Origin of the sequence: Intestinimonas sp. UBA1698 (genome assembly GCF_002320075.1) — a bacterium.
Taxonomy (GTDB): Bacteria; Bacillota; Clostridia; order Oscillospirales; family Oscillospiraceae; genus Intestinimonas; species Intestinimonas massiliensis.
This window is the reverse complement of record NZ_DCJO01000038.1, coordinates 1-56,859: the sequence shown is the minus strand read 5'-3', so window position 1 is coordinate 56,859 and position 56,859 is coordinate 1. Positions and strand designations below refer to the sequence as shown.

The window sequence follows — 56,859 nt, the reverse complement described above, 5'->3', positions numbered from 1 at the left end:
GGTCTCATAATCCTCGGTAAAATCTCCGCACAGCAGCAATACCTTTTTCGACATGTTCTTACCTCCTAAAATTTTCGTTTGGATGCAATCGAGTTTTCGAAAGATACCACCATCAGCATAGCACGTTCCCACCCGTTTTGCAATTGGCAATCGCCGGCGGGAGCGGCTTTTTTCACCCCGGCAGGCTCGGCTTTCATTGACGTTGCCCGCCGGCGGGTGGTATAATGATACAATCCATATTTCGTGCAGAAAAGGAGGGACGCGCCCCCGTGAAAGCCCTTGTGATCGAGAGAGATTTGGTGCGCCGCAACGCCGCCGTCATCAAGGAGAAGGCGGGCTCCGCCGCCATCTACGCCGTCCTGACCGGGGACGCCCACGGGGCCGGTCTGGTGGAGATGGCCGGGCTGCTCCGGGCCGAGGGCATCGGCCGCTTCGCCGTCTCCGAGCCGGCGGACGCCGCCGCCCTGCGCAAGGCGGGCTTTGTGGAGGAGGAGCTTCTCATGCTCCGCTCCACCACGGACCGGGACGAGCTGGAGCAGCTCATCGACCTGAACGTGGTGTGCACCATCGGCTCCTATGACACCGGCGTGGCCCTCAACGGTCTGGCCGAGGCCCGCTCCACCGTGGTGGAGGCCCATATCCAGGTGGACACCGGCCTGGGCTACGGCGGCTTTCTGGCCGGCGAGCCGGAGAAGATTCTCTCCATGTACCGCTACCTGCCCAACGTGGCCCTGTCCGGCGTCTACACCCAGATGCACGCCTCCAGCCGTGGGGAGCGGGACGCCTCCGCCCAACTGGAGGAGTTTCAGCGGGTGGTGCAGTGCATCGTAGACGCCGGCTTTGAGACCGGCGTGGTCCACGCCGCGGGGTCGGACGCGCTGATGCATTACGAGTTCGCCAAGCTGGACGCGGTGCGGGTGGGCTCCGCCTTCCTGGGCCGGTGCCGCCGCACCCGGGGAGACGGGCTCCAGACCGTGGGGCACGGCGAGGCCACCCTGGAGGAAATCCGGTGGCTGCCCAAGGGGCACACCGTGGGCTCCAGCTCCCTCATCACCCTGAAAAAGCCCACCCGGGTGGCGGTGCTGCCCGTGGGCTACCAGAACGGCTTCGGGGCCCAGCGCCCACGGGAGAGCGGGCTGTTCGCCCTGCTGCGCTGGTGGATGCGCGCCCGGAAGCAGACGGTGCAGATCGGGGGGCAGAAGGCCCGGGTCATCGGCCCCATCGGCGCCATAGAGACCCTGGTGGACGTAACCGAAATGAAGTGCGGCCCCGGCGACGCCGCCGTTTTTGAGCTGGACCCCCTGTATGCCAGGGGCCTGCCCAGGGAATACCGATAGACAGAAAGCGAGTCGTTAACATGAAAGCTGTTGTTACCCGCGTGACCTCCGCCTCGGTGACCATCGGCGGGGAGGTCTGCGGCCAGATCGGTCGCGGCTTCCTGGTGCTGCTGGGGGTGGGTCCCAACGACACCGAGGCCCAGGCCGCCAGGCTGGCCGACAAGGTCACCGGCCTGCGGGTCTTTGAGGACGAGAACGAAAAGATGAACCGGAACCTGGCCGCGGTGGGGGGCGGGCTGCTGGTGGTCAGCCAGTTCACCCTGTACGCCGACACCAAGTCCCGCCGGCCCGGCTTTACCGGGGCCGCCAAGCCCGACGTGGCCATCCCCCTGTACGAGGCTTTTCTGTCCGAGTGCGCCCGGCTGGGCTTTCCCCCACAGCACGGCCGCTTCGGCGCCGACATGCAGGTCTGCTCCGTCAACGACGGACCGGTGACCATTCTGCTGGATACGGATCTGATGTGAACAACCAGAAACAATTTGAGGTGAAGGATATGATCGTAAAAACCATGCCCGTGGGCGAGATTGGCACCAACTGCTACCTGCTGGGCGACGAGAGCGCCAAGGTCTGCGCCGTGGTGGACCCCGGCGGGGACGCTCCCGCCATCCGGAAGATGATCGAGGACTCCGGGTGCGCGCTCAAGCTCATTCTGCTGACCCACGCCCACTATGACCACACCGGCGGCATCGAGGGGCTGGAGGAATTCTACCCCCACACCCCCGTCTACGTCCACATGGGGGACGTGGAGGGGGTCTCCAGGGGTCTGTTCCCCCCCATCGACGAGAGCGTGCGCCGCTCTTACGGCGAGGGGGACCAGGTGGAGCTGGGAGGCCTGACCATCGACGTGCTCCACACCCCCGGCCACTCCAAGGGCTCCGTCACCCTGAAGGTGGGCGACGTGCTCTTCACCGGCGACACCCTGTTCCAGGGCTCCATGGGCCGCACCGATCTGCGGGGCGGCAGCTACGAGGCGATCATGGCCTCCCTCAAGCGGCTGGGCGAGCTGCCCGGCGACTACCATGTCTGCCCCGGCCACATGGGCCTGTCCACGCTGGAGCGGGAGCGGAAAACCAATTACTACATGCAGGAAGCCCTGCACGGCTGACGCGATGAAGCTCTATTTGAAGGGACACGACTACAAATACGCCACCGAGCAGATGCTGTTGACCCTGTTTCCCGGCGAGCGCCCCTCCTACCCGGACCGGCCCGCCGGGGAGGGGGAGGACAGCCTGACCCTCTCTCTGTCCCTGGGGGCGCGGTGGGCCACCGCCCGGGCCGTTCTGACCCGGGATGGGCGCCGCTGGACCGCCGCCGCCCGGGCCCCAGTGCCCGCCCCGGACGCCGGGCGAGTGGAGCGGGACCGGGTGCTCCAGCGGGTGGTGAAGAACGCCTTCTACCGGGCGGGGGTCCAGGCCCTGGGCCGGGAGCCGCCCTGGGGCGGGCTCACCGGCGTGCGGCCGGTCAAGCTGCCCACCCGCGCGCTGGAGCAGGGCGCCACCCGCCGGCAGGCCGACCGCCTGCTGCGGGACCTGTACCGGGTCTCCGCCCCCCGGCGGGCGCTGGCTCTGGACTGCGCCCAGGCCACCCTGGCCGCCAAGCGCACGCTGGCGCCGGAGGACGTCTCCCTCTATGTGGGCATCCCCTTCTGCCCCACCCGGTGCGCCTACTGCTCCTTTGTCTCCGCCGGCGTGGGGCGCACCTTCTCGCTCATGGAGCCCTATGTGGACGCCCTGTGCCGGGAAATCGCCGCCGCCGGGGCGGCCGTCCGGCGGGGCGGCAGGCGGATCAAGTCGGTCTACATCGGCGGCGGCACCCCCACCACCCTGAGCCCCGCCCTGCTGGACCGGCTCATGGGGGCGCTGGAGGGGGCCTTTGACCTGAGCGCCTGCGCCGAGTACACGGTGGAGGCCGGGCGGCCCGACACCATCACGGCGGAAAAGCTCTCCGTCCTGCGCGAGCGGGGCTGCACCCGGGTGTCGGTGAATCCCCAGTCCATGGACGACCGGGTCCTGGCCGCCATCGGCCGGGCCCACAGCGCCGCCGACATCCTCCGGGCCTGGGACCTGGTGCGGCGGGCTGGGTTCCCCTACGCCAACATGGACCTGATCGCCGGGCTCCCCGCCGACACCCCCGAGGGCTTCCGCGCCTCTCTGGACCAGGTGCTCTCCCTGGGGCCGGAAAATGTCACCGTCCACACCCTGGCTCTCAAGAAGGGCTCGCGCCTCACCCTGGAGAAAAACGGCGCCCTCCCCGCGCCGGAGCAGGTGTCCGCCATGCTGGACTATGCGTGGGGCGCCCTGCGCGCGGCGGGCTACGCCCCCTACTACCTCTACCGGCAGAAGTATATGTCCGGCGGGTTTGAAAACGTGGGCTGGTGCCGGCCGGGGGCGGAGAGCCTCTACAACATCTGTATGATGGAGGAGCTGCATACCATCCTCTCTCTGGGCTCCGGCGGGGTGACCAAGCTCATCGACCCACGGGCCGGGAGCCTGGTGCGGCAGGCCAACCCCAAGTATCCCAAGGAATATATCGAGACCCTGGACCCCATTTTACAGGCAAAGGAGAACCTGACATGGCCTACCAACTGACCGAGATCAACCAGAAGATCCAGGCCGACCCCAAGGCCTTTCTCGCCGAGTGCGACGCCAACTATCAAAAGCGGCTGGAGGACGCCGCCGACCGCATCATTGCGGGAATGGCGGAGAGCCCGGTGGTGCTGCTGTCCGGCCCCTCCGGCTCGGGCAAGACCACCACGGCCCTCAAGCTGGAGCAGGAGCTGGAGCGGCGGGGCATCAACACCCACACCATCTCCATGGACAACTACTTCAAGACTCTCAACCGCAGCACCGCGCCCCGCACCCCCGAGGGGGACATCGACTACGAATCCCCCCTGCTGCTGGACATGGACCTGCTGGACGACACCTTCACCAAGCTCTCCAGGGGGGAGTGGGTGGTGGTGCCCAAGTTTGAGTTTGCCCGGCAGATGCGCAACGACAGCCGGGGCACCCTGCTGAAGCTGGACAAAAACGAGATCGCCATCTTCGAGGGCATTCACGCCCTCAATGACGACATCGCCGGGCGGCACCCGGAGGCCACCACTCTCTATATCTCCGCCCGGTCCGATATCCGGGAGGGGGAGGATCTGCGCTTCAAGGGCACGTGGATGCGCATCTCCCGCCGGGCGGTGCGGGACTACAATTTCCGGGGCACCGATCTGGTGGAGACCCTGTCCATGTGGTACAATGTGCGCCGGGGGGAGAAGCGCTACATCTCCCCCTTCAAGGGCCGGGCCGACGTCATCATCGACTCCTCCCTGCGTTATGAGGTGCCCGTTTTCGCCAACTACGCCGCCCCCCTCCGGGAAGCCCTGGACCAGGTGGCCCCCGACAACGAGCGCTTCCAGGAGCTCCACGAGCTGGTGGACGCCTTCCGCTACTTTACCCCCATCGACCCCGCTCTGGTCCCCGCCGACTCCCTTCTGCGGGAGTTCATCGGCGGCGGCAGCTACCATTACTGAACCGCGGACAGGCGGCCGGCGGCCGCCTCCCGTTTTCCCTGAATTTCCCGAATTTCGATCAAAAAAGGAGACTTTAACATGTCTGAGTGTACCCATGATTGCTCCTCCTGTGGCGAGTCCTGCGGAGAGCGCACGGCGCCCATGGACTTCCGCGCGCCCATGAATCCCCTGTCCGACATCAAAAAGGTCATCGCCGTGGTCAGCGGCAAGGGCGGCGTGGGCAAGTCCACCGTCACCTGCACCCTGGCCGCCGCCATGGCCCAGCGGGGCAAAAAGACCGCCGTGCTGGACGCCGACATCACCGGCCCCAGCGTCCCCACCGCCTTTGGACTCCATCAGCACGCCGTGGGCAGCGATCTGGGCATCGAGCCCGTGGTCTCCAGGGGGGGCGTGGAGGTCATGAGCCTCAACTTCCTCACTGAGAACGAGACCGACCCGGTGGTGTGGCGGGGGCCCGTCATCGCCGGCACGGTCAAGCAGTTCTGGAGCGAGGTGGTCTGGGGCAACGTGGACTTCATGTTCGTGGATATGCCTCCCGGCACCGGCGACGTGCCCCTGACCGTGTTCCAGTCCCTGCCCATCGACGGCGTCATCGTGGTCACCTCTCCCCAGGACCTGGTCAGCATGATCGTCACCAAGGCCGTCAAGATGGCCGAGCTGATGGAGATCCCCATCCTGGGCATCGTGGAAAACTACAGCTACTTCAAGTGCCCCGACTGCGGCAAAGAGCACGCCATCTTTGGAGAGAGCAAGGTGGAGCGGGTGGCCGCCGACCTGGGCCTGAAGGTGCTGGCCAAGCTGCCCATCGACTCCGCGCTGGCCTCCGCCTGCGACAACGGCGGAGTGGAGGACTATCAGCCCAACCCCATGGCCGGCGTGGCCGGGGTCCTGGAGCGCCTGTAACAGGGGGGCGGTGAGACGATGTGCGCTGATTTTGTAAACCTGACCCCGGAAAACCTCGCCCACGAGCATTTGTGCTGTATCATCCGCAGCAGAAAGCCCCATCCGGGTGTGGAGGCCAAGCGGCAGTGGCTGTCGGACCGCCTGCCGGAAGGGCATGTCTTTCGAAAGCGAAATGCCAAGGCCACGGTTTTTATCGAATACGCGCCGCTTGAGACCGCGTGGGTTCCAATCGTCGGCGACAACTATTATTATCTGTACTGTCTGTGGGTCTCCGGCGACAGCAGGGGACACGGGTACGGGAGGTCGCTGATGGAATATTGCCTGGCCGACGCAAGAGAAAAGGGCCGTTCCGGCGTGTGCATGCTGGGGGCGCAAAAACAAAAAGCGTGGCTTGCCGACCAATCCTTTGCCCGAAAGTTCGGTTTTGAGGTGGTCGATACCACCGCCAACGGCTATGCGCTGCTCGCCCTCTCTTTTGACGGAACAACGCCGAGGTTTGCTCCCCATGCGAAAAAGCAGGAAATCGAGCGCAAGGAGCTCACCATTTACTATGATCTGCAATGCCCCTACGTCCATCAAACCGTTGAAACGGTCAGACAGTATTGCGAGCAGAACGGCATCCCCGTTCAGTTTCTTCTGGTGGACACGCTGCAAAAGGCAAAGGAGCTGCCCTGTGTCTTCAACAACTGGGCCGTATTTTACAACGGAAGGTTTGAAACCGTAAACCTGCTGGATGTCTCCTATCTAAAGCGAATCCTCAAGAAATGAAGCGGCGCTGCACGGGCGGGTTTCCGCACATCGCCGTTTGTCCCACCGCAGCAGAAAGCCCCGGAAGTGACTTGCCGTCACTTTCGGGGCTTTTCCGATCCTGCGGGTTCCCGGACCGCTGAGGGCCGGGGCGGGTGCTGCCCGTGAGAAACGCCTGAGGCGCTGTTCCCCGTCCAGCTTCCATACCGCCATAAATGCCTCCGTCGGAATCGGAACCGTCCCCAAGGAGCGCATCTTTTTTACCCGCCCCACGAAAGGCTCCGCCTTCCGCGGGGACCCCAGGCCGGATCCGACAGGCTCGGGGCAAGTGAATTGCCCCTGCGCCAAGGGCTTGCCCTCTGGGCAAACCCTTGAACGGCCCCTATCGTGCCGCCCCATCGCAGATGGGGCCCCAGAGGGCGCAAAAAAGATGCCGCTATTCCTCGTCCAGCTTCAATACCGCCATAAATGCCTCCGTCGGAATCTGAACCGTCCCCAAGGAGCGCATCTTTTTTTTGCCCTCTTTCTGCTTTTCCAAAAGCTTCTTCTTCCGGGTGATGTCGCCGCCGTAGCACTTGGCCAGCACGTCCTTGCGCATGGCCTTCACCGTCTCACGGGCGATGATCTTGCCCCCGATGGCGGCCTGGACCGGAATCTCGAAGAGCTGGCGGGGGATGTTCTCCTTCAGCTTCTCGCACAGCCTTCTCGCCCGGGGATAGGCCTTGTCCCTGTGGGCAATAAAGCTCAGGGCGTCCACCTGGTCGCCGTTGAGCAGCATGTCCACCTTCACCAGCTCGGAGGAATGATAGCACTCCAGCTCATAGTCCAGGGAGGCATAGCCTTTGGTCCGGGCCTTCAGGGTATCGAAAAAATCGTAGATGATCTCATTGATGGGCATGGAGTAGTGGAGCTCCACCAGGTTGGTGTCCAGATATTGCATATCCCTGAACTCCGCCCGCCGCTCCTGACACATGGGCATGATGTTGCCCACATAGTCCGGCGGCGAGATGATGGACACCTTGGCATAGGGCTCCCGGGCCTCCAGAATGGCCCCGGGGTCCGGGTAGTTGTGGGGATTGTCCACATGGACCACCGAGCCGTCGGTCTTGGTAATCTCATAGATCACCGAGGGCAGGGTGGTGATGAGGTCCAGGCCGAACTCCCGCTCCAGCCGTTCCTGAATGATCTCCATGTGGAGCATCCCCAAAAAGCCGCACCGGAAGCCGAAGCCCAGAGCCACGGAGGACTCCGGCTCGAAGGACAGGGAGGCGTCGTTGAGCTGGAGCTTCTCCAGGGCGTCCCGCAGGTCGGGATACTTGGAGCCGTCCTCGGTGTAGATGCCGCAGTAGACCATGGCCTTGGCGGGGCGGTAGCCGGGCAGGGGCTCGGCCGCCGGAGCCTCGGCTCCGGTGATGGTGTCGCCCACCCGGGTGTCCTTCACGTCCTTGATGGAGGCGGTAAAATAGCCCACCTCCCCGGCGATGAGCTCCCGGCAGGGCTCCATGCCGATGGGCAGCAGGTGGCCGCACTCCAGCACCTCGTACTTGGCGCCCGAGGCCATCAGCTTGACCGGCATCCCCGTCCGGATGGTCCCCTCCATCACCCGGAAGTAGACGATGACCCCTCGGTAGGGGTCGTACTGGCTGTCGAAGATCAGGGCCCGGAGGGGGGCCTTGGGATCGCCCTTGGGGGCGGGTACGTTGGCTACGATATCCTCCAACACCGCCGGGATGTTGACGCCCATCTTGGCGGAGATTTCCGGCGCGTCCTGGGCGGGCAGGCCGATGACGTTCTCGATCTCATCCTTCACCTTCCGGGGATCGGCGGCGGGCAGGTCGATCTTGTTGATGACCGGCAGGATCTCCAGATCGTGCTCCATGGCCAGGTAGGTGTTGGCCAGAGTCTGGGCCTCGATGCCCTGGGCGGCGTCCACAATGAGCAGGGCGCCCTCGCAGGCCGCCAGGGACCGGGACACCTCATAGTTGAAGTCCACATGGCCCGGGGTGTCGATCAGGTTGAGCTCATAGCTCTCGCCGTCCCGGGCCTGGTAGGTCAGCCGGACCGCCCGTGCCTTGATGGTAATGCCCCGCTCTCGCTCCAGGTCCATGTTGTCCAGCAGTTGGCTCTCCATCTCCCGCTCGGATACGGCGTTGCACGCCTCGATCAGCCGGTCGGACAGCGTGGACTTGCCGTGGTCAATGTGGGCGATGATGCTGAAATTTCGAATCTTCGATTGGTCGGTCAAAGTCTTCACCTCTCTGTTTGCATGCCTTGGCCGGGCGGGGCTATCGGGCGTCCGCCCGGCGGGCGTCCATCCGGTGGTTGATCCGCTCGCCGGTGTTGTGGATGATCTGGAGCAGGGACTGGTACGCCCCGGGATAGGCGGCGCTCAGGGTGTCGTGGTTGAGCAGGGGGAACTCCCCCTTCTCCTTCACGTGGACCGCCAGGGCGTCCACGTAGTCCACCTCGGAGCAGATCATATCCGCGTTGGGCAGCCCCCCCACAAAGTGGCGGACCGGCACGGCAAAAAAGTCCTCGTTGTTGTTGCCGCCCGCCCGGTAGAGGTGCCGGAACAGCCGGTACACCGCGGTGCCCAGGTAATCGGAGGCCGCCTTGATGGCCTCCTTGCTGCCCGTCCTGCCCAGCAGATCGAAGAGGATGCCCACCGAGTTGACCAGCAGCTTTTTCGACAGGGTGGCCATAATGCTGCCCCGCAGCACGTTGTCCTTTTCCGCGCTGTAGTCGTACAGGCTCTCGGCGTCCACAATGGTGGTGCCGTCCCGGCTGAGGGTGCGTCCCAGCAGATAGTCGGCGGAGACACCGTAATAATCACAGGCCCGGGTCACGAACTTGAGGCCGGGTTCCCGGATGCCGTTTTCGTAGTGGGACAGCAGGGCCTGGGAGATCCCCAGCTCCTTGGCCGCCGCCCGCTGCGAAATGCCCTTTTCTTTCCGCAGCAGCGTAAGTGATCGGGAAAAATCGGAACTCATTGCACTACACTCCTCGCAAAACAGTGAGTATAGTATATCCAGTAAAATACCAAAAGTAAAGCACTTTTTGTCCGTCTGCCGGGGCGCGCTTCCCCGCCGCTTCCCTCGGGTACCAAAACGGCCTGTGCGAAAAAAATGGAGGATTCCGACGCTTTTTATGCGTTTTAGACCTTGAGAAGTGGTGTTGGGTTGTGTATAATGTTTTTCAGTGACGTTCTGCCCGTCAAACGACCCAATTTTATTTTATGGAGGCGTTTCCCATGGCCATGCATATGTTCCAGACCCTCATCGACATTCTGAAGAAAAATCCCAAGAAGATCGTCTTCACCGAGGGCACCGATCCCCGCATCCTGGAGGCCAGCGCCCGGCTGCTGGCCGGTACCTGGCTGACCCCCGTGCTGGTGGGCAACCCGGATGCCGTCCACGCCGCCGCCGAAGAGGCCGGCTTTAACATCCGCGGCGCCATCATCTTGGACCCCGAGACCTACCCCCGCATGGACGAGATGGTCAGCACCATGGTGGAGCTGCGCAAGGGCAAGATGAGCCCCGAGGAGTGCCGCGCCGCGCTGTCCAAGGCCAACTACTTCGGCACCATGCTGGTGAAGCTGGGCGAGGCCGACGCTCTGCTGGGCGGCGCCACCTACTCCACCGCCGACACCGTGCGCCCCGCCCTCCAGCTCATCAAGACCAAGCCCGGCCACTCCATCGTGGGCTCCTGCTTCATTCTGGTCCGTGAGGGCGTGGGCGGCAACACCGTACTGGCCATGGGCGACTGCGCCATCAACATCAAGCCCACCGAGGACGAGCTGGTGGAGATCGCCATCGGCACCGCCGAGTGTGCCAAGATCTTCGGCATCGATCCCCAGGTGGCCTTCCTGTCCTACTCCACCAAGGGCTCCGGCAAGGGTGAGGATGTGGACAAGATGCGGGAGGCCGCCAAGAAGGCCAAGGCCGCCCGTCCCGACCTGGCCATCGAGGGCGAGCTCCAGTTTGACGCCGCCGTCTCCCCCAAGGTGGCCGAGACCAAGTGCCACGGCCTGCCCGTGGCCGGTCATGCCAACACCTTTATCTTCCCCGACATCAACGCCGGCAACATCGGCTACAAGATCGCCCAGCGCCTGGGCAGCTTCGACGCCTACGGCCCCATCCTGCTGGGCCTGAACGCCCCCATCAACGACCTGTCCCGCGGCTGCAACGCCCAGGAGGTCTACTCCATGGCCATCATCACGGCCGCTCTGGCCTGAGCCTCCAAGTCTCCGCCTACATCCAAGCCGCGCCGCCCTATGGGGCGGCGCGGCTTTCCTCTTGACCGGCGGTCCCGGCTCTGCTATACTGTCCACAGATCGTCCGGGAAAGGAGTGTGCGCCATGGGCTGGGCATTTGGCCTTGTAATGGAATCTTTTGGAAACAAATGTGCCGTCGCTGGGATAAGTGCGCCCTTTTTGCGGACTTTACGGCGGTAAAGACTTCTGTGTTCTTTCCGGCCGCGGCGTTCGCCGCGGCCTTTTTTGTTCCTTGGGCGGCTTATCTCTTCCCCCGCACCACATCTATATTTATATAAGAGGTAAGCGATATGAACCTGAAGCAACAGATCCGCCGGCTCCTGGCGCTGGAGCTGGTCGGCAATTTTCGGGTGGCAGGCGGCGTATGGGTCCTGCTGCTGGTGGGCCGGGGCTTTTCCCTGGTCCAGGTGGGGCTGGCCGAAGCCTTCTTTCACGCGGTCAGCCTGTGCGGCGAGATCCCCTCCGGCATGGCAGCCGACGTACTGGGCCGGAAAAAGGCCATGATGGCCAGCCAGGCCATGTTTATCCTGTCCTCTCTGGCCATGCTCCTGTCCCGCACTATGGCCGGCGTCTGCGCCGCCATGGCCCTGAGCGCCCTGGCCTACAATCTGGCCTCCGGTACCCGGGAGGCCCTCACCTACGACTCCCTGGTCCAGGGCGGGGCGGAGGGCGCCTACCTGCGGGTATCCTCCCTGCAAAACAGCCTCTGGCGGCTCGCCAGCGGCCTGTCCACCCTCTGCGCCGGTCTGGCCGTGGTCATCGGCTACCAGGCGGGCTATGCCGCCGACGCACTGCTGGCCCTGGCAGGGCTCCTGCTGGCCGGCAGTCTGGCCGAGCCGGTGGTTACCGCCTCCCAGGCGCAGCGGGCAGGCCAGCGGCTCCAGGACCTGCCCCGGCTGGTAGCGAGCTGCGCCCGGGAGGCCGCAGGCTTCCTGCACGCTCACCCCCGGGTGTCGGTCCTGATGCTCTACAACGCCCTTGTGGGCGCACTGGCCACGCTTTTGCGCTTCTTTCTCCAGGATGGACTGATCCGGGCGGGAGCCTCGCCCGCTCTGCTTGGGCCCCTGCTTCTGGCCATCGAGCTGGGCGGCGTAGCCGGAGCCCGTCTTGCCCTGCCCCTGTCACGGCTGCCCTACCGGGCCGCAGGGCTGCTGTGCGGCCTGGGTACGCTGGCCGGACTGCTGCTCCCCCTGTCCGGCTCCGTCCTCCAAATGGCGGCGGGCGGTTTTCTGGCGGTGGTGTGCGACGACGCCTTCCAGACCCTCACCGACGCCCGCCTCAACAACCGTTTCCCCTCCGACCAGCGGGCCACCCTCATCTCCGTATCCTCCATGTGCTTCAGCCTGGTAATGATCGCCCTGTCCCCCCTGGCCGGGGCGGCCGCCGGCTTTGTTTTCTAACTTGGTTACAGGAAAACCGGGGCCTATCGGGCTCCGGTTTTTTGTGGAATTCACAAATTTACCAAATTTATATGCCCCAAAAGTTGTGTCCCTTGCCCAACCCAGCGTGGTTTTTTCCGGAAAGCCGCCAAAAAACCACTATATCTTGTTGTTTTTCCTGCTTTAAAGGCCCTGTCCCGCCCTCGACGCCTTTCCGCCAAAAAAGACTTGACGTTGCCTGGGAAAGCGTGTATCATGCTTTTGTAACTATTTGTAATCCTTTCTTACCCCTTTGTCATAATTTAGCAATTGTGCTTCGGCCCGTTGGGCCGTCTTTTTCTGATATCAAAGAACAGGGAGGTCCGTCTTTATGGATGAGATCCTGCGGACACCAAATCATGTGCCGGTCCGGCCGGCTTCCCGCTCCGCCCGCCGGTCCGGCCGGGAGCAGAAGAATACCGACTGGAGCGACCGGCTCCACCGCTTTGCCGACGCCGCCGCCGCCCGCTCCCGCCGCCTGAAGCTGCAGAGCGCCCGGGTCTATCACCGGGTCCACTCCGCCACGGCGGGGAAGCCTAAGCTGGGGCCGCTGTCCTTCCTGGCCCTGTCCCTGGTCATCGGGCTGGCCTCTGTGGTGGGTGTGGTCTACACCCCCGCCTATGTGGTCAGCGTGGACGGCGTGGACCTGGGCCTGGTGAAGGAGCCCCAGGTCTTCGAGCAGGTCATGGACCGGGTGGAGGCCCGCGCCTCCAACATTCTGGGCTATGATTACACCCTCCAGAACCAGGTGGGCTACGAGCGTGTGCTGGCGGAGCGGGAGGATCTGTCCCCCATCTCCGGCTTTGAGACCTATCTGTTCAGCCAGGTGGGCGAGGTGATGAAGAGCTATGTCCTCACCGTGGACGGCCAGGCTCTGGGCGCCGTCACCGACCGGGCCCAGATCGACCAGATGCTGGACGAGATCGCCGCCCCCTACGTCAACGCAGACACCATCTCCGTCACCTATGACAAGGCTGTGGGCGTCTCCCTGGAGTACACCCCATCCGAGTCCATCAAGGATATCTCCGAGATGAAGGCCGCTCTCACCGCCAACACCAGCGGCCAGACCACCTATGAGGTCCAGAAGGGCGACACCTTTATGGCCCTGGCCTTCTCCAACGGCATGACCATGGCCGAGATGGAGGCCCTCAACCCCGGCGTGGACATCAACAAGCTTCAGATCGGCCAGCTCCTCAACATCAAGGAGGAGGTCCCCTATCTGTCCGTGCAGACCGTGGATTCCATTACCTACACCGAGGAAATCCCCTGCACCGTGCGGGAGGTGGAGGACGACACCATGTACCAGGGCGAGTCCAAGGTCCTGGACCCCGGCGTCCCCGGCGAGGCTCTGGTCTCCGCCAACGTGACCTACGTCAACGGCCATGAGCGGGAACGGGACATCCTCAGCTCCACCACCGTGCGGGAGGCCACCGAGAAGGTGGTAGCCGTGGGCACCGTGCCCCGCCCCTCCTGGCTTCCCAACGGCTACTACGTCTGGCCCTGCTACGGCCGGATCACCTCCCGCTTCGGCTACCGCTATATCTTCGGCTCCTACAGCTACCACTCCGGCATCGACATCGCCGTCCCCTACGGCACCTCCGTCAAGGCGGCCGACGGCGGCACCGTCACCTTTGCCGGCTACAAGGGCAGCTACGGCTACCTGGTCATCATCGACCACGGCAACGGTGAGCAGACCTACTACGGCCACAACTCCAGCCTGCTGGTCAGCGCGGGTGACAAGGTCTATCAGGGGCAGACCATTGCCAAGGCCGGCTCCACCGGCCGCTCCACCGGCAGCCACTGCCACTTCGAGATTCGGGTCAATGGCACCCAGGTCAACCCGTCGGCCTATCTCAACTAGGTCAAACCTGGAAAACGCCCGGACAGCAAAGCTGTCCGGGCGTTTTTTATGGGCGCTCTTCCGGGTGCTCCCGCTGATACCGCGCCTGCTTGCGCCGGTACCAGACATAGTTGAACACGTTTCCAAGGATCAGGATGTTGCCGCACAGGTAGAGCCACACCAGCAGGATGATGACCGAGGCCAGAGACCCGTACACCAGGGAGTAGCGGGAGGACATGCCGATGAACCAGGAGAAGAGCATGGAGGCGCACACCAGGGCCACCGAAGCCAGAAAGCCGCCGGTAAGGATGGGGGGGCGGGGGCGGCCCCTGGGCGCCGACATGCGGTAGGCCAGCAGGACAAACAGAAAGACCAGGCAGAACAGGATGAGGAAGCGCAGGGACTGCCAGCTTCCCACCAACTGGGCGATCCAGGGGAAATGCCGTTCCACCAGGCGGAAGAACCAGCTCCCGGTGAGCAGCACCCCCAGAGAGAGATAGATGGTGATGAGAAAGAGGATGGAGTTGAGCACGCTGGCCGCGATCTGCACCACGCCGGTATAGGTCCTGCGCCGGTAGATATCCGCCATGATGTTCATCAGGGCCCGGAAGGCGGCGGAGGCGGAGAACAGCGTCATGGTGATGCCCGCCGCCAGCATGGCGTTGGACTGGCTGCCCGGCTCGGAGAGATAGGTGATATAGTCGGTGAGGATGGACAAACTCTCCCGGGGGATGATTTCGGAAGCGGCGTCCACCAGGGCGTTGACGTCGATGTGGAGCAGCCCCACAAAGGCGTTGACGCAGATCAGGACGGGGAAAAAGGAGAGGATGAGGAAATAGGCCAGCTCGGCGGCCGACCGGGACACCCGGCGGGAAAAATAGACGTCGGCGATCTCACGGATGAACCGCACGGGGGAGGATTCCCAAAGCGCCTTCATGGCTCCACCTGCCTTTTGGATGGTCTCGCTTGGTAGTATACCACATTATGCCTCCTTTCACAAACCCCAAACTCGGGGTCATATTCCCCTCCGGCCCGGCATATCGTTTCTTATGACTGTACGGAAAGGACGGGGATGACCCATGAAAAGAGGACAAGGCCCCGGTCAGTGGACAAAGGTCCTCCGCCGCGGGGCGGCCCTGTTCCTGGCCACCGTGACGGTATGGGTGCTCTCCCTCACCGCCGATATGGGGGCTGCGGCGGAGACCTTCCGCACCCTGGCCGAGAGCCCCGCCTTCGTGGCGGCGGCCCTCCAGGCCGAGCTGGGCCATGTGGAGACCGGAACGGACACCCTGGACGCTCTGGAAAGCTGGCAGCGGCTGGTGCTGGACCAGTCCCCCACCCTGATGGCCGGGCGGGCGCAAGTCTCCCGGTATCTGTCCGACGCCACCGCTCAGGGCGACGCGGACCCCGAGCCCCCTCAGCCCTCCGCCGTCCAGGAGCCCGACGACCCGGAGGACCCCCACCAGCTTCCGGCCTCCACCACCGCCCCCGACGACATCGTGGGCCGGACCCTAGCCCCGGTCAGCGGCGACGGCTACGCCAGCGCCGGCGGGGTCTACATCGAAAACCGACCCGGCCTGCCCCTGGACGTGGCCGCTCTGGCCTCTGCCGCCCTGACCCTGGAGCTGCCCGCCGACGGCCCTCAGGTCCTCATCATGCACACCCACGGCACCGAGGCCTACACCCCCGACGGGGCGGACGTCTACACCCCCAGCGGGGACTGCCGCACCACCGACGAAAATTACAACATGATCCGAGTGGGGGAGGAGATTGCCAGCGTCCTCACCTCCATGGGCCTTACGGTCCTCCACGACAAGGAGCTCTACGACTACCCCAACTACAGCGGCTCCTACGACCGCTCCCTGGCCGCCGTGGAGCAGTACCTTCAGGACTACCCCTCCATCCGGGTGGTGCTGGACGTCCACCGGGACGCCCTCATCGGGGAGGACGGCACCGTCTACAAGCCCATCACCACCATCGACGGGGTCAAGACCGCCCAGGTCATGCTGGTCATGGGGTCCAACGCCAAGTACGACCACCCCGACTGGCAGGAGAACCTGTCCCTGGCAGTCAAGGTCCAGCGGGAGATGAACACCCTGTGGCCCACCTTGGCCCGGCCCATCGGCCTGCGGGAGAACCGCTACAACCAGCAGACCACCACCGGCTCCCTGCTGGTGGAGATCGGGGCCCACGGCAATACGCTCCAGGAGGCCCTGGCCGCCGCCCGGTGCTTTGCCCGGGCCGCCGGCGCGGTGCTGCTGGCGTACAAATAGCCGAAAGGCGCCGGACCCCGTGGGGTCCGGCGCCTTTTCCTCACACGAATACCGCCTGCACCAGCACCATATACAGCACCGTGCCGCCGAAGATGGACAGCAGGTTGTTGTGCTTCCATACGTGGAGGGCCACCACCGCGGCGGCGGCGATGAGCTGAGGGGCCCACTGGGGTACCGCGGCAAAGCGCACCGTCCGCAGGCAGTAGACGATGAGCATGGCGATGACCGCCGGCGGCAGGACCCGGCCCAGGTAGAGGACCAGCTTGGGGGGATGTCCGCCCCGGTCAAAGAGGAGAAAGGGCAGGGCCCGGGTGAGGAAGGTAACCGCGGCCATGACGGCGATGGAGGCCACAGCCTGTCCGGTGGAGAGGACCATTCAGACCGCCTCCTTTTCCACGGCCGGGTCCCGGTCCAGCTTGACGCGGAGGGCCAGCAGAGCCGCAATGATGACGCACAGGGCCGGAATCAGCATGTTCGCCGCCCCCATGACCACCAGGGAGACCACCGTGATGCCGGCCCCCAGCAGGGCGGGCAGGTGGGAGCGGTAGGCGTTCCACTGGTCCACCGCGATGACGAGGAAGAGGGCGGTCATGGCAAAGTCGATACCGGTGGTGTCAAACTGGATCAGGGCGCCCGCCACGCTGCCGATGACCGAGCCCAGAATCCAGTAGCTGTGATCCAGCACCGCCACGGCAAAATAGTAGTCGTGGGGGTCCACCCGCTCGGGCACCCGGGCGGAGGAGAGCAGCGCATAGGTCTCATCGGTGAGGGAAAAAATCATATACAGCTTCCGCACCCCCATGCCCCGGAACTTCTCCAGCAGACTCAGGCCGTAGACCAGGTGCCGGAAGTTGAGGATCAGGGTCAGGGCGGCCACATTGACCAGGGCCGCCCCGGTGGCCAGGAGCTCCACCCCCATGTACTGCCCGGACCCGGCGTAGATGGTCAGGGACATAAAAAAGGCCCAGATGACATTGTACCCGACGGCCTCCAGCATCAGCCCGAAGGCGATACCGATGGACAGATATCCCATCAGCACCGGCACGGTGGCCGGAAAGGCGGCGGCAAAGGCGCGGCGGCTCACACAAAATCACCTCATTGTAAAAAATATTTTATGCGCTTCCCTTTGAAAAAGCAAGCGGGCCGTCGGAATTTCTCCCCCTTGTGAAAAAGGGTGGCGCTTTGGGGAAAAAACTTGTATAATACACAATACGATCGACAGCCAACCGCAAGCACCCGGAGGAACGACATGAAAAAACTGCTTTTTATCTACAATCCCCAGGCGGGCAAGGGCCAGGTACGCCCCCAGCTCGCCGCCATTCTGGACGCCTTCTCCAAGGCGGGGTACCTGACCAGCGCCTGGCCCACCCAGGGACCCGGCGACGCCACTCGGGTGGCCGCCGCCATCGGCCGCCGGTACGACCGGGTGGTATGCTGCGGCGGCGACGGAACCCTCAACGAGGTGGTCACCGGCCTGATGGGCCTGGAGGCGCCCCCCCTGGTGGGCTACATCCCCGCCGGCACCACCAATGACTTCTCCCGGAACCTGGACCTGCCCAAAGGCATGGACAAGGCCGCCGAAGCCGCCGTGGCCGGCGTGGCCCGCCCCTGCGACATTGGGGTGTTCAACGACCGCTTTTTCGTCTATGTGGCCGCCTTCGGCGCCTTTACCGACGTGTCCTACGACACCCCCCAGCCCTTCAAGAACACCTTCGGCCACCTGGCCTATCTGCTGGAGGGAGCCACCAAGCTGGGCTCCCTGCTCAAGGGCTACCACCTGACCATCGAGCACGACGGAGGCGCCGTGGAGGGGCACTTCATCTACGGCATGGTGTCCAACACCATCTCGGTGGGGGGCTTTCAGCTCTTCCCGCCGGAGCGGGTGGTTCTGGACGACGGTCTGTTCGAGGTGGTGCTGGTCCGCCTGCCCCGGAACCCGGCGGAGTTTCAAAGCGCCCTGCGCTCCCTGACCCGCCAAAACACCGTGGAGAGCGATATGATCGTGGCGCTCCACACCAGCCGCCTCCGGGTCGTCACCCAGGAGGAGCTGACCTGGACCCTGGACGGGGAGTACGGCGGCGCGCCGGAGACGGTGGAGATTCAAAACCGACAGAAGGCCCTGACCCTGATCTGGGGCAAATAGCAGACATCCGGGGCGCGGAATACCGCGTCCCGGATGTGTTTTCATCCCGGCTTTTTCCTGCCAGAGGCATTACAAGTCGGGAAGCGTGCTGCTGTATCTGCGTCCTTATTTGTGCTCTTCGAGCCAGCGCATTGCCGTGTAAGCATAGACCGCGCTGCCGCTGACCAGCGCATCCTCATCAAATCGAACCATCGGATGGTGCTGCGGGTAACCATACCCTTTTTCCGGCTGTCCGGCGGCCAAGGCCAGCATAATGGACGGCACTTCCTGGCTGACATATGCGAAGTCTTCGGAACCTGCCGATTTGGAAGGCTTTTGCCCTGCGCTCATAGCGTTCCGATCCGACACGGAGAATGCTTTGTGCCCGCCCAATAATTCCTTTACATACCTCTCAGCGCAGATACACAGGTCTTTGTCATTGACCAAGGTAGGGCACCCGCTTCCAAAGCTGACGTTTGCTTCCGCCCGAAAAGACCTCGCTATCCCATCTGCAATTTGTACCATTCGCTCTTTGATCAAGGCGCGTATCTCTTCGTCAAAGGTGCGAATGCTCCCCGCCATGACCGCCATGTCGGGAATGACATTCGCGGCGGTTCCGGCGTTCATCGTCCCAAACGTCAAAACGGCGCGGTCATCCATGGCCAATTCTCTGGCGTGAATTTCTTGAAGCGCAATTAAAATGTGGGCGGCGGCGTTAAGGGGGTCAACCCCGGCATAGGGCATAGAACCGTGGCACCCCGTCCCCTGCACGCTGATCTCAAAATAATCCGCTGCCGGCGCACTGACGCCGGGTGCTGAAACAATCACGGTACCCGCCTCAAAGGGCATCCCTGCCATAACATGGATCATCAGCGCTCCATCGACAGCCGGGTTCTGCAATAAACCGGCTTGGATCATATCCCGGGAACCCTCAAAGATTTCTTCGGCGGGCTGAAACATGAGTTTTACCGTTCCCTCCAGTTCGTCTTCGTGGGCTTTTAGTAATTTCGCAGCGCCCAACAGCATAGCGGTGTGCATATCATGTCCGCATGCATGCATACTGCCGTTGGCGGATGCAAAATCAACCTCCGCCGCTTCCTGGATCGGCAGCGCATCCATATCCGCCCGAATCAAGAACACTTTTCCGCTCTTCTTTCCGCCGGCCAAGGCCACAAGCCCTGCCTTCCCGCACCTTAGCGGCTCATACCCCATATCGATCAATGCCTTTTTTACAAAGGCATACGTATCCTTCAGGTCAAATCCTGTCTCCGCATGGACATGCAGGTATCTTCGGTTAAAAACCATGCTTTCCTTTAGCTGTGCGGCTTCTTCCAGCAATTGCCTTGGCGTCATCTTAGATGCTCCTTTTTATGATAAGTATTATATTTTGTAACGGATTCTCCAAAATATGAGACGGCATGCGTTTTGCCCCTTTTGTTTCCCCGGTAGAGGGCCCTTGCGGGGCAAAATACCACCAACCGCCCGCAACCCGGCACGGGGTCCCCGGTTGACAGAACAAGGCCGCGGACACCCAGTGTCCACGGCCTTGTGCCGGCTTTCTCAGAGCTGGATGGTCCAGCCGTAGGGGTCCGGCTCGGTGCCCCACTGGATGCCCACCAGGGTGTCGTACAGCTTGTGGGTCAGGGAGCCGATCTCCCCGCCGTTGACCACCACGTGCCGGCCCTCCCAGCCCATCTCGCCGATGGGGGAAATGACGGCGGCGGTGCCGGTGCCCCAGGCCTCCTCCAGCTTGCCGCTGTCGGCGGCGTCAAAGAGCTCCTGCGCGGTGATGAGGCGCTCTTCCACGGCGTAGCCCCAGTCCCGCAGCAGCTCCAGGCAGGAGCGGCGGGTGATGCCAGGCAGTACGGAGCCGGTGAGCTGGGGGGTGATGATCTTGCCGCCCACCTTGAACATGACGTTCATGGAGCCCACTTCCTCGATGTACTTACGGTGGACGCCGTCCAGCCACAGCACCTGGGCGTAGCCCTGCTTTTCGGCCCGCTCACCGGCCCGGATGGAGGCGGCGTAGTTGCCGCCGCACTTGGTGTAGCCGGTGCCGCCCTTGACGGCCCGGACGTCGTCGTCCTCCACGTAAATCCGCACCGGGTTGATGCCCTCGGCGTAGTAGGCGCCCACGGGGCCGGTGATGATGCAGAAAAGGTAGGTGTGGGAGGCGTGGACGCCCAGGCTGGCATCGGTGGCAATGATGAAGGGGCGGATATACAGGGAGGTGCCGGGCTGATCGGGCACCCATTCCCTGTCCACGGCCACCAGCGTCTTGACCGCCTCCACGAACAGGTTCTCGTCGATGGCGGGGATGCACAGCCGCTCGCAGGAGTCGTTGAGTCTTCTGGCGTTGTCGATGGGGCGGAAGAGCTGGATGCGGCCGTCGGCGGTCCGGTAGGCCTTCAGGCCCTCAAAGACCTCCTGGGCATAGTGGAACACCATGGCGGAGGGCTCCAGGGTAAAGGGGCCGTAGGGTACGATGCGGGGATCGTGCCATCCCTGGCCTGCGGTGTAGTTCATCAGGAACATGTGGTCGGAAAAAACCTTGCCGAAGCCCAGGGTCTTGAAGTCCGGCTTGGGCTTGAGGGTGGTGGCGCGCTGGATCTTGATCTCCTCCATGGTGGATGGCCTCCCTGCAGCATTGTAGATTAAAAGTTATTATATCAGCCTCACCACTTTACTGCAATAGAGAAAATGACGGAAAACGTCTCTTCCCGCCGCAGGGCCCTCGTCATTATTTCCGCCGTCGAAGGCTGGCCCCCGCTCTTGTAATTTCAAGGCTTTTCTGATAAAATAGACTATCCGAGTTATGCCCGTCCCCCGCAGAGGGGACTTCCAGGAGGTGTAGGAATGAACAAGCGGCTCTCCCGGCTTTTGGAGCCCAGTCTGGGGCTCTATCTGTTTTGTCTGGTCTGTTTTGCCGCAGCCTCCGCTTTTTTCAGCCCGCCCGTGGCCGCCGTGGAGGGGGTAGTGGTGGTGGTTCTCTTCTTTTACCTCCGCCGCAACAGCAGCCGCCGGAAGAAAGAGATGCTCCGCTACCTCGAGAGCGTATCCGCCAACATGGATATGGCCACACGGGACACCATGCTCAACTCCCCGCTGCCCATGGTCATCTTCCACCCGGACACCGACGAGGTGATCTGGTCCAACGAGCGGTTCCTCCAGCTCACCGACGGCCGGGACCACCTGTTTGACACCAAGCTCTCCGCCGCCGTGCCCGGCTTCGACACCCGCTGGCTGCTGGAGGGCAAGACCGAGTGTCCCGGCGAGGTCCAGGTGGGCCAGCGGAAATTTCTGGTCTTTGGCAGCCTGGTGCGCTCCGAGGAGCGGCGGGGCCGCCCGTCCAGCATGGCCACCACCTACTGGGTGGAGATCACCGGCTACTCCGCCGACCGGCAGACCCTGCGCAGCAGCAGGCCCGTAGTGGCTCTGCTGCTGCTGGACAACTACGAGGACGTGGTGAAAAACACCGACGAGTCCGCCCGCACCGCCATGCTCAGCGAGATCAACAAGCGCCTGGCCGCCTGGGTGGCCCCCACCGGCGGGCTGTTCTCCCGGTACGACCGGGACCGCTATCTTTTCGTCTTTGAGGAGCAGTACCTGCAGGGCTTCGTGGACGCCAAGTTCGACCTGCTGGACAAGGTGCGGGAGATCCCCGGCCCCAACGGCGTGTCCCCCACCCTTTCCATCGGCGTGGGGCGGGACGCCCCCAGCCTCAGGGAACTGCTGGAGTACGCCTCCCTCTCCATCGAGATGGCCCTGTCCCGGGGCGGCGACCAGGCCGTCATCAAAAATAAATTCAACTTTGAGTTTTACGGCGGGCACAATAAGGAGATGGAGAAGCGCACCAAGGTCAAAAGCCGGGTCATGGCCAACGCTTTGGGCGAGCTGATCGCCGACTCCTCCCGGGTGTTCGTCATGGGCCACAAGTTCCCCGACCTGGACTGCATCGGCGCCATCACCGGCGTGTGCGCCATCGCCCGCAAGCGGGGGGTGCAGGCCCGCATCATCCGGGAGCCGGGCAGCAACCCCGCCGCCGAGATGGCCGCCAAGCTGGGCCAGACTCCGGAGTACAAGGACGCCTTTCTCTCCGCCCAGGACGCCATCATCCTGGCCGATCCCCGGACCCTGCTGGTGGTGGTGGACACCAATCGGCCGGAACAGGTCCAGTCGGAGGATCTGCTGGAGTGCTGCACCCGGGTGGCCGTCATCGACCACCACCGCCGGGCGGCCTCCTACATCGGCAACGCGGCGCTGAACTTCCACGAGCCCTACGCCTCCTCGGCCAGCGAGCTGGTCACCGAGCTCATCCAGTACATCATGGAGCCCTCGGACCTGCTGCGCATCGAGGCGGAGGCCCTGCTGGCCGGCATGGTGCTGGACACCAAGAATTTCACCATGCGCACCGGCAGCCGCACCTTTGAGGCGGCGGCCTTCCTGCGCCGTTCCGGCGCCGACACCGGCGACGTGCGCAAGCTGTTCCAGAACGACCTGGCGGGCACCATCGCCCGCTACGACATCATCCAGACCGCCCGGATGTACCACAACGACATCGCCGTGGCCGCCGTGGACCACACGGTGGGCCGGGTGACCGCCGCTCAGGCCGCCGATGAACTGCTGAACATCTCCGGCATTGACGCCTCCTTCGTGCTCTTTCCCGACGCCGACGGGGAGCGGGTCATCATCTCGGCCCGGAGCATGGGCAACACCAACGTGCAGGTGGTGCTGGAGAAGCTGGGGGGCGGCGGCAACGCCGCCACAGCGGGGGCCCAGGTGCCCTCCGGCAGCGTGGAGGCGGTCCTCCAGCGGCTGCTGCGGGCCATCGACCAGTATTTTGAAGAAGATTGAGGAGGTTTTTACCATGAAAGTGATCTTACAGCAGGACGTGAAGGGTCAGGGCAAGAAGGGCCAGCTCATCGAGGCCAGCGACGGCTACGCCCGCAACTTCCTTCTGCCCCGGAAGCTGGCCGTGCCGGCCACCGCCGAGAACGTCAACACCATGAAGATGCAGGAGAAGGCCAGGAAAGCCCAGGAGGCCGCCGAGAAGGCCGAGGCCGAGGCGATCGCCGCCAAGCTCAAGGACTGCGTGGTCAAGCTCACCGCCAAGGCCGGCGCAGGCGGGCGGCTGTTCGGCGCGGTCACCTCCAAGGAGATCTCCGAGGGGCTCAAGGTCCAGTACGGCCTGGACGTGGCCAAGTCCAAGATCGTTCAGGACGAGCCCATCAAGGCCTACGGCACCTATGAGCTCAAGTGCAAGCTGGGCTACGAGGTCAGCGGCGCCATCCAGGTCGTGGTGGCGGAGGCGTAAGCCCCCCAATTTTACAGGAAAGCTGGGTGATGCACATGGACGAAGAGCTGCTGGTCCGCCAGATGCCCCACTCGGTGGAGGCCGAGCAGGCGGTGCTGGGCTCCATGCTCATCGACGCCCGGTGCGTGCCCGAGGTCATCGAGAGGCTCCGCCCCGAGGACTTTTACCTCCAGCAGAACCGGGACATCTATGAGACCATCTACGGTATGTTCAACTACTCGGAGACCATTGACCCGGTCACCGTGCTGGACCACATGCGCCAGAACGGGGTCTTTGAGGAGAACACCTCCCGGTCCTACCTCCTCCAGCTCATGGAGGTCACCCCCACCGCCGCCAACGTGGCGGAATATGTGGCCATCGTAAAGGACAAGGCCCTGCTGCGGCGCATCGCCGAGACGGCGGCCGACCTGACCGGCATGATCCAGGAGGGCACCGGCACCGCCCAGGAGGTCTTGGACGCCGCCGAACAGCGCATCTACGCCATCCGGCAGGGGAGAGCCAGCCAGGGGCTGACCCCCATCTCCGCGGTGGTGCTGGACGTGCTGGACCGGCTGGAGGAGCTGTCCAAGCGGGACTCGGCCATCCCCGGTCTGTCCACCGGCCTGTCCGATGTGGACCGGGCCATCTCCGGCCTCAACGACTCCGACCTCATCCTGCTGGCCGCCCGCCCCGGCATGGGCAAGACCTCCTTTGCCCTGAACGTGCTGCTCCACGCGGGCAAGTTCTCCGGCAAAACGGCGGTCTTCTTCTCCCTGGAGATGAGCCGGGAACAGCTGGCCATGCGCCTGATCTCCAACGAGGCCTTTGTGGACAATAAGAAGCTGGTCACCGGCAAGCTGGGGGACGAGGACTGGGACAAGATCGCCCTGGCCTCCGCCGCCCTGGGCCGCTCCAAGATCCTCATCGACGACAACCCCTCCCTGTCGGTGGCCGATATGAACGCCAAGTGCCGCCGGGTGGATAACCTGGGTCTGGTCGTCATAGACTATCTGCAGCTCATGCAGTCCGCCGGCGGCAAGCAGCGCTACTCCGGCGAAAACCGCCAGCAGGTGGTGTCCGACATCTCCCGGGCCCTGAAGATCATGGCCAAGGAGCTCAACGTGCCCGTGGTCTGCCTGTCCCAGCTCTCCCGCGGCCCGGAGAGCCGCACCGACAAGCGGCCCATGCTTTCCGACCTGCGGGAGTCCGGCGCCATCGAGCAGGACGCCGACATCGTCTTGTTCCTCTACCGGGACGACTACTACAACGAGGATTCCGAGATGCACAACCTGGCCGAGTGCATCATCGCCAAAAACCGCCACGGTGAGACCGGCAAGGTGGAGCTCCAGTGGCTGCCCGAGTACACCACCTTCTCCTCCATCGACCGCACCCATTCGGAGTATTGAGATGTACCAGTCGCCTGATTCGGCCATGAACGAGCTTCTGGCCCGGTTCCATATGATCCCCCCCGGCAGCCGGGTGCTCTGCGCCGTCTCCGGCGGGGCCGACTCGGTCTATCTGCTGCACCGGCTGTACCTCCTGCGGCATGCCATGGGCTTTGAGCTGGCAGCCGCCCATTACAACCACAATCTGCGGGGCACCGAATCCGACCGGGACGAGGCGTTTGTCCGCTCCTTTGTCCGGGATTGGTGTGGGGAGGAGCGCCTCTCCGGCGGGCCCACCCTGCCGCCGGTAACCCTCGCGGTGGGCTCCGGTCCCGTGGCGGAGGAGGCCAGGCGGCTGGGGGCCGGGGTGGAGGAGACCGCCCGGGCCATGCGGTACGCCTTTCTGGAGGAAACCGCCGCCGCTCTGGGCTGCGACCGCATCGCCACCGCCCACAACGCCGACGACAACGCCGAGACCCTGCTGCTCCACCTTGCCCGGGGGACCGGGCTTCACGGCCTGACCGGCATCCCGCCGGTGCGGGGCAAGCTCATCCGGCCTCTGCTCACCACCAGCCGCGCCGTCATCGAGGACTATCTGCGCCGCTACCGCATCCCCCACGTGGAGGACAGCACCAACCGCGACGACGCTTACAGCCGCAACAAGGTGCGGCATCAGGTGCTCCCGGTGCTGAAGGAGATCAACCCCTGGCTCATCCCCCGCACCGCCGAGACCATCGGCTCTTTGCGGGAGGACGACGCCTATCTCCAGGCCATTGCCGATCACGAGGTCCAATGTGCCGTCCGCCGGGGCGGTGAGCTGGTCCTTCCCGTCGTGCGCATCGCCGGACAGCCCGGCCCCATCGCCGTGCGCATGGTCCGCGCCCTGCTGGCCGAGCTGGACGCCTATCAATTCTCCGCCGCCCATCTGCGGGCGGTCACCGCCCTGTGCCGCGGGGGGGCCCCCTCCGCCGCCGTGGACCTGCCCCACGGCCTGACGGCCCGGCGGGTGTACGGGGATCTGGTGCTGGGCCCCCGGCAGGAGGCCGCCGTACTGGCCGCCCGCCCCCTGGACCCGGACCGGGAACAAACGATAGAGGCCGGCCCCTGGCGCATCACCTGCCGTCCGGCCGCCGCTCCGGCGGCCCATCCGGAGGGTCCGAACCATGTATTTCTGGCCCGGGACGCCCTGTCCGGTCCCCTGGTGATCCGCCCCCGGCAGACCGGGGATGCCGTCACCCTGCCCCGGCGGGGCCGCAAAACCCTGAAAAAGCTCTTTATCGACGCCCACGTGCCCCGGCTGGAACGGGGGACCTGGCCCGTACTGGCCGACGCAGGCGGCCCCCTGTATATCCCCGGCTTCGGCCCCGATGCGGCCCACCTGGCCGCCCCGGGGGAGAAGGCGGTCGAAATTTGGACGGAAAAGTCAGACTGAAAGGGAGAAACAACCATGCTGGAAAAGGACATCGACCATATTCTGTTCAGCGAGGAACAGCTCAAGGCCCGGGTGCGGGAGATCGCCGGTCAGATTGACCGGGATTTTGCGGGCAAGGAACCCATGCTCATCAGCGTCCTGCGGGGCTCCTTTATTTTTATGGCGGATCTGATGCGCTCCATCACGCTGCCCTGTACGGTGGACTTTATGGCCGTGTCCTCCTACGGGGCGGGCACCACCTCCTCCGGTCAGGTGAAGATTACCAAGGACCTGTCCGAGAGTATTGAGGGTCGGGACATCATCGTGGTGGAGGACATCCTGGACAGCGGCAACACCCTGAGCTATCTGCTTCAGATCCTCCAGGCCCGGCACCCGGCCTCCATGAAGCTGTGCACGCTGCTGGATAAGCCCGACCGCCGGATCAAGCCCGTCCATGTGGACTACAGCGGCTTTTCCATCCCCGACGAGTTCGTGGTGGGCTATGGCCTGGACTTTGCGGAAAAATACCGCAACCTGCCCTACATAGGCGTGCTCAAGCCCTGCGTCTATGAGGCCGAGCTGCCCGCCGACTGAGGCTGCGGCTGTTGGATAAAATCTGGAGGGTCCCCGCCGCCGGGGGCCCCTGTGGGAGCGTGGTCCACCCTTGAAGAAGATCAGTCTGCGCGATGTGGTGCTGTACTGCCTCATCATCTTTGTGCTGGTCAGCGTCCTGTGGACGCTGCAAAACATGAAAAACGGCCCGGAGCCCAGCTACGCCGACATCCGGGTCCTGCTGGAGCAGCAGAAGGTGTCCAAGGTGACAGTGGACGCCCACAACAATCTGGTGCTCACCCTGCGGGAGCCGGTGAACGGCTCGGACGTGGTCACCCGTAAGCTCTACTCCTTCGAGCTGTTCTACGATGAGTTTAACGACCTGCTGGTGCAGCAGTATCGGATGGGCATCCTGGACGATTACGACTACCCCGAGGACCCCACGCCCCCGGCGTGGATGTCCTTTGTGCCCTATCTGGCCATCTTCGCCCTGTTCGCCCTGATGTGGTACTTTATGTTCCTCCGCCAGGGCGGCGGTGGCGGTGGCGGGGACAAGACCGCCCGGTTTGGCCGGGCGCGCACCCGCACCCTGGCCGACCAGGGCAATAAAAAGGTCACCTTTGACGACGTGGCTGGCTCCGACGAGGAAAAGGAGGAGCTCCGGGAGATCGTGGAGTTCCTCAAGGACCCCAAGCGCTTCGTCTCCTTGGGGGCCCGCATCCCCAAGGGCGTGCTGCTGGTGGGCCCGCCGGGCACCGGCAAGACCCTGCTGGCCCGGGCCGTGGCCGGCGAGGCCGGGGTCAATTTCCTCTCCATCTCCGGCTCCGACTTTGTGGAGCTCTATGTGGGCGTGGGCGCCAGCCGGGTCCGGGACCTGTTCGACCAGGCCAAGAAGGACTGCCCCGCCATCGTCTTCATCGACGAGATCGACGCCGTGGGCCGCCAGAGAGGCGCCGGCCTGGGCGGCGGCCACGACGAGCGGGAGCAGACCCTGAACCAGCTCCTGGTGGAGATGGACGGCTTTGCCGCCAACGAGGGAGTCATCGTCATGGCCGCCACCAACCGGGTGGACATCCTGGACCCCGCCCTGCTGCGCCCCGGCCGGTTTGACCGGCAGGTGTACGTGGGCCTGCCCGACATCCGGGGCCGGGAGGCCATCCTGAAGGTCCACAGCCGGAACAAGCCCCTGGGTGAGGATGTGGACCTGTCGGTCATTGCCAAGGCCACCAGTGGCTTCACCGGCGCCGACCTGGAGAATCTGATGAACGAGGCCTCCCTCCTGGCCGCCCGCCGGGGGGAGCGGTTCCTCACCATGTCCGACCTGCACGAGGCCATGCTCAAGGTCATCGCCGGGCCGGAGAAGAAGAGCCGGGTGGTCACGCCCCGGGCCCGGAAGCTCACCGCCTTCCACGAGGCGGGCCACGCCATCGTCATCCACGAGCTGGAGACCCCCGATCCGGTCCACCAAATCACCATTATCCCCCGTGGCCCCGCCGGAGGCATGACCATCTCACTGCCTCAGGAGGACCGGGCCTACCGCTCCAAGAAGGAGCTGGAGGAGTCCATCTCGGTGTGTCTGGGCGGCCGTGTGGCCGAGCAGATGGTGCTGGGCGACATCTCCACCGGCGCCTCCAACGACCTGGAACGGGCCTCCCACATCGCCCGGGAGATGGTCACCAAGTACGGCATGAGCGAGCGGCTGGGCACCGTGGTCTACGATACCGGCCACGACGAGGTGTTCATCGGCCGGTCCATGGCCCAGGCCCGGACCTACTCCGAGGAGGTGGCCGGCCGCATCGACGAGGAGATCAAGGCCATCATCGACAACGCCTACGCCCAGTGCGAGATCCTCCTGAAAAACCGGATGACCGAGCTGCACCGGACGGCGGAATACCTGCTGGAGCACGAGACCATGGACGCGGAGACCTTTGAGAAGGTCTTCACCGACCAGTGGGACGGCGCGCCCGCTCCGACGCAGGCCCAGACCGCTCCGGATCTACCCGCGCCCCCCGCCAAGGAGGAGCACTATGACGACCGCGATTGACACGCTGCTGGGCGACATCACTACGGTGGACTATGACGCCATCGTCAACGCCGCCAACACTTCCCTGCTGGGCGGCGGCGGCGTGGACGGGGCCATCCATCGGGCGGCGGGGCCCAAGCTGCTGGCGGAGTGCCGCACTCTACACGGCTGTCCCACCGGCCAGGCCAAGCTCACCGGCGGCTACGACCTGCCCGCCCGCTGCGTGATCCATACCCCCGGCCCCATCTGGCGGGGCGGGAACCGGCGGGAGGCCGAACTGCTCTCCGCCTGCTACCGCAACAGCCTCGCGCTGGCGGCGGAGCACGGCTGCCGGACCGTGGCCTTTCCCTCCATCTCCACCGGCGTGTACGTCTTCCCGTTGGAGAAGGCCGCACCCATCGCCGTTCGGGCGGTACGGACCTTCTGCGCGGAGCACCCCGGCGCGCTGGACCGGGTCACCTTCGTCTGCTTCGATCCCCGGACCAAGGCCGCCTACGACGGGGCACTGGAAGCCCCCTGACCGATCCGATCTTTTTGTGGGCCTCCGGCGTACAGCCGGAGGCCCATTTTTATAAAAAAGTCAGACATTGCGGCACATTTTCTGCTAGAATGAGGAAAAACGACACGGGAGATGGGCAAGATGGAACAACTTCTGGAGCGGCGGGGCAGCAGGCGCAGACGCCGCCCGCCGGTGCTGCGCCTGCTGCTGTGTGCCCTGGCCGTCGGCGGTGGGCTGGTCCTGGCCGCGCGGCTGCTGGGCGGCGGCCCGGCCTGCAAGGCGCCGCCGGAGAATCCCGACTGGATCACCCAGGACTTTTTGCCCCGCAACGACTACTCCCGGCCAGGCACGCCCCTGGACGCGGTGGACGGCGTAGTGGTCCACTATGTGGGCAACCCGGGCACCACCGCCGGGCAGAACCGCAGCTACTTCGCCGGTCTGGCCCGCTCCGGCGAGACCTATGCCAGCAGCCACTTCCTGATCGGCCTGGACGGGGAGATCCTCCAGTGCATCCCGCTGGACGAGGTGGCCTACTGCTCCAATCAGCGCAACCACGACACCCTGTCCATCGAGTGCTGCCACCCCGACGACTCCGGCCAGTTCACCCAAGCCACCTATGACGCCCTGGTCCGGCTGGTCCGCTGGCTGCGGGAGTACTACGGGCTGGAGGCCGGACAGATCATCCGGCACTACGACGTAACCGGCAAGGAGTGCCCCCGCTATTACGTCCAGCACCCGGAGGCCTGGGCACAATTTCTTCTGGATGTGCAGGAATAGTCCGTTTTATGGGACATGCGCTCCCCTATACTGTAGCCATACGATACAGAAGGGAGCGCGCAATCATGGAGTACAGCATGAGATGGGTCCGGGAGCATGTGGAGGTCTACGACCATACGGGGCGGTTTTTGTTCTCCGCCGACAGCGAGAGCGAGGCGCGCCGGGAACTGGAGGAGGACTTCCACGCCGCGGCGTGACCGCAAAAAGGAAGGGGGACCGCAAAGGCGGCCCCCCTTTTTTATCCGTCCCACCGGGCTGTAAAACACCATGCCCTGCAAAAAATAGACAGCAAAAAAGAGCGCGATCCCGCGCGGAAGCCGAGCCACAAACCATCCTCCTGTTCCAAAATGGACATGCCGGCACACCCGCCTTGCAGCGGGCCGCCCGACTCAGATGGATGATTTCCTTCGGACCACGCACGGAACCGCGCCCTCCCTTTTCCTTAAAATCCCCTTTCGGATAGCACATCCTCCGCCGCCTGGCAAGCCTCCAGCCGCAGCAGCCGCCCCTCCCACGGCCCCAGGGTGCGCGTCTCCCCGCCGGGCAGCTCCAGCTCCGCCGGAGCGGGCCCGGCGTTGGCGGCGCACAGGACGGTCTCGTCCTCCCAGGTGCGGGTGAAGGCCAGCACCGGCCCCGCCGCCCGCACATAGCGGATATCGCCCTTGCGCAGGGCGGCGAACCGATGCCGCGCCCGCCCCAGCGCCCGGAACCAGCCGGTGAGGGCCCGGTCCTCCCGGCCCCAGGGGAAGGTCCGGCGGTTGAAGGGGTCCTCAAAGCCCTCCATGCCCGCCTCGTCCCCGTAGTACACCGTGGGGGAGCCGGGGAAGGCATAGAGCACCAGGGCGGCCAGCTTCAGCCGGGCCAGCCCCAGCGCCCGCTCCTCCGGCGACAGGCGGCGGGCCGCCCGCCAATCCCGGCCGTGGTCCCGGCACTCGCTCCCCACCCCCAGCAGGGTGAGGATGCGCACGGTGTCGTGGGTGCCCAGGGCATTCATGGCGGAGTGGAAGGCCGCCGGGGGATAGTTCTCCCGCAGGGTCTCCATCTCCTGCTGGAAACGGCAGGCGTCCCCGCCCAGGAGCCAGTCCAGCACCGCGCTGCGGAAGGGGTAGTTCATCAGCCCGTCCAGATAGCCCCCCAGCAGGTGCTTCCGGCGGACCGAGTAGGCAATCTTGTTGGAGCCGTCCTCCCACACCTCCCCGATGACCACCGCCTCCGGCTTGGTCTCCCGGACGGCGGCGCGGAGGGCGTGGATAAAGTCGTCGGGCAGCTCGTCGGCCACGTCCAGCCGCCAGCCGTCCGCCCCGGCGCGCAGCCACCGGCGGACGATGCTGTCGGGGGCGCGGATGATGTAGTCCATGTAGCCCGGCTCGCTCTCGTTGACGGCGGGGAGGGAGTAGATGCCCCACCAGGCGTCGTATTTGTCCGGCCAGTGGGTGAAGTGATACCAGCGGTAATAGGGGGAGGTCTGGGACTGGCTGGCCCCCACGGCGGGGTAGGAGCCGTCCCCGTTGAAGTATTTGCTCACATAGCCCTGGTGGTTGAACACTCCGTCCAGCAGCACCCTCATGCCCCGGGCGTGGGCGGCGGCGCACAAGGCGCGAAAGGACTCCTCCGTGCCCAGCATGGGGTCGATTTTCTCGTAGTCCCCGGTGCCGTAGCGGTGGTTCTCCGCCCCCTCAAAGACGGGACAGAAATAGAGGGTGTCCACCCCCAGCTCCTTCAGGTAGTCCAGCTTTTCCAGCACCCCCGCCAGGGAGCCGCCGAAAAAGTCCCGGTTGCGGATCTCCCCCCGGCCGTCGGGCCGCCACTCCGGCTCCTCGTCCCAGCCGGCATGGACCCAGCGCCCCCCCACCATGCCGGCTGGGTCCGGTACGCCGGTGCGGCGGAAGCGGTCGGGGAAGATCTGATAGGTGACCCCCTCCCCGAACCAGGGGGGGACGGCCTGGGTGCCGTCGTAGACGGTGAGCTGGTATTCCCCCAGCTCCAGGCTCCGGTCCCCCAGGCCCTCCAGCCGGAAGGAGTACCACACCAGGCCCAGGTAATCGCCGGTATCCAGGGTGCAGGTAAACCGGTCCCGGCTGCCGTCCAGGCCGGACCAGGGCATGGGGAGCTCCCGCACCTCGTTGTCCCGGAACTCGAAGCGGGCCAGCAGCCTGGCGCGGGAAAAGCCCCCCGTCCGGGGCGGGCGGAGGGTGAAGGTCACCCGGGTCCCGGCGCTCACCGCCCCGTAGGGGGTCTTGCACCGGGGGTCCCGGGAGTCGTATATACGGGAATCTGTCATCGTATCAACTCGCTGTTCTCAGAATCACCGCAGCAGGGTATTCTCCTTGGCGGCGGCCTCCAGTCCGGTGCCGGTGCTGAAATAATACTCCAGCACGTCGGCGGCGATGGCGGCCAGCTCCATGCCGGAGCCGCCCTTCTCCACCACCACGGCGAGGGCGATCTCCGGGTCCTCGTAAGGGGCGAAGCAGACGAACACGGCGTTGGACTCCGTGGTGCTGCTCACCTGAGCGGAGCCGGTCTTGGCGCCCACCGTCACGGGCAGGTCCTTGAAAAAGCGGTAGGTGGTGCCTCCCTCGGCGGCCACCAGGCGCATCCCCTCCAGCACCGCGTTCAAATTCTCCGGGGCAATCTCAATGGTGTCCAGCACCTCCGGCTCCCGCTCGTAGAGCACCTCGGAGTAGTCGTAGGACTTCACCGACTTGAGCAGGTGGGCGGAGTAGTGGGTGCCGCCGTTGACCAGGGTGGCGATATAGTTGGCCAACTGGAGGGGGGTGAACTGGTTGTTGTCCTGCCCGATGGCGGCAGCCAGAGTCTGGCCCTCGTACCAGGTCTGCTCCAGGCGCTTGGAGGCGTCCGGCCCGGCCACCATGCCGGTGTTCTCCTTGAGCTCGATGCCAGTGGACTCCCCCAGCCCGAACATCCGGGCGTACTGGTCCAGCCGGTCGATACCCAGCCGCCGGCCCACGTCGTAGAAGAAGATGTTGCAGGAGTCCCGGATGGCCTCCGAGACGTTCTCGTTGCCGTGGGTGCCGCCGTACTGGCGGTAGTACCAGCACATGGGGGTGTAGCTGGGGGCGTAGTACATATACCGCCCGGTGTCCCGGATCTCGGTGCTGGGTTCGATGATGTCCTCCTCCAGACCACCCACGGCGGTGACCATCTTGAAGGTGGAGCCCGGGGCGTACTGGCCCAGCAGGGCCCGGTTGTAGAAGGGCTTGAGGGGGTCGTTGAGGGCGGCGTTATAGGCCTCGTTGTCGGAGTAGATGGTGGTACGGTCATAGGTGGGATAGCTGGCCATGGCCAGCACGCCGCCGTCCGACACGTCGATGGCCACCAGGGCGCCGCCCTGGGTGTCCTCGGATTTCAGGCCGGCGATGCCCTCGGCCAGCGCCCGCTCGGCCACCTCCTGGAGCCGGATGTCCAGGGTCAGGGCCACGTGGCCGCCGGGGACGGGCTCCTCCTTGTAGGTCTCGCTGATCACCTTCCCCTCGGTGTTGGTCTCCACGGCCTTTTTGCCGTCGGTGCCCTTGAGCCAGGACTCAAAGGCCTGCTCCACGCCCTCCTTGCCCACCGACTCGTCTCCGTCGTAGCCCAGGGTGCGGTAATAGGCCTGCTCGGTCTCGTCCATCAGCCCCACCCGGCCCAGCAGATGGGCGGCGTAGGGGGTCCGGTACTGCCGGACGCTCTTGGTGTCGATGCGCACGCCGGCCAGCCCCGCCTCCTTCACGGCGGTGATGAATTGAATGTCCACATCCTTGGCAAAGACGTAGGACACCGTGGTGATCCCCTTGGAGCGCAGGGCCAGCTCGTAAAGCACACCCAGCAGCCCCCGGGCTTCCTGGTTCGGGAGGGTCTCGTCCAGCCCAAAATACTCCTTCATTTTGTCCAGCAGGGGCTGGGCGGACACGGCGGGGGCCTTTGGCTCCGCCGGAAGCGTCTCCTCGGCTTCCTCCTCCCGGGCGGGAGCGGTCTCCGCCGGGGCGGGCCGCATAGCGGCGATCTCGTCCTCCGTGGGGATGAGGTCGGTCCACTTGAGCTGGGTGCACAGCTTTTGCAGCCGGGTCACCGTCAGGTCGGAGGCGGCGTCCAGCGTGAACACATAGGGGGCCTGGGCGGAGACGGGCAGGGTATCGGTCCACTCCACCTCCTGCTCCCGGCAGATGTCCAGCAGCTCCAGCAGCACGGCGTTTTTGTCCTCCCCCATGCGGGAGGTCTCCAGCGCCACGTTGTAGCTGGTCCGGTTGGTGACCAGCTCCCTGCCGTAGCGGTCCAGCAGGGAGCCCCGGGCGGCCTCCACCGTCTCGGTCTGGGCGATCTTCCGCTGGGAGCGCTCCCGGTACTCCGCCCCGTGGACGATCTGGAGGTCATAGAGCACATAGCCGAAGCCGATGAGCACCGCCGCCAGGACGGCCACCAGGCCCCTGGAGCGGATGTGAAATTGTCGGTTTTCCTTGTCCTTCATGGGACTCCTTCCTTACAGACGCAGCAGCCGGACGATCCGTCCCCGGACCCACCGGAACCAGGGGTAGATCACCGCCACGAAGCACAGGGACCAGAGGATCTCGGGCACCGCCACCTCCAGCAGGGCGGGGAGGGAGGCGGCTCCGGTGAAGAGCCGGAGCAGGATGCGTCCGGCGTCGATGACAGCCAGCACGGCGGCGGAGCACAGCAGGCAGCCCCAAAAGCCCTGGTTGAGGGCGTACTGGGCGGCGGCGCCGCAGGCGCAGCACAGCAGGCACAGCCCCAGGGTCATGGCGCCGCGGGTGCCGAAGTAGACGGCGTCGCACAGCACGCCCACCGCCAGGCCGAAGCCCGCCCCGGCCAGGGTCCCCTCCAGCACCGCCACCGCCACCCCGGCCAGGGGCAGCAGCATGGGGAACACCCCCAAGACGGGAAAGCGGTTGAGCACAAAGACTTCCAGCCACCACACCGGCAGCAGGGCCAGGCCGTAGATGGTCCACTTATAGAGCATATCCTGACGGGTCAACGGTCTGACCTCCCTTTCTGCCATAGGGCCGCCCGGCAGGCGTGCCTCACTCGACGATGTCAAACTCCTTGATGATAAAGACCTCCACCAGACGGTCCAGGTCGGCGGCGGGGGCGAGCACAGCATACCGGCTCATGCCCGAGGGGTCGGTATGGAGGGACTCAATGGCCCCCACCACCAGCCCGGAAGGGTAGATGCCCGTCAGGCCCGAGGTGAGCACCAGATCGCCGGTGAGCAGCTCGGTGTTCTCCGGCAGGTAGGTCATCTTGAGGCGGCCCTCCTGCATAAGGGTAAAGTCGCCCTCCAGCATGGCGGTGGAGTCGGTGCGGGACACGATGCCGCCCATCTGGAGGTTGGCGTCCACCACCGTGATCATCACCGAGTAATTGCTCCCCACCTCGTCGATGATGCCCACCAGGTTGCCGGCGGCATCCACCACGCAGTCCCCCGCCGCCACATCCTGGACGGAGCCCTTGCTGAGGGTCAGGGTGGAGGCCCAGTTGGAAGTGGACCGGGCGGTGACCCGGGCGGACTCGAGGACGAAGTCGCTGCGCTTGGCCCGCAGGCCCAGCGCTTCCCGGAGCAGTTCATTCTCCTTGCTGGCGGCCTCGCCCTCCCGGGCCTTCTCCTCCAGCTCGGCGATCTGGCTGCGCAGCCGCTGGTTCTCCTCCTCCAGCTCCTGGTACCGGAAGGAGTAGTTGTAGACCCCCTCGGCCCAGCCCACAAAGGAGGACACGCCGTTGCGGATGGGGGTGGTGACCACCCCCAGGGCGTTGGACAGGGGATTGGCCGTTCCCTTCAGGGCATAGGAGGCCACCGCCGTGATGGCGGCCAGCAGCACGGCGATGATAAGGATCAGTATCCCGTTGTGGCGCAGAAAGTCCTTCAAAAGCAGTTCTCCTTATTGGCCCCGGTTCCCGGCGGCCAGCGCCAGGCAGTCTGTGCCCATCCCGGCCAGCATCCGGCCCAGGCGGCACACCGGAAGTCCCATCACGTTGAAGTAATCTCCCTCGATGCGCTCCACCAGCAGGGCGCCGTAGCCCTGGATACCATAGGCCCCGGCCTTGTCCATGGGCTCGCCGGTGGCGATGTAGCGGGTGATGTCGTCCTGGGTCAGCTCCCGGAAGGTGACGGTAGTCACCTCGTGCTCGGTGCGCCGCTCCCCGCCCCGCAGCAGCGTGACGCCGGTATACACCTGGTGGCGCCGGCCGGACAGGGCGGAGAGCATCCGGAACGCCTCCAGCCCGTCGTTCGGCTTGCCCAGCACCGCGCCGTCCAGAGCGACGATGGTGTCGGCGGCGATCACCAACCCGCCGGGCTTGGCGTGGTCCGCCACCGCCTCCGCCTTCCGGGCGGAGAGGATCTCCACGATCCGGGCGGGGGAGAGGCCGGGCTCCACCGTCTCGTCGGCGTCGGAGGAGATGACCCGGAACGTCTCAATGCCCATCTGGGCCAGGAGCTGCTTCCGGCGGGGAGAGCCGGAGGCCAGAATGATATCCATGTAAGTCGGTCCTTCCTTCTATTTCCCGGTGGAGCCAAAGCCGCCGGCCCCGCGGCCGGTCTCGTCCAGCTCGTCCGTCTGTTCCAGCTCGGCCCGGACCACCGGCACCACGGCAAGCTGGGCGATGCGGTCCCCGGGTTGGACGGTATAGGGGGCGTCCGCGCTGTTGTGCAGCCCCACGGCAATCTCCCCCCGGTAGTCGCTGTCGATGACTCCCACCCCGTTGGAGAGGGCCACCCCGTGCCTGATGCCCAGGCCCGACCGGGCGAATACCAGGGCCACATAGGCCGCCGAGGGCAGGGCGATGGCGATACCGGTGGGGATGGCCGCCCGCCCCCCGGCGGGGATGGTCACCGGCTCCTCCAGGCAGGCGTGGAGATCCATGGCGGCGGCGCCGGCGCTGGCGTAATAGGGAAAGGGGATCTCCGCCCCGATCTTGGGGGAGACGGCCTTGATTTTCAGCTTCATCGGGATTCCTCTCTATTCCACATCTCGGTAATACAGCCCCCGGGTGTAGTCCTTGGGCTCATAGCTGCCCCGGCCCAGGTAGCGCTCGGTTACACGGACGCACTCCGCGGCGCTCTCGGTGGTGAAGAGCAGCCGGGCCGCCCACAGCCCCACCCTCTGATAGTCCCCCCGCTTATCCGCCAAAAACAGCGTCTTGGCGTTGAGGATCTCGCTGCGGCAGCCGGGGGCCTTTACCACCGGGAAGCGTTCGCCCTTCCGGTCGGTGAGCTGGTTGACGCCGTCGCAGCCGCAGCGGCCGGAGCGGTTCTTGATGATGCAGTTCTCGGTGACCATCAGGGGCAGGCGGCCGTACACGATCAGTTCTATGTCCAGGGCCTTGGAAATATCCCGTACCTGGGCCAGCTTGAGCTCGAAGGAGGCGGTAGCTGAGCTGAGGCCCAGCCGCTTGAGCTCCTTCAGGGCCTGGGAGTTGAACACGCTCAGGCCGAAGTCCCCCCGCAGGTTGTAATCGGTGTCCCGGGCGGGGCGGAGCAGGTCCAGGGTGCCCGCCAGAGCCTCGGTGCAGCCGGAGGCCCGGGCGGCCTCCAGGTCCCGGTACAGCTCCTGCCGCTCCCGGTCCCAGCAGATACGGGGCAGGGTCACCCCGGCCCTGACGCCGTGGTCCAGCACCCGCTTGACCGCCTCCGGGTGTGCGGCGGCCTCCGCCGCGGGCAGGTAGACAATACCGGGCCCCAGGTCCAGCAGGGCGTCGGTGAGCTGCCCGGCGGTGCGGAGGGACAAATTCAGTATAGGCGCTTCCCGGCGGTTTTCATACCGCACGCCGGGGTGAAATTCCCCGGTCTCCCAGCTCATGGGCACGCTGCGGCTGGCCCGCAGACTGTCCAGCAGGCCCCGGCGCAGGCTGTTGAGCACCGACACCGGCAGAGACAGCCCCGGTTCCACCAGGGCCCGGACCTTCGCGCAGCGGAAGGGGGTCCCTCCCGTGCGGGAGAGCTGGGCCTCCACGTCGGCGGCGGTGAGCTCCTTGGTGCGGGCGGCCTCGGGGACAGGGCCCTCGGCGGTGATGACCCGCTCCTCCGGGTCCTGCACCGCCACCTGGGCGGGCTCCCCCTTGCGGATCATGGCGTAAAAGGTGATGGGCACGCTCTGGCGCTCCCCGCTCTGGTACTGGGTGCGCTCCCGGGCATAGAGCTCCCGGGGCTCCCGGGCGTCCTCCCGGACGCCGAACATACCGGGGCCCTTCTGGTCCAGGTAATAGCCCTCGGTAAAGCCCTGGCGGGAAAAGGCGGCCTCCAGCTCGGCGAGCTCCTCGGCGGTGGGCTCCCGGCCCTCCCGCAGGGCCCGGGCGTAGATGCCGGTGACCACCGCCACGTACTCCGGCCGCTTCATCCGCCCCTCGATCTTCAGGCACTTGACCCCCAGCTTCTTCAACTCCTGGAGGTGTCCGGCCAGGGACATGTCCTTCAGGGAGAGGGGATAGCCGTCGGCCCGGCCCTCCCAGCCGTACTTGAGGCGGCAGGGCTGGGCGCACAGGCCCCGGTTGCCCGACCGGCCCCCGATGACCGAGGACAGGAAGCACTGGCCGGAGTAGCACATGCACAGCGCCCCGTGGACAAAGGTCTCGATCTCAATGGGGGAGTGGGTGCAGATGTACTCGATGGCGTCCCGGCTCAGCTCCCGGGAGAGCACCACCCGCTCCATGCCCAGATCGGCGCAGCGCAGCACCCCGTCCAGGGAGTGGACGGTGAGCTGGGTGGAGCCGTGGACCGGCAGGTCGGGGGCCACCTGGCGGAGCATCCGCAGGATGCCCAGGTCCTGGATGAGGACGGCGTCCACCCCGATCCGGGCGGCGTCGGCGGCCACCTGGGCGGCGGCGGGGAGCTCCCGGTCGGTAACCAGGGTGTTGAGGGTCAGGTAGACCCTGGCCCCCCGCAGATGGCAGTAAGAAACCGCCGCCGCAAGCTCCTCTCGGGAGAAGTTTTTCGCATTGCGGCGGGCGTTGAAGTCTCCGTATCCCAGATAGACGGCGTCGGCGCCGGACTGGACGGCGGCGGTGACCGCCTCCGGAGAGCCGGCAGGGGACAGTAATTCCAGCATGGTATGTGCAGCCTCCAGGGGTGTTTTTTCTTCCGGCGGGGGACCGTAGCTCCAGCGCGGCGGGAGGTTCCTTTTACTTCTTGTTCTGTAATTTGAAGATCTCCCGCTTGGCCTCAGAGAGCTCCAGCTTCATTTTGGTGGCCTCCTCCAGGTACTCCTTGAGCTGGCGGCGCAGATTTTCGGCGGCCTCCACCTCCTTGAAGTACTCGTCGGCGACGTTGAGGGCGGCCAGAACGGCGCCGTCCACCAGCGAGACCTTGGCGCCGTCCAGCACCTCCCGCACCTTGGCGTCCACATGCTGGGCCACCTTCTGCATATAGCCCTCATCCTCGGTCGCCACCAGGGTGTATTCCTGGTCGGCAATGGATACTGTGATCTTATTTTTCATGGCTGGCCCTCCTCCTGAGTTCATTACAGGTATTATATCATAACGGTCAACATAAAAAAATAAATTCTTCTTTAATTCTGCGGCTTTTTCCTGTAGAATGGTCTGTGCAATACGGACGGAAAAGGAGGTGCGCGTATGGCCGGGAATCTGCTGCTGCCGGGAGACATCGTCTCCATGGCGGCGGGGTGCGCCGACCGGCTGGTCAAGGCCGGGGACGGGGACGCCGCCCTGCTGTACCTCTATCTCCTGCGGCGGGGGGGCGTGTTTTCCGCCGAGGGGGCCCGGAAGGCCCTGGGCTGGAGCGCCGACCGGCTGAAGGCCGCCGGGGAGTCCCTGGCCCGGCTGGGCCTGTGGGACGGGCGTGCGGAGGAGTCCCTCCCCGCCACGCCGCCGGAGCCCCAGGGTCCCCCGGACTACACCGCCGCCGACATCGCCAAAGAGCTGGAAAACGGCGGCTCCTTCCCCCATCTGGTGGAGGAGGTCCAAAGGCAGTTGGGCAAGCTGCTTTCCACGGCGGACCTGAAGATTCTCTACTCCCTGTACGACTATCTGGCCCTTCCCGCCGAGGTCATCCTGATGCTGACCACCTGGTGCGTGGAGGAGAGCGAGCGCAAATACGGCCCGGGCCGCAAGCCCCGCATGTCCCAGATCCGCAGGGAGGGCTTTATCTGGCACCGGCTGGGGGTGGACACCCCCGAGGCCGCCGACGCCCACCTGCGCCATCTCACCGCCCTGGCGGGCCGGGAGCGGAGCCTGCTGCCCCGGCTGGGCATCTCCGGCCGGGCCCCGGTGGAGGGCGAGCGGAAATACATCGCGGCCTGGGTGGACCTGGGCTTCGACGACGAGACCATCTGTCTGGCCTACGAGCGCACGGTGCTGAAAAAGGGCTCGCTCAACTGGGCCTATATGAACTCCATCCTGAAGAGCTGGCACCAGAAGGGGCTGCACACGGTGGAGCAGGTGGAGTCCGGCGACTCGGCCTGGCGGCGCGCGGCGGGACCGGCCGCGCCGCCCGCTCCGGGGCCGGGGGACGACCGGGCTCAGGCGGATATGGAGCGGCTGCGCCGCTTCCTGAAGGAGGGAGGCTGACATGCCCTACGACAGCAATGTGATGCGCCGGGCCACCCAGGCCCTGGAGGCCCGGAAGGCCGCCCGGCTGGAGCAGCAGGAGGTCCTGCGGCAGAAGATCTACCGCCAGCTCCCCCGGGTGGCGGAGATCGACCGGGCCCTGCGGCAGACCATCGTCCACATCATCGCCGCCTCCCTGAAGGAGGGCGGCGACCCCTCCCCCTCCATCGCGGCGGTCCGGGCGGAAAACCAGGCCCTTCAGGCGGAAAAGGCCCGGCTGCTCACCGGACGGGGCTACCCCGCCGACTGCCTGGACGACCGGCCCTTCTGCCCCCAGTGTGGGGATTCCGGCTGGGTGGGCAGCCGCATGTGCGCCTGCCTCAAGGCCCTGTGCACCCAGGAGCAGATCCGGGAGCTGTCCTCTCTGCTGGATTTGGGGGAGCAGTCCTTCGACCAGTTCAGCCTGGACTGGTACTCCCCCCTGGGCAGTCCTTCCCCCCGGGAGAACATGGAGTTTATTTACGACGTTTGCCTGAGCTACGCCCAAAAATTCCGGACCTTCCCGTTTCGGAACCTGCTGCTCTACGGCCCGCCGGGCCTGGGCAAGACCTTTCTGTCGGCCTGCATTGCCCGGGTGGTGTCGGAGCACGGCTTTTCGGTGGTCTACGATACGGCGGTGAACATCTTCGCCCAGTTTGAGACGCAGAAGTTCAGCCGGGACGAGGACGACACCCGGGAGGCCCGGGACGGCACCCGGCGGTATCTGGGCTGCGACCTGCTGATCCTGGACGACCTGGGCAGCGAGATGACCACGCCCTTCGTGCAGTCGGCCCTGTACCAGCTTCTAAACACCCGGCTGACCGGCGGTAAACGGACCATCATCAGCACCAACCTGACCCCGGACGACATCCGGCGACGGTATACGCCCCAGCTCGCCTCCCGGCTGGAGGGGGAGTACCATATGCTGCGGTTTTTCGGGGAGGATATCCGGCTGCAAAAAAAGCAGCGGCTGTAGGCCGCTGCTTTTTATGCGCCTGGATGCCGGTACAGCTCCTGGGCCAGCCGGAACCCCTCGGCAAAGTAGTCGGCATAGGCCATATCCCGGAGCTGGGCCGTCAGCAACGTGTGCCGCCAGACCTGCTCCCACTGTTCGCCGGGCAGCGCCGAGCGCAGCCGCTGCTCCAGCTCCTCCAGCTCGTCGAATACCCGGTCGAATTTCTCCCCCTGCGGCGCCGCCCGGGCCAGGGGGTCGTATTGCCCGAAAAAGATCTCCCGCAGTTTGTCGGACATCTTCATCACCTCACATTTATTCTATCTGTATTCAAGATAAAAGTCAATATCTTTTATTCAGATACGTTAAACTGTCCTGGAGGTGGTTGATGTGATTTTTGAGGCGATCCGCACTCTGCGGGAGGAAAGGGGCTTGAGTCAGGCCCAAGTTGCGGCAATCCTGGGGGTAGCACAGAATACCTACTCGCAGTATGAGACCGGTAAAATCGAATGGACTGCGCCTGTCCTTCTCAGGCTTGCGGATTACTATCAGGTCAGCGTTGATTTTTTATTGGACCGCACCCCAAACCCCAAGCTACCCCGTTGAACAGATGGGGCGCGCCGGAAGTCCGGCGCGCCCCCAGTTTTCGTCTCTATTCGTCATATCCAAAGGCCAGGACAAATGGTCCTTTTTGTCAATCGTACACACTGTCCTAAGCTATACTGATTGGCGAGGTGATGTGATTTGCAGACCCGACTGAGAGACCTCCGAGAGGATCACGATCTGACCCAGGGACAAATTTCTGCCTTTCTGGGCTGCGACCAGTCTCTTTATTCCAAATATGAGCGTGAAGAACGGGAAATTCCTCTTCGCCTCTTGGTGCAGCTAGCGGATTACTATCAGGTCAGTCTAGACTACCTGGTGGGGCGGACCAGCCGCAAAGAAGTGACCCGTTGAACAGATGGGGCGCGCCGGAAGTCCGGCGCGCCCCGTCTTTCATTGTCCCAATATGCTCCGGTAGCGCTCCTCGCCACCTACCCGGCCCACCACGGACAGGGAGGCCCGCTGGAAGTCGAAGAGCTCCCCGGCCAGGTCCCGCACATCCTCCGCCGTCACGGCGTCGTAGGCGGCGATAACCTCGTCGGTGGTGAGGGCCCGGTCCTGGAGCAGGGTCCCCCGGCCCAGGGCGCTCATGCGGGACTGGGTGGACTCCAATCCCATGAGCACGTTGGCCTTGGACAGCTCCCGGGCCCGATCCAGCTCCTCCGGCCCGGGGCCGTGCTCGGCGAACTCCCGCACCAGGGCGCAGATGGTCTCCAGCGCCTGGGTCTCGGTCTCCTGGCTCAGGGCGGTGTAGACGGCGAACAGCCCGGTCTCGGCGTGGCCCGCCCCGTAGGTATACACCGAATAGCACAGTCCCCGCTTCTCCCGCAGCTCCTGCCACAGCCGGGAGGACATGCCGGAGCCCAGCATGGTGGACAAAAGCTGAAGGGTAAAGCGCTTTTCGTGGCCGTAGGGCAGGCCGGGGAAGGCCAGAGTCAGGTGGTTTTGCTCGGTGGCCTTCTTTTTCAGGGTGACGGCGGGGGTGTAGCGCACCGGCCTGAGCGTCCGGGGTGCGCCCCGCTCCAGGCCAATGAACCGGGCCTTCAGCTCCTCCACCGCCAGGGGGGAGAAGCTGCCCGCCAGCGCCACCACCAGGTTTTCGGGCCGGTAGTGCTCGGTCATATAGTCCTTCAGCCAGGCTCCGGTCATCTTGTCCAGAGTGGCCTTGCGGCCCAGGATGGGACGGCCCAGGGGGGTCCCGCGGTACACCGCGGCGGACAGCCGCTCGGCGCACAGGTCCTCCGGGTTGTCCTCGTACATGCCGATCTCCTCCAGAATGACCCCCCGCTCGGTCTGTACATCGCCCTCGTCGAACCGGGAGTGGAACACCATGTCGCACAGGATGTCGGCCGCCCGGTCCAGGTGGTCGTCCAGGCAGCGGGCGTAAAAGCAGGTGCACTCCTTGGTGGTGTAAGCGTTGATCTGGCCGCCGATGGCGTCCATCTCCTGGGCGAGCTGCCGGGCGGTGCGCCGCTCGGTGCCCTTGAAGGCCATGTGCTCGATGAAGTGGGCGGCGCCCCCCTCGCCCGCCTTCTCGTGGCGGGAGCCGGTGCCCACCCACAGGCCCAGGCAGGCCGAGCGGACGGCGGGGACGTGCTCGGTGACGATGCGGACCCCGTTGGGCAGGGTCTGGAGGTCATAGAATTCTTCCATAGTTCCCTCGCTGTGTGTCGAATTTAGTTCCGGCGGATGGTGGTGCCCATGGTCTGGCCGGACACGGCGTCCAGCAGCAGCACGTGGTCGATGCGGCCGTCCAGCACCACCACTTTTTCCACGCCGTTGTCCAGGGCCCGGACGCAGCTTCTCAGCTTGGGCACCATGCCCCCCTGGATGAGCCCGTCGTCCAGCAGCTCCCGGGCCTGGGCGGCGGTAAGGCGGTCGATGGCCGTCTTGGCATTGCGGGCGTCCATACGGATGCCGTCCACGTCGGTGAGGAAGACCAGCTTGTCCGCCTTCAGGGCCTCGGCCACCGCGCAGGCGGCGTCGTCGGCGTTGCAGTTATAGCCTTCCCCGTTTTGCCCCGCCGCAATCGGAGAGACGACGGGCACATACCCGCCGGCCAGCAGGGTCTGGATCAGCGCGGCGTCGGCGGCGGTGATGTCCCCCACGTGGCCCAGGGCCGGGTCCTTCTGCCGGGCGGTGAGGATACCGCCGTCCTTGCCGGACACGCCGGCGGCCTTGACGCCCAGCTTGCGCAGGGCCATGACGATCTGCTTGTTCACCTGGCCGGACAGGACCATCTCGGCCACGTCCATGGCGGCGCCGTCGGTGACCCGGTAGCCGTTTTCGAAGCGGGTCTCCACCCCCAGCCTGTCCAGCCAGCCGGTGATGCTCTTGCCGCCGCCGTGGACCAGCACCACGTGGACCCCCGCCATCTGGAGGGCCGCCACGTCCCGGAGGATGGAATCCACCGCCCCGTTGTCCCCCCAGGCGGAGCCGCCGTACTTGAGCACGATGGTCTTGCCGGCGCTCTCGGCCAGCCGGGGCAGCGTGTCCAGCAGGCCCAGCACCTTTTCCATGCCGTCCAGATGGTGGACCACGTCGTATTCGTGCAGAAATTCCCGGGTGTATTCCACGTCGGAGACGCAGTCAATATAGGCAGTGCCCCGCTTCTGGCGGGTCTCAGCTCCCTTGCCGGTGATGAGGATGACGGTGGGCTCCTCGCAGCCCATGACGGCCATACGGATGGCCTGGCCCCGGTCGGGCTCGATGGAGTAGTCGCAGCCCCCTGCCTCCACGTAGGCCGCCATCTCCCGGGAGATGTCCAGCACGTCCTCCTCGCCGGGGTCCTCCTCGGTGATGATCACCAGGTCGGCGTATTGGGCCGAAATTTCGCTCAGGTCCTTCCGCCGGTCCAGGGCCTTTTTGCCCGGACAGCCAAAGACGATGACCACCCGTTGCCCGGGGTACTCCGCCTTCACCGACTGGAACAGCTTTTCAAAGCTCAGGCGGTTGTGGGCGTAGTCCACGATGGCGGTGATGCTTTCGTTGGCGTTTTGATAGACCTCCATCCGCCCCGGCACCCGCGCCTTCATCAGTCCCACGTAGATACACCGCTCGGGGATACCCAGGCCCTCGCACACGGCGATGGCGGCCAGGGCGTTCTGCACGTTGAAGAGCCCCGGCATGGTCAGCCGGAACTCCCGGGAAAACCGGGGGGTCTTGACCCGGAAGAGAATGTCGTGGCCGGACTTGCGGACGTTGGAGCCGTAGACGGCGGCGGCGGGGTCCTTTTCCGAGAAGGTGATGAGCCGGGGGGAGCCGGCGGCGGCCTGCAGCACCCGGCCGGCCTCGTCGGAGTCCAGGTTGACCACTGCCAGGCTGGAGTGCTCGAAGATGCGCAGCTTGGAGGCGAAGTAGTCCTCAAAATCCGGGTGCTCGATGGGGGAGATGTGGTCGTAGCCGATGTTCAGGAACACGGCGGCGGAGAGCTCCACGCCCACCATCCGGTCATACTTCAGGGCCTGGGAGGAGACCTCCATGGTCAGGTAGTCCAGCCCCGCCGAGGCGGCGTTGGCCAGATGGCGCTCCAGGTCCAGGGGCTCGGGGGTGGTGAGGTGAGACTCGAAGCGTTCTACCCCGTCGTAGGTGTCGATGGAGCCGATGACCCCGCTCTCGGGCCCCTTTTTGCCCGCCTCATACTCGTCAAAAATATACTTTAGGTAATAAGAGGTGGAACTTTTCCCTTTTGTACCGGTGATACCCACCACATGGAGCTTGCCGGAGGGGTGGTCGTAGTAGAAGTCGGCCAGCAGGGCCATGGCCCGCCGCACATCGCTGACCAGCAGGCAGGGGGCGGCCCCGGCCTCCTCCCACACGTGGTCGGAGAGGTAGATGAACGCGCCCCGGGCCAGGGCGTCGGCCAGATACCGGCCTTTGAAGTGGGCCCCCTTGACGATGAACAGGGTGCCGGGGGTCACCAACTGGGAGTCGCAGGAGACCAGCGCCACCGGCCGGGACAGCAGGTCGGCGGACAGGGGCTGGGCCGAGGAGAGCAGGCCGTGTTTTTGCAGAAGCTGCCAGTAGTCGCCCAGAGGGCGGATGGGGAGGTTCATGTTGTCACCTCATTTGTAGGATGGTCCCCCCAAGGGGGACGGGGCGTTGGCCTCCGGCCGGACCCGGCGGACACGCCGAAATAATCCGCCATGGTCGCAATGGTGGGGGCGTTGGGTTCCCGTTCCTTCAGTTCATAGCGGCGGTAGGCGCTGATGGACACACCCAGCGCCTCGGCTACAACTTCCTGGCGGAGGTGTCGTTCTTTCCGCAAAATTCTCATTCTTTTTGCCAAAATCTCCATACTTGCCCCTTGACTCTCTCCCGCCTCCAGCTCTTTTTGGCCTCGCTGCGCCTGGGGCTCACACTTGCCGCAGGGGATAGCCGCAGGCCCGGATGCTCTCCTCCGCCAGCACGTCCATGGCGTCCAGATACAGCTCGGGCACCCCGTGGTAGTCCTTGTAGACGCTCAGCTCGGTGCAGGCCAGGACGGCCCCGTCGCATCCCCGATCGCGCAGGTCCCGGTCGATACGGGCAAACTTCTCCCGGCTGCCCTTTTCCCCCCGCTTAATCTCGTCATAGATGATGCTCATGGTAAGCGCCTGGGCCTCGGGGCCGGGGACCACCCCCTCCAGTCCCTGGGCGGCGCACTCGGCCTGATAGATGCCGGTGCGCACGGTGCCGTCGGTGGCCAGAAGGCCCACCCGGCGACACCCTCGCTTTTTCATGGCCGCCGCCGTCAGGCGGATCATGTTCATCAGGGGGATGGACAGCTCCCTTTGGAGCCGGTCTGCAAAATAGTGGGAGGTGTTGCAGGGGATGGCCAGCACGGTGCAGCCCTCCCGCTCCAGCAGCCGGGCATCCGCCAGCAGCCGCTGGTATACCGGCTCGGTCTGGCCGGAGAGGATGGCCTGGGTGCGGTCGGGCATTCCCGTGTCGCTCCAGATCAGGGTGGGCAGGTGCTCCTGGTCCCGACGGGCGTCGGTCTTGTCCAAAATGCGCTGGTAAAAGACCTGGGTGGCCTGCGGTCCCATGCCGCCGAGGATGCCGAGGCGAGGTTGTTGTGCAGTCATACGATTCCTTTCGCGGTCAGTTCGGTTTCTGATAATACTGCTTGAACTTGACAAAGTGGCCCAGGGCGTTCTTGGTCATGCGCAGGCGGCGGGTCGGATGCTTGTCCGGCCCGTAGAACAAAGGGTTTTTCGCCGCCCCCGCCCGGATGAGGGCCTTCATCTCCGCATGATACTTTTTGGGCGTGTAGGCATAGGCCACCTGCTGGGGCACCACCCGCCACAGGGAGCGGTTCCGGGTGACGACCAGCTCCAGGGGCTTGTGCTCCACCCGGTCCTCCACCAGGATTTTGGCCAGGTTATAGCCCGCCCCGGTGACGTAGTAGTTGCTGCGGCCCTGGCGGGTGTTGATCTCAAAGGCCTTGAACTTGCCGTCCCGCTGGTCGTACTTGATGTCGAAGTTGGAAAAGCCGGTGAAGCCCACGGCCTCTAAAAAGTCCTTGAACTTGAGGCACAGCGCCTCGTTGGGCTCGGTGAGGATGACGGCGTGGTTGCCGATGCCGTGGGGGGTGTGCTCCTCCAGCAGCACATGGCCCAGGCACATGAGCTTTACCCGGGCCTGCTCGTCGGAGTAGCAGGTGAGCACCCGCATGTAGCTGTCGTCCCCGGGGATGAACTCCTGTAAAATCATGGTATCGGGGTACCCGGCGGCGTACACCTTGTCCAGGGTGCGCTCCAGGGCCGCCCGGTCGGACAGGCAGAAGACCTTCTCGTTGCCCTCGAAGGGGTGCTCCCAGTAGGCCACGCCGTTGGCCGGCTTGCAGATGTAGGGGGGAGGAAAGGGCAGCTCGAAATCGTGGCCCATCTCCTTGTGGTAGACGAAGGTGCCGGGGTGGTCGATGCCGTACTGGTCGCAGAGGGTGTAGAATCGCTCCTTGTGGGTGAGCACGTCCATGAGGTCGATGTCGATGTAGGGGGCCGTCACATTTTGGGGGAACTCCCCCTTGTGGCGGGCGGCCAGCTTGACGTAGGAGTCCCCACAGCCGATGCACAGCACCGTCTTGTCCCGGTGCTCGTGGGCGAAGGCGGTCACCTTCTCCACGAATACGGCGTCGGACTCAATGTCCCGGCAGGGGCGGTAGTCGATGATATCACTCTGATAGCAGGGTCCCGTGGGGAACTTGCCGTAGGCGGTGGATCGGATGCCGTAGGCCTCGTGAAAGGCCCGGGCCATGCTGTAGACGTTGATGTCCCCGCCGAAGAGCAGGGGAAGGAAGGAGGTCTCCATCAGTTTTCAGCTCCCCGGAAGGAAATTTCATACCAGGCCCCGTCCCCGGCGGTGAGCGGGGTGAGGCTGGCCTGGTAGTGGGTGCGGATATAGTCGGCCTCCCGGCTGGTGAGGCGCAGCTCCCGCGTGAGGATCTCCCCGCCCTGGAAGGCGTCGGAGATTTTTTGTTCGATCTCTCTGATTATGGTCATTTCTCTCTCTCCCTAACCGGCGTTCCTGCACGCCGCTTTCGCGTCCCTGCGCGTGGATTTTCCGCGTCTTTCCTAGCCGGAGGCCCTCCGCACCTGATAGACCCCCTGGATCTGTCCCAGCTTGTTGCTGACGGCGGCCAGCTCATTCTTGTCCCGAACCTCCAGGGAGATGGACACGGTGGCATAGCCGTCGGGCAGGCTCCGGGCGGACAGGGAGGTGACCTTCACCTTGACGGTGGACAGGGCCATGGCCACATCCAGCGTCAGGCCGTTGCGGTCCTTGGCGGAGATGTCCAGGGAGGTCTGGTAGGCGGTCAGGTCGCCGTCCACCCAGGCCACCTTCACCCAGCGGCCCGCCTCCTCCGGCTTGCGGCGGGCGGGGTCGGCGTTGGGGCAGTCGGCCCGGTGGACGGACACGCCGAAGCCCCGGGTGATAAAGCCCACCACCGGATCTCCGGGCACGGGGGTACAGCACTTTGCGAACTTCACCAGACAGTTGTCCAGGCCCTCCACGATGATGCCGGACTCGGAGTGCTTGGGCGCGCTTCTGGGGGCCGACTGGGCGGAGGAAGCGGGGATCACCACCCCGTCGGCCAGCTTCTCGGCGGTGGCGGCGGCGCTTTTTTCCCGGCTGATGCGGAGCATCTCCTCCCGCACCCGGTTGACCGCCTTCAGGGCGGTCATGCCGCCGTAGCCGATGACGGCGTACAGCTCGTCCAGGGTGCCGTAGCGCACCTTTTTCAGCACGCCGGGCAGCACTTCCTCGGCGGTGATAGCCGCCAGCGTGTAGCCCGCGCGCTTGAGCTCGGATTCGAACATAGACCGGCCGGTGGCGATGTTCTCCTCCCGGCGCTCCTTTTTGAACCACTGCTTGATCTTGTTTTTGGCCTCGTTGCTCTTGGCGATCTTCATCCAGTCCCGGCTGGGGCCGTGGGCGGCTTTGGAGGTGATGACCTCCACGATGTCGCCGGACTGGAGCTGGTAGTCAAAGGTGACGATGCGGCCGTTGACCTTGCACCCCGTCATGGAGTTGCCCACGGCGGAGTGGATGGAGTAGGCAAAGTCGATGGGGGTGGCTCCGGCGGGCAGGTTGACCACGTCCCCCCGGGGAGTAAACACGAATACCTCGTCGGCGAACAGGTCCACCTTCAGGTTGCGTACATAGTCCTCGGCGTCAGTGTCCTGCTGGTTCTCCAGCAGCTTGCGCACCCACTCGAAGTTCTCCTCAGTGCCCAGCTTGGCGTTGGCCATGCCCTGCTTGTACTTCCAGTGGGCGGCCACGCCGTATTCCGCCGTGTGGTGCATCTCCCAGGTGCGGATCTGCACCTCGAAGGGGATGCCCTCCCGGCCGATGACCGTGGTGTGCAGGGACTGGTACATGTTGGGCTTGGGGGTGCCAATATAGTCCTTGAACCGGCCCAGCACCGGCTTGAACAGGTCGTGGATGCAGCCCAGAACGTTGTAGCATTCGGGGATGTCGTCCACGATGACCCGGAAGGCGTACAGGTCGAAGATCTCGTCCATGGTCTTGTTCTGGGCGAACATCTTGCGGTAGATGGAGTAGATGTGCTTCACCCGGCCGTAGACGGTGGCCTGGATACCCTCCTCGGCCAGTCGTTCCTGGATGCGCTTCTGGATGGAGGCCATGAACTCCTCGTGGGCGGAGGAGCGGCGGAGCAGCTCGTCGGCGATCTCCTGGTAGCCCACCGGGTCCAGGTACTGGAGGGAAAGGTCCTCCAGCTCCCACTTGATTTTCTGCATGCCCAGGCGGTGAGCGATGGGGGCGTAGATCTCCATGGTCTCCAGGGCCTTCTCCCGCTGCTTGCGGGGGGTCTGGTAGTTCATGGTGCGCATGTTGTGCAGCCGGTCGCAGATCTTGATGAGGATCACCCGGATGTCCTTGGCCATGGCCATGAGCATCTTGCGTAGGTTCTCCATCTGCTCTTCTTCCTTGGAGGTGTAGGTCACCCGGGTCAGCTTGGTGACCCCCTCCACCAGGTCGGCCACATCGTGGCCGAAGAGCTTGGCAATCTCCTCGTGGGTGGCGCCGGTGTCCTCAATGCAGTCGTGAAGCATGGCGGCGATGATGGAGTCGGTGTCCAGCTCCAGCTCGGCCACGATCTCCGCCACCGCCAGGGGGTGGGTGACGAAGGGGGACCCGTCCTTGCGCAGTTGCCCGTTGTGGGCGTCGTCGGCGTACTGGAAGGCCGCAAACAGCCGCTTGGTATCCGCGTTGGGGTTGTATTGTCTGATCTTGTGCTCCAGCGCATGGTAGCGCTCTAAAATCGGGTCCATTCCATCACCTTCTTTCCATGTCGCGGAGGGCTATGCCTCCTCCGCCAGCCGCCGCAGATGCCGCAGCAGCTTGGAGGCCTCCAGGTCCACCTTCCCGCTGACCTCCTGCACCGAGATGCGCAGGTGGTCGGTGGACTGCTCCACCTGGATGAGGCCGTGCTCGTCCAGCACCTCCAGGCAGACCATGGTGCGCATGACGGTCTCCTTGATGCCATAAGTCCGGGCCACGCTGCGGGCCAGCCGACGGGCGGTGTCCTCCACCCGGCCCAGCCGGGCGTGGCCGCTGAGGTACCGCCAGACCGCCACAAACTCGGTGCGGCTGGGGATGAGGGCGGCGGCCTCTTGGGCGGTGAGGCTCTCCCCCCGGCGCAGCCGCTCATACAGGGCCTGCTCGGCCTCCATGCGGGTGGGGGCGGGGCGCAGGTCGCACACCAGAAGCTGCACCGTCCGCGCCCCCCGGAACTCGTTGATCTGGGGGGTAAAGGCCACGTCCACCCGGTCCCCGGCGGCCACGCCCGCGGCGGCGGCGGTGCTGGAGAAGAAGATGGCGTCCAGGGTCCGGCCGCCGCGGGAGAGCTTCAGCTTCAGATGCCGGCCGCCCCCCACGTCGGCGCAGGCGGACACGGTGCAGCCCGACAGGCAGAACACCGGCTTGGGGTTGCCCGCGCCGTAAGGCTCGAGAGCGTCCAGCCCCAGCACCTCCTCCACGGTGAGCAGATCCGGGTCGGGCAGCTCGGCGTCCACGTCCAGCACGCTCACCAGCTCGGCCCCGCCGCTCCACGCCTCCACGCAGCGCTCCATCCGCTCCCGGAAGGCGTCGATGTGCTCAGCCAGGATGGTAAAGCCGGCGGCCAGCGCGTGGCCGCCGAAGCCCTCCAGCAGCTCGGCGCAGCTCTCCAGCGCCTTAAACAGGTTGAAGCCCCCGAAGCTCCGGCAGGAGCCCTTGCCCCGGCCGTCCTGGAGGCAGATCATAAAGGTGGGGCAGGAGAAGCGCTCGGCCAGGCGGGAGGCCACGATGCCCACCACCCCCTGGTGCCAGCCCTCTCCGGCCAGGACGATGCAGCGGCGGGGTCCGGTGCCCTCCCGCTCCAGACGGGCCAGGCACTCGGCAAAGATCTCCCCCTCGATGTTCTGTCGCTCCCGGTTGAGCTCGCACAGCTCGTGGGAGAGCTCCTCGGCCCGGCCGGGGTTCTCGGTGAGCAGCAGCTCGGCGGCCAAGGGCGCCCGGCCCATGCGCCCGGCGGCGTTGATGCGCGGGGCCAGGGTAAAGCCGATGCGGTCGGCGGCCAGGGGCTTTCCCTCGGCCCCTGCCTCCCGGATCAGGGCCTTCATGCCGGGCCGCTGGGTGCGGGACAGCACGTCCAGGCCCCGGCGGACCAGGGCCCGGTTCTCGCCGGTGAGGCACATGACGTCGGCCACCGTGCCCACGGCGGCCAGGTCGGCGTAGCGCTCCAGCACCGCCGGGCGCTCCGCCGGGGGCGTGAGGGCCAGCGCCACCTTTAGGGCCACCCCCACTCCGGCCAAGGCCTTGAAAGGGTAAGGGCAGTCCGGCCGGTGGGGGTCCACCACCGCCACGGCGGCGGGGAGCCGCTCCTTGCACTCGTGGTGGTCGGTGACGATCACATCCACCCCCAGGCTGGCGGCGTAGTCCGTCTCCTCCACGGCGGTGATGCCGCAGTCCACGGTGACAATCAGGGTGACGCCGGCGGCGTGGAGGGCGTCCACCGCCTCCCGGTTGAGGCCGTAGCCCTCCTCCAGGCGGTCGGGGATATAGGGGACCACCCGGCCGCCCCGGCTGCGCAGATAGCGGGTCAGCAGGCAGGTGGAGGTGATGCCGTCCACATCGTAATCGCCGTATACCGCTATGTATTCATTTCCAGCCAGCGCCCGTTCGATGCGTGCGGCCGCCTTGTCCATGTCGCGGAGCAGGAAGGGGTCGGGCAGGGGAAGGCCGTCCACCGCCAAAAAGGCCCGGGCCTTCTCCGGGGTATCCACCCCTCTGGCACACAGGACCAGGGCGGCCAGAACCGGCAGTCCCGCCTCCGCCATGGCCATCACCTCAGGCCGGGCGGGGGCGGTAAAATTCCACTTTTTATATTTCATGGTCTACCCTCAAGATTCTTGAAAATCACCCTTTATTATATCAAATCCACCCCATGGTTACAAGCATGGATTGGTATGACCTCCCGGCGGGAGTTGCCGGGAGGCCGCGGGGGTATTTCAGGCGCACTCCAGATACAGTGCGATGAGCTTGATGGTCTCCCGCATGCCGTCGAAGTGGGTCCGCTCCATGCCGTGGGAGGCGTGGACGCCAGGCCCGATGAGGGCGGCCTTCATGTCGCCGCCCGCCTTCCAGGCCACCGCTACGTCGGAGGAGTAGTGCGGGTAGACGTCCACGGCGTAATCCACGCCGTTTTTCTTGGCCAGCTCCACCAGGCGGCACACCATCTCGTAGTCGTAGGGCCCGGCGGAGTCCTTGGCGCAGATGGACACCTGGTACTCGGTGCAGGTCAGATCGCTGCCCACGCAGCCCATGTCCACCGCCAGCAGCTCGTCCAGTCCGGCCGGGATGGTGGCCCCGCCGTGGCCCACCTCCTCGTAGACGGTGAAGTGGATCTCGGCGTCGTACCGGGGCCGGGTCCCGGCGTCCTTCATCAGCTTCAAGAGGGTCAGCAGGCAGGCCGCCGAGCCCTTATCGTCGATGAACCGGGATTTAAGGAAGCCGCTGGGGGTGACGGTGGTCTTGGGGTCCAAGCAGACGTAGTCCCCCACCTCGATGCCCAGGGCGGCCACATCGGCGGCGGAGCGCACCTTCTCGTCGATGCGCACCGCCATGTTCTGCTCGTCCCGTGGCCGGGTGAGCGCGTCGTCAAAGACGTGGGCGGCGGGGGAAAGGGAGAGGATGGTGCCGGTGTAGACCCGGCCGTCCCGGGTGTAGATCCTGCAGTATTCTCCGTCCAGCGTGGGGAGGATGGGGCCGCCGATCTTGGTGATCATCAGCTCCCCCTGGTCGGTGACCGCCCGGCACATGAGCCCCAGGGTGTCCACATGGGCGCACAGGCCCAGCTTTTTGGTGTGCTCCCGGCCGGGCACGTCGATGATCAGCCCGCCCTTGTTGGTGCGGCGGGCGGCGTAGCCCAGATCCGCGGCGATCTTTTCCGCCGCCGCCACGGCGTTGGCGGTGAAACCGCTGGGGCTGTCGGTGGTGAGCAAGGTCCGGGCCGTATCCATCAAAAATTCCTTGCAGCATTCAATCTCCATAGGGGAAAGCTCCTTTTTCATCTTGATGTTATTCCCGTATATCATACCCGTTTTACAGGAGAAAGGCAATGGTCCGCGGTCTCTTCCCCACAAAAAAGACCGGGCGTACCGCCCGGTCCCAGACTGTAGACAAACCCTCCTGGAGAAGAGTCTCGCAGAGTTCCGTCGTCCGCAGACGCCGGAAGGAAAGGAAGCTCCGTCATTTCCGGCGACATGCGCGTCGGAAATGACACCTCTCATGACGGACGGGGCGACTTTTCTGCAAGAATCGAGCCCTGTCCGTCATGCATCCCTCTGTCGAAAAAGGCCAAAGGCCTTTTTCGACACGCTGAGACCGGGCGTACCGCCCGGTCCTCCGCCGCTCTTGTGCTTTTCAGACGCTGCCCCGCAGGACCAGCTCCGTCTCCACCATCTCCGAGGCCGGACGCTTCCCCTCCAGCAGATCGATCAGCTTCTGGGCCCCCCGCTGGCCGCAGTAGGCCTTGTGCTGCTCCACCGTGGTGAGGCCGGGGCTGGTAAAGGCCGCCGTCTCGGAGTTGCCGAAGCCGATGACAGCCAGGTCCTCCGGCACCCGCAGTCCCATATCCAGGGCGCAGTTCAGCGCCGCGATGGCGGCCAGGTCGTTGACCGCCAGTATGGCGTCGGGCTGGAACAGCTTCAGGATATAGCCCGCCGCCCGGTAGCTCTCCTCATAGCGGTAGAAGCCCGGCTGCACCTGGCCGGGCTCCATCTCCAGGCCGTGGCCGGCCAGGCACCTGCGGTATCCCCGCTCCTTGACCGCCGTCTCCTCCAGTCCGGGAACGCCCGTGACCATGGCGACCCTTCTCCGGCCCCGCTGCAGGCAGTATTCCGCCGCCCGGTAGGTTCCCCCGGCAAAGTCGGTGAGCACCCGCAGGTATTGGGGCTGGTCGTAAAAACGGTTGATGAACACGGTGGGAGTTTTTCGGATGGCCCCCTCCGCCACCCACTGCTCATAGCGGTCCCCCGGCCGGGCGCTGCCGATGGCCAGAATGCCGTCCACCTGCCGCTCCTGGAGCTGCTGAAAGCAGGTCAGTTCCCGGTCCTTGTCGTTTTCCGAGGCCGTCTGGATGTAGGCGTAGCCGTAGTCGCTGAGGACGCGGTACACCCCCGACACAATCTCGGCAAAGACCGGATTGGCGCTGTTGGGTACAATGATGCCCACAGTGCCCGTCCGCCGCAGCTTGAGCGCCCGGGCCACCGAGTTGGGCCGGTAATCCAGTGCCCGGATGGCCTCCTTGATCCGATCCTCCGTCTCTTTCCGCACGGTGAGCTTGCCGGAAAGATAGCGGGACACGGTGGAAACATTGACGCCCGCCAGGGCACTGACGTCTTTGAGACTGGACATGCGCTCCTCGCCCCTTTCCGATGTTGTCCCGAAAACGCGGACCACATTTCCGATATTTTATGGTATCACCTCCGTTTTTCGTTGTCAAGTTTACCTTAAGTTCCCGCTTAAATCCGCATCTCTTTTATCTACTTTTCACAGCCAGATCGTAATAGAACAGATACTGCTGGAGGATGCCACCATACCCTTTGTACCGCTCCAGGTCAAACCCGGCGGGGTAGTGGGCCTCCAGCACCCGGCGGATGTGGGTGTCCACCGGGAAGGCGTCCACCTGGTGCAGACCGAACAGACAGACGCACTGGGCCACCTTTTTCCCCACGCCGTAAAGCCCGGTGAGCCGCTCCATGGCCTCCTCCGATCCGGCGGCCCGCAGCCGCCGGGCCCAGTCCTCATAGCCGGCCGCCTCCACCTCCGCCGTCAGGCGGACCAGGTACCGGGCCCGGTAGCCCAGCCCCAGGGCGGCAAAATCGGACTCCGAGGCCCCGGCCAGGGCGGCGGGGGAGGGGAAGCTCCAGTAGGTCCGGCTCCCCGCCCGCCGCTCCTCTCCCCAGCGGCGGCACAGACCTTGCACGCTCCGGGTAATGCGGCCGATGTTGTTGTTCTGGGAGATCAGGAAGCTCACCAGCACCTCCCACAGATCCTGACGCAGCACCCGGATGCCCCGGCCGTACCGGGCCGCGGCCCGGAGGTAGCCGTCCGCCGGGTCAATGGCGGCCTGGATGGCCTCATAATCGGTGCTCAAATCAAAATAGTCGGCCCAGAGGGCCTCAAATTCCGTCTCCCCGCAGGAAAAAACCAGCCGTTCCCCCCGCTGCTCAGCCTCCACATAGCTGCCCCGGGCCGGGATACCGTAGTGTCCCTCCCCCAGCCGCTGCCAGGTGAAGCACTGGCCGGAGGCGGCGATCTGATCCAGGTCCAGGCAGGAGATGTGCCGTTCCACCATGCCGCAGTCCTCCCTTGTATTATAAAGTAGTAGTTA

Annotated in this window: 53 protein-coding genes (1 of these 53 only partly in view); 25 read left to right on the top strand and 28 right to left on the bottom strand. The window is 65.1% G+C overall.

Annotated features, from left to right (window positions below):
* Positions 1-54: the start of a DJ-1/PfpI family protein gene (locus B3H64_RS10230; protein WP_050617334.1), read on the bottom strand. 525 nt of this gene lie to the left of the window's left edge; 54 of the gene's 579 nt are visible here — the first part of the coding sequence; its start codon is at positions 52-54; its stop codon lies beyond the left edge, outside the window.
* A 215-nt stretch (positions 55-269) separates the two neighbouring features.
* Between B3H64_RS10230 and B3H64_RS10225 the strand changes: the two genes are divergently transcribed.
* The 7 genes from B3H64_RS10225 (at position 270) to B3H64_RS10195 (ending at position 6,525) form a co-directional block, all read left to right on the top strand.
* Positions 270-1,337 (top strand): alanine racemase, encoded by a 1,068-nt coding sequence (locus B3H64_RS10225; protein ID WP_050617335.1) that lies wholly within the window; start codon positions 270-272, stop codon positions 1,335-1,337.
* A gap of 20 nt (positions 1,338-1,357) precedes the next feature.
* The gene (gene dtd / locus B3H64_RS10220; protein WP_050617336.1) at positions 1,358-1,801 is read left to right on the top strand and encodes a D-aminoacyl-tRNA deacylase; all 444 of its coding nucleotides are present in this window, start codon (positions 1,358-1,360) and stop codon (positions 1,799-1,801) included.
* Between the two features lie 29 nt (positions 1,802-1,830).
* The gene (locus B3H64_RS10215; protein WP_050617604.1) at positions 1,831-2,442 is read left to right on the top strand and encodes an MBL fold metallo-hydrolase; all 612 of its coding nucleotides are present in this window, start codon (positions 1,831-1,833) and stop codon (positions 2,440-2,442) included.
* 4 nt (positions 2,443-2,446) lie between these two features.
* Positions 2,447-3,925, top strand: a complete 1,479-nt coding sequence (gene hemZ, locus B3H64_RS10210; protein WP_286734858.1) for a coproporphyrinogen dehydrogenase HemZ — start codon at positions 2,447-2,449, stop codon at positions 3,923-3,925.
* Positions 3,910-4,854: a uridine kinase family protein gene (locus tag B3H64_RS10205; RefSeq protein ID WP_050617337.1), complete on the top strand. Its 945-nt coding sequence runs from the start codon at positions 3,910-3,912 to the stop codon at positions 4,852-4,854. The genes hemZ and B3H64_RS10205 overlap by 16 nt, the downstream gene beginning before the upstream one ends.
* Before the next feature lie 78 nt (positions 4,855-4,932).
* The gene (locus tag B3H64_RS10200; RefSeq protein WP_286734856.1) at positions 4,933-5,757 is read left to right on the top strand and encodes an Mrp/NBP35 family ATP-binding protein; all 825 of its coding nucleotides are present in this window, start codon (positions 4,933-4,935) and stop codon (positions 5,755-5,757) included.
* Positions 5,758-5,775: 18 nt separating this feature from the next.
* Positions 5,776-6,525 (top strand): GNAT family N-acetyltransferase, encoded by a 750-nt coding sequence (locus B3H64_RS10195; protein WP_286734855.1) that lies wholly within the window; start codon positions 5,776-5,778, stop codon positions 6,523-6,525.
* 415 nt (positions 6,526-6,940) lie between these two features.
* On the opposite strand, the gene lepA is transcribed toward B3H64_RS10195, so the two are convergent.
* Entirely contained in the window at positions 6,941-8,749 is a 1,809-nt protein-coding gene (lepA, locus tag B3H64_RS10190) for a translation elongation factor 4 (protein WP_050617340.1), read from the bottom strand.
* Positions 8,750-8,789: 40 nt separating this feature from the next.
* Positions 8,790-9,494: a helix-turn-helix domain-containing protein gene (locus B3H64_RS10185; RefSeq protein ID WP_050617341.1), complete on the bottom strand. Its 705-nt coding sequence runs from the start codon at positions 9,492-9,494 to the stop codon at positions 8,790-8,792.
* A gap of 260 nt (positions 9,495-9,754) precedes the next feature.
* Here B3H64_RS10185 and pta point away from each other — a divergent pair, with 260 nt between their 5' ends.
* From pta to B3H64_RS10170, 3 genes are all read left to right on the top strand, one after another.
* The gene (pta, locus tag B3H64_RS10180) at positions 9,755-10,738 is read left to right on the top strand and encodes a phosphate acetyltransferase (RefSeq protein ID WP_094762325.1); all 984 of its coding nucleotides are present in this window, start codon (positions 9,755-9,757) and stop codon (positions 10,736-10,738) included.
* A gap of 329 nt (positions 10,739-11,067) precedes the next feature.
* Positions 11,068-12,177 (top strand): MFS transporter, encoded by a 1,110-nt coding sequence (locus tag B3H64_RS10175; protein ID WP_286734850.1) that lies wholly within the window; start codon positions 11,068-11,070, stop codon positions 12,175-12,177.
* 349 nt (positions 12,178-12,526) lie between these two features.
* Entirely contained in the window at positions 12,527-14,056 is a 1,530-nt protein-coding gene (locus tag B3H64_RS10170; RefSeq protein ID WP_278894120.1) for a M23 family metallopeptidase, read from the top strand.
* A gap of 46 nt (positions 14,057-14,102) precedes the next feature.
* Here B3H64_RS10170 and B3H64_RS10165 read toward each other — a convergent pair whose 3' ends face one another.
* Complete coding sequence (locus B3H64_RS10165) at positions 14,103-14,972, bottom strand: YihY/virulence factor BrkB family protein (protein WP_050617344.1); 870 nt, start codon at positions 14,970-14,972, stop codon at positions 14,103-14,105.
* Positions 14,973-15,114: 142 nt separating this feature from the next.
* Between B3H64_RS10165 and spoIIP the strand changes: the two genes are divergently transcribed.
* Positions 15,115-16,308: a stage II sporulation protein P gene (gene spoIIP, locus B3H64_RS10160; RefSeq protein WP_050617345.1), complete on the top strand. Its 1,194-nt coding sequence runs from the start codon at positions 15,115-15,117 to the stop codon at positions 16,306-16,308.
* A gap of 40 nt (positions 16,309-16,348) precedes the next feature.
* On the opposite strand, the gene B3H64_RS10155 is transcribed toward spoIIP, so the two are convergent.
* Positions 16,349-16,684, bottom strand: a complete 336-nt coding sequence (locus B3H64_RS10155) for a branched-chain amino acid transporter permease (protein WP_238072931.1) — start codon at positions 16,682-16,684, stop codon at positions 16,349-16,351.
* On the bottom strand, positions 16,685-17,392 hold the full coding sequence (locus tag B3H64_RS10150) for an AzlC family ABC transporter permease (protein WP_256319291.1): 708 nt from the start codon (positions 17,390-17,392) through the stop codon (positions 16,685-16,687).
* A 165-nt stretch (positions 17,393-17,557) separates the two neighbouring features.
* Here B3H64_RS10150 and B3H64_RS10145 point away from each other — a divergent pair, with 165 nt between their 5' ends.
* Positions 17,558-18,451 carry a diacylglycerol/lipid kinase family protein gene (locus tag B3H64_RS10145; protein WP_286734840.1) on the top strand — a complete coding sequence of 298 codons (894 nt, stop codon included), beginning with the start codon at positions 17,558-17,560 and terminating at the stop codon, positions 18,449-18,451.
* A 105-nt stretch (positions 18,452-18,556) separates the two neighbouring features.
* On the opposite strand, the gene B3H64_RS10140 is transcribed toward B3H64_RS10145, so the two are convergent.
* Together B3H64_RS10140 and B3H64_RS10135 are read right to left on the bottom strand one after the other, a co-directional pair.
* Complete coding sequence (locus B3H64_RS10140; protein WP_278894127.1) at positions 18,557-19,783, bottom strand: M20 metallopeptidase family protein; 1,227 nt, start codon at positions 19,781-19,783, stop codon at positions 18,557-18,559.
* A gap of 207 nt (positions 19,784-19,990) precedes the next feature.
* The gene (locus tag B3H64_RS10135) at positions 19,991-21,055 is read right to left on the bottom strand and encodes a branched-chain amino acid aminotransferase (protein WP_278894129.1); all 1,065 of its coding nucleotides are present in this window, start codon (positions 21,053-21,055) and stop codon (positions 19,991-19,993) included.
* Between the two features lie 231 nt (positions 21,056-21,286).
* Here B3H64_RS10135 and B3H64_RS10130 point away from each other — a divergent pair, with 231 nt between their 5' ends.
* The 9 genes from B3H64_RS10130 (at position 21,287) to B3H64_RS10090 (ending at position 30,567) form a co-directional block, all read left to right on the top strand.
* A complete protein-coding gene (locus B3H64_RS10130; RefSeq protein WP_286734838.1) occupies positions 21,287-23,284 on the top strand; it encodes a DHH family phosphoesterase in 1,998 nt (665 codons plus the stop codon).
* Between the two features lie 13 nt (positions 23,285-23,297).
* A complete protein-coding gene (gene rplI, locus B3H64_RS10125) occupies positions 23,298-23,744 on the top strand; it encodes a 50S ribosomal protein L9 (RefSeq protein WP_050617352.1) in 447 nt (148 codons plus the stop codon).
* Between the two features lie 35 nt (positions 23,745-23,779).
* On the top strand, positions 23,780-25,129 hold the full coding sequence (dnaB, locus tag B3H64_RS10120; protein ID WP_050617606.1) for a replicative DNA helicase: 1,350 nt from the start codon (positions 23,780-23,782) through the stop codon (positions 25,127-25,129).
* A 1-nt stretch (position 25,130) separates the two neighbouring features.
* Entirely contained in the window at positions 25,131-26,540 is a 1,410-nt protein-coding gene (gene tilS, locus B3H64_RS10115) for a tRNA lysidine(34) synthetase TilS (RefSeq protein WP_286734837.1), read from the top strand.
* 15 nt (positions 26,541-26,555) lie between these two features.
* A complete protein-coding gene (gene hpt, locus B3H64_RS10110; protein ID WP_050617353.1) occupies positions 26,556-27,113 on the top strand; it encodes a hypoxanthine phosphoribosyltransferase in 558 nt (185 codons plus the stop codon).
* Between the two features lie 70 nt (positions 27,114-27,183).
* Positions 27,184-29,115, top strand: a complete 1,932-nt coding sequence (ftsH, locus tag B3H64_RS10105) for an ATP-dependent zinc metalloprotease FtsH (RefSeq protein ID WP_349676178.1) — start codon at positions 27,184-27,186, stop codon at positions 29,113-29,115.
* Positions 29,099-29,614 (top strand): O-acetyl-ADP-ribose deacetylase, encoded by a 516-nt coding sequence (locus tag B3H64_RS10100; RefSeq protein ID WP_286734835.1) that lies wholly within the window; start codon positions 29,099-29,101, stop codon positions 29,612-29,614. The genes ftsH and B3H64_RS10100 overlap by 17 nt, the downstream gene beginning before the upstream one ends.
* 120 nt (positions 29,615-29,734) lie before the next feature.
* Complete coding sequence (locus B3H64_RS10095) at positions 29,735-30,370, top strand: peptidoglycan recognition protein family protein (RefSeq protein WP_286734833.1); 636 nt, start codon at positions 29,735-29,737, stop codon at positions 30,368-30,370.
* Between the two features lie 65 nt (positions 30,371-30,435).
* Positions 30,436-30,567, top strand: coding sequence for a hypothetical protein (locus tag B3H64_RS10090; protein ID WP_256303177.1), 132 nt, complete (start codon positions 30,436-30,438; stop codon positions 30,565-30,567).
* Positions 30,568-30,812: 245 nt separating this feature from the next.
* Here B3H64_RS10090 and B3H64_RS10085 read toward each other — a convergent pair whose 3' ends face one another.
* The 8 genes from B3H64_RS10085 to B3H64_RS10050 all read right to left on the bottom strand — a co-directional run bounded on the left by B3H64_RS10085 (position 30,813) and on the right by B3H64_RS10050 (position 39,814).
* Positions 30,813-32,651 (bottom strand): glycoside hydrolase family 13 protein, encoded by a 1,839-nt coding sequence (locus tag B3H64_RS10085; RefSeq protein ID WP_286734830.1) that lies wholly within the window; start codon positions 32,649-32,651, stop codon positions 30,813-30,815.
* A 24-nt stretch (positions 32,652-32,675) separates the two neighbouring features.
* Positions 32,676-34,835, bottom strand: coding sequence for a penicillin-binding transpeptidase domain-containing protein (locus tag B3H64_RS10080; protein ID WP_286734827.1), 2,160 nt, complete (start codon positions 34,833-34,835; stop codon positions 32,676-32,678).
* A gap of 12 nt (positions 34,836-34,847) precedes the next feature.
* Positions 34,848-35,360: a rod shape-determining protein MreD gene (locus tag B3H64_RS10075; protein ID WP_238072951.1), complete on the bottom strand. Its 513-nt coding sequence runs from the start codon at positions 35,358-35,360 to the stop codon at positions 34,848-34,850.
* A 46-nt stretch (positions 35,361-35,406) separates the two neighbouring features.
* Complete coding sequence (gene mreC / locus B3H64_RS10070; protein ID WP_050617359.1) at positions 35,407-36,249, bottom strand: rod shape-determining protein MreC; 843 nt, start codon at positions 36,247-36,249, stop codon at positions 35,407-35,409.
* Positions 36,250-36,261: 12 nt separating this feature from the next.
* On the bottom strand, positions 36,262-36,861 hold the full coding sequence (locus B3H64_RS10065; RefSeq protein WP_238072958.1) for a Maf family protein: 600 nt from the start codon (positions 36,859-36,861) through the stop codon (positions 36,262-36,264).
* Between the two features lie 18 nt (positions 36,862-36,879).
* Positions 36,880-37,329 (bottom strand): dUTP diphosphatase, encoded by a 450-nt coding sequence (dut, locus tag B3H64_RS10060; protein WP_238072962.1) that lies wholly within the window; start codon positions 37,327-37,329, stop codon positions 36,880-36,882.
* Positions 37,330-37,341: 12 nt separating this feature from the next.
* Positions 37,342-39,426, bottom strand: a complete 2,085-nt coding sequence (locus tag B3H64_RS10055) for a U32 family peptidase (RefSeq protein WP_286734819.1) — start codon at positions 39,424-39,426, stop codon at positions 37,342-37,344.
* A 73-nt stretch (positions 39,427-39,499) separates the two neighbouring features.
* Positions 39,500-39,814, bottom strand: coding sequence for a cell division protein ZapA (locus B3H64_RS10050; RefSeq protein WP_050617363.1), 315 nt, complete (start codon positions 39,812-39,814; stop codon positions 39,500-39,502).
* A gap of 135 nt (positions 39,815-39,949) precedes the next feature.
* Here B3H64_RS10050 and B3H64_RS10045 point away from each other — a divergent pair, with 135 nt between their 5' ends.
* Positions 39,950-40,903: a DnaD domain protein gene (locus B3H64_RS10045; protein WP_238072965.1), complete on the top strand. Its 954-nt coding sequence runs from the start codon at positions 39,950-39,952 to the stop codon at positions 40,901-40,903.
* 1 nt (position 40,904) lies between these two features.
* Positions 40,905-41,897, top strand: coding sequence for an ATP-binding protein (locus B3H64_RS10040; RefSeq protein ID WP_286734815.1), 993 nt, complete (start codon positions 40,905-40,907; stop codon positions 41,895-41,897).
* A gap of 11 nt (positions 41,898-41,908) precedes the next feature.
* Here the strand turns inward: B3H64_RS10040 and B3H64_RS10035 are convergent, their stop codons facing one another.
* On the bottom strand, positions 41,909-42,172 hold the full coding sequence (locus B3H64_RS10035; RefSeq protein ID WP_286734812.1) for a DUF6809 family protein: 264 nt from the start codon (positions 42,170-42,172) through the stop codon (positions 41,909-41,911).
* An 82-nt stretch (positions 42,173-42,254) separates the two neighbouring features.
* On the opposite strand from B3H64_RS10035, the gene B3H64_RS10030 reads away from it, so the two are divergent.
* Positions 42,255-42,479 (top strand): helix-turn-helix transcriptional regulator, encoded by a 225-nt coding sequence (locus B3H64_RS10030; RefSeq protein WP_349676176.1) that lies wholly within the window; start codon positions 42,255-42,257, stop codon positions 42,477-42,479.
* A gap of 138 nt (positions 42,480-42,617) precedes the next feature.
* Positions 42,618-42,830 carry a helix-turn-helix domain-containing protein gene (locus B3H64_RS10025; RefSeq protein ID WP_286734808.1) on the top strand — a complete coding sequence of 71 codons (213 nt, stop codon included), beginning with the start codon at positions 42,618-42,620 and terminating at the stop codon, positions 42,828-42,830.
* A 39-nt stretch (positions 42,831-42,869) separates the two neighbouring features.
* Here the strand turns inward: B3H64_RS10025 and B3H64_RS10020 are convergent, their stop codons facing one another.
* From B3H64_RS10020 to B3H64_RS09970, 11 genes are all read right to left on the bottom strand, one after another.
* Positions 42,870-44,129, bottom strand: coding sequence for a M16 family metallopeptidase (locus B3H64_RS10020; protein ID WP_286734806.1), 1,260 nt, complete (start codon positions 44,127-44,129; stop codon positions 42,870-42,872).
* Positions 44,130-44,152: 23 nt separating this feature from the next.
* Positions 44,153-46,531, bottom strand: coding sequence for an acetylglutamate kinase (gene argB / locus B3H64_RS10015; protein ID WP_286734804.1), 2,379 nt, complete (start codon positions 46,529-46,531; stop codon positions 44,153-44,155).
* On the bottom strand, positions 46,528-46,752 hold the full coding sequence (locus B3H64_RS10010) for a helix-turn-helix domain-containing protein (RefSeq protein ID WP_286734803.1): 225 nt from the start codon (positions 46,750-46,752) through the stop codon (positions 46,528-46,530). Before B3H64_RS10010 ends, argB begins: the two co-directional genes overlap by 4 nt.
* A gap of 79 nt (positions 46,753-46,831) precedes the next feature.
* Entirely contained in the window at positions 46,832-47,542 is a 711-nt protein-coding gene (locus B3H64_RS10005; RefSeq protein WP_050617370.1) for an aspartate/glutamate racemase family protein, read from the bottom strand.
* A 16-nt stretch (positions 47,543-47,558) separates the two neighbouring features.
* The gene (locus B3H64_RS10000; RefSeq protein ID WP_238073004.1) at positions 47,559-48,767 is read right to left on the bottom strand and encodes an ATP-grasp domain-containing protein; all 1,209 of its coding nucleotides are present in this window, start codon (positions 48,765-48,767) and stop codon (positions 47,559-47,561) included.
* Complete coding sequence (locus tag B3H64_RS09995) at positions 48,767-48,958, bottom strand: hypothetical protein (protein WP_050617372.1); 192 nt, start codon at positions 48,956-48,958, stop codon at positions 48,767-48,769. Before B3H64_RS09995 ends, B3H64_RS10000 begins: the two co-directional genes overlap by 1 nt.
* A gap of 72 nt (positions 48,959-49,030) precedes the next feature.
* Positions 49,031-51,253 (bottom strand): RelA/SpoT family protein, encoded by a 2,223-nt coding sequence (locus tag B3H64_RS09990; RefSeq protein WP_238073006.1) that lies wholly within the window; start codon positions 51,251-51,253, stop codon positions 49,031-49,033.
* A 30-nt stretch (positions 51,254-51,283) separates the two neighbouring features.
* A complete protein-coding gene (gene recJ, locus B3H64_RS09985) occupies positions 51,284-53,356 on the bottom strand; it encodes a single-stranded-DNA-specific exonuclease RecJ (protein WP_286734796.1) in 2,073 nt (690 codons plus the stop codon).
* 117 nt (positions 53,357-53,473) lie between these two features.
* On the bottom strand, positions 53,474-54,514 hold the full coding sequence (locus B3H64_RS09980; RefSeq protein ID WP_286734794.1) for a M42 family metallopeptidase: 1,041 nt from the start codon (positions 54,512-54,514) through the stop codon (positions 53,474-53,476).
* Positions 54,515-54,887: 373 nt separating this feature from the next.
* The gene (locus B3H64_RS09975; RefSeq protein WP_286734791.1) at positions 54,888-55,880 is read right to left on the bottom strand and encodes a LacI family DNA-binding transcriptional regulator; all 993 of its coding nucleotides are present in this window, start codon (positions 55,878-55,880) and stop codon (positions 54,888-54,890) included.
* A gap of 124 nt (positions 55,881-56,004) precedes the next feature.
* Entirely contained in the window at positions 56,005-56,823 is an 819-nt protein-coding gene (locus tag B3H64_RS09970) for a DNA-3-methyladenine glycosylase family protein (RefSeq protein WP_238073015.1), read from the bottom strand.
* Positions 56,824-56,859 lie beyond the last annotated feature (36 nt).

Bases quoted from the DNA above. Each gene is read 5' to 3' on its own strand.
- B3H64_RS10130 (WP_286734838.1), top strand. From the start codon at position 21,287: ATGAACAAGCGGCTCTCCCGGCTTTTGGAGCCCAGTCTGGGGCTCTAT.
- spoIIP (WP_050617345.1), top strand. From the start codon at position 15,115: ATGAAAAGAGGACAAGGCCCCGGTCAGTGGACAAAGGTCCTCCGCCGC.
- B3H64_RS10135 (WP_278894129.1), bottom strand. From the start codon at position 21,055: ATGGAGGAGATCAAGATCCAGCGCGCCACCACCCTCAAGCCCAAGCCG.
- B3H64_RS10050 (WP_050617363.1), bottom strand. From the start codon at position 39,814: ATGAAAAATAAGATCACAGTATCCATTGCCGACCAGGAATACACCCTG.
- B3H64_RS10170 (WP_278894120.1), top strand. From the start codon at position 12,527: ATGGATGAGATCCTGCGGACACCAAATCATGTGCCGGTCCGGCCGGCT.
- rplI (WP_050617352.1), top strand. From the start codon at position 23,298: ATGAAAGTGATCTTACAGCAGGACGTGAAGGGTCAGGGCAAGAAGGGC.
- B3H64_RS10095 (WP_286734833.1), top strand. From the start codon at position 29,735: ATGGAACAACTTCTGGAGCGGCGGGGCAGCAGGCGCAGACGCCGCCCG.
- B3H64_RS09990 (WP_238073006.1), bottom strand. From the start codon at position 51,253: ATGGACCCGATTTTAGAGCGCTACCATGCGCTGGAGCACAAGATCAGA.
- B3H64_RS10195 (WP_286734855.1), top strand. From the start codon at position 5,776: ATGTGCGCTGATTTTGTAAACCTGACCCCGGAAAACCTCGCCCACGAG.
- B3H64_RS10010 (WP_286734803.1), bottom strand. From the start codon at position 46,752: ATGAGAATTTTGCGGAAAGAACGACACCTCCGCCAGGAAGTTGTAGCC.
- hemZ (WP_286734858.1), top strand. From the start codon at position 2,447: ATGAAGCTCTATTTGAAGGGACACGACTACAAATACGCCACCGAGCAG.
- pta (WP_094762325.1), top strand. From the start codon at position 9,755: ATGGCCATGCATATGTTCCAGACCCTCATCGACATTCTGAAGAAAAAT.
- B3H64_RS10175 (WP_286734850.1), top strand. From the start codon at position 11,068: ATGAACCTGAAGCAACAGATCCGCCGGCTCCTGGCGCTGGAGCTGGTC.
- dnaB (WP_050617606.1), top strand. From the start codon at position 23,780: ATGGACGAAGAGCTGCTGGTCCGCCAGATGCCCCACTCGGTGGAGGCC.
- B3H64_RS10165 (WP_050617344.1), bottom strand. From the start codon at position 14,972: ATGAAGGCGCTTTGGGAATCCTCCCCCGTGCGGTTCATCCGTGAGATC.
- B3H64_RS10085 (WP_286734830.1), bottom strand. From the start codon at position 32,651: ATGACAGATTCCCGTATATACGACTCCCGGGACCCCCGGTGCAAGACC.
- dut (WP_238072962.1), bottom strand. From the start codon at position 37,329: ATGAAGCTGAAAATCAAGGCCGTCTCCCCCAAGATCGGGGCGGAGATC.
- tilS (WP_286734837.1), top strand. From the start codon at position 25,131: ATGTACCAGTCGCCTGATTCGGCCATGAACGAGCTTCTGGCCCGGTTC.
- B3H64_RS10040 (WP_286734815.1), top strand. From the start codon at position 40,905: ATGCCCTACGACAGCAATGTGATGCGCCGGGCCACCCAGGCCCTGGAG.
- B3H64_RS10200 (WP_286734856.1), top strand. From the start codon at position 4,933: ATGTCTGAGTGTACCCATGATTGCTCCTCCTGTGGCGAGTCCTGCGGA.
- recJ (WP_286734796.1), bottom strand. From the start codon at position 53,356: ATGAAATATAAAAAGTGGAATTTTACCGCCCCCGCCCGGCCTGAGGTG.
- B3H64_RS10140 (WP_278894127.1), bottom strand. From the start codon at position 19,783: ATGACGCCAAGGCAATTGCTGGAAGAAGCCGCACAGCTAAAGGAAAGC.
- B3H64_RS10005 (WP_050617370.1), bottom strand. From the start codon at position 47,542: ATGACTGCACAACAACCTCGCCTCGGCATCCTCGGCGGCATGGGACCG.
- B3H64_RS10145 (WP_286734840.1), top strand. From the start codon at position 17,558: ATGAAAAAACTGCTTTTTATCTACAATCCCCAGGCGGGCAAGGGCCAG.
- B3H64_RS10000 (WP_238073004.1), bottom strand. From the start codon at position 48,767: ATGGAGACCTCCTTCCTTCCCCTGCTCTTCGGCGGGGACATCAACGTC.
- B3H64_RS09975 (WP_286734791.1), bottom strand. From the start codon at position 55,880: ATGTCCAGTCTCAAAGACGTCAGTGCCCTGGCGGGCGTCAATGTTTCC.
- B3H64_RS10055 (WP_286734819.1), bottom strand. From the start codon at position 39,426: ATGCTGGAATTACTGTCCCCTGCCGGCTCTCCGGAGGCGGTCACCGCC.
- B3H64_RS10100 (WP_286734835.1), top strand. From the start codon at position 29,099: ATGACGACCGCGATTGACACGCTGCTGGGCGACATCACTACGGTGGAC.
- B3H64_RS10205 (WP_050617337.1), top strand. From the start codon at position 3,910: ATGGCCTACCAACTGACCGAGATCAACCAGAAGATCCAGGCCGACCCC.
- B3H64_RS10080 (WP_286734827.1), bottom strand. From the start codon at position 34,835: ATGAAGGACAAGGAAAACCGACAATTTCACATCCGCTCCAGGGGCCTG.
- B3H64_RS10020 (WP_286734806.1), bottom strand. From the start codon at position 44,129: ATGGAAGAATTCTATGACCTCCAGACCCTGCCCAACGGGGTCCGCATC.
- B3H64_RS10215 (WP_050617604.1), top strand. From the start codon at position 1,831: ATGATCGTAAAAACCATGCCCGTGGGCGAGATTGGCACCAACTGCTAC.
- B3H64_RS10045 (WP_238072965.1), top strand. From the start codon at position 39,950: ATGGCCGGGAATCTGCTGCTGCCGGGAGACATCGTCTCCATGGCGGCG.
- B3H64_RS10185 (WP_050617341.1), bottom strand. From the start codon at position 9,494: ATGAGTTCCGATTTTTCCCGATCACTTACGCTGCTGCGGAAAGAAAAG.
- B3H64_RS09995 (WP_050617372.1), bottom strand. From the start codon at position 48,958: ATGACCATAATCAGAGAGATCGAACAAAAAATCTCCGACGCCTTCCAG.
- argB (WP_286734804.1), bottom strand. From the start codon at position 46,531: ATGAACCTCCCCATCCGCCCTCTGGGCGACTACTGGCAGCTTCTGCAA.
- hpt (WP_050617353.1), top strand. From the start codon at position 26,556: ATGCTGGAAAAGGACATCGACCATATTCTGTTCAGCGAGGAACAGCTC.
- B3H64_RS10090 (WP_256303177.1), top strand. From the start codon at position 30,436: ATGGAGTACAGCATGAGATGGGTCCGGGAGCATGTGGAGGTCTACGAC.
- B3H64_RS10155 (WP_238072931.1), bottom strand. From the start codon at position 16,684: ATGGTCCTCTCCACCGGACAGGCTGTGGCCTCCATCGCCGTCATGGCC.
- dtd (WP_050617336.1), top strand. From the start codon at position 1,358: ATGAAAGCTGTTGTTACCCGCGTGACCTCCGCCTCGGTGACCATCGGC.
- B3H64_RS10035 (WP_286734812.1), bottom strand. From the start codon at position 42,172: ATGTCCGACAAACTGCGGGAGATCTTTTTCGGGCAATACGACCCCCTG.
- B3H64_RS10065 (WP_238072958.1), bottom strand. From the start codon at position 36,861: ATGGATATCATTCTGGCCTCCGGCTCTCCCCGCCGGAAGCAGCTCCTG.
- B3H64_RS09970 (WP_238073015.1), bottom strand. From the start codon at position 56,823: ATGGTGGAACGGCACATCTCCTGCCTGGACCTGGATCAGATCGCCGCC.
- B3H64_RS09980 (WP_286734794.1), bottom strand. From the start codon at position 54,514: ATGGAGATTGAATGCTGCAAGGAATTTTTGATGGATACGGCCCGGACC.